Raw genomic sequence first — 57,671 nt, forward strand, 5'->3', positions numbered from 1 at the left:
AAGGCCGACGCCGTCGTGGGCGACGAACGGGCAGCGCGTGGAGCCCGCCGATCTCTCGCGCGTGGGCCGCCTCGCGGAGGCGACCGGCTGGAGCGTGGACCTCGGTGTCAACCTCGGCCACTTCGACCCGAAGGCCGCAGCGAACCAGGTGGCGTCGGCGGTGAAGCGGATCGGCTCCCACCTGCGGTCGGTTCAGATCGGCAATGAACCCAATGCTTTCGTTCTCAACGTCGCCGACGGCTCCCGGAAGCTGTACACCCCGCAGACCTACGTCGCCGACGTCGCGAAGTACAGGTCGGCGATCCGGGCGGCAGCACCGGGTGTGCGGATCGAGGGGCCCGATGCGGCTGCCGGTTCGATCGGTGTTCCACCCGCGGACGGGCCGACGTGGTCGACGATCGTGGAGCCGTGGCTGGGCGAGTACATCCGGGCCTTCGGCGCGCAGAGCCGGCATCTCAACCAGCATTACTATCCGTACGTCAATGTGACGCGCGTCGGTGCACCGGCAGGCGTGGCCGATGCGGCCGGTGCGCTGCCGACCGTCGATCGTCTGTTGACCGAGGAGACCGCTGGTAAGCAGCAGACCTTCATGCGTGATTTTGCGGCGATGGCGCACCGGGCGGGCCTTGAACCACGGCTCACGGAGGCGAATTCCGTTGCCAAGGAGGGGCGGGAGGGCGTCACGAACTCGTTCGGTGCCGCCCTCTGGACGGTCGACTTCCTGATGTCGGCTGCCCGCGCCGGGATCACCGGCGTCGACCTGCACAACCAGGTCGACGACTGCGAGAGCTACCCGCTGTTCTGTTTCCCGGATGCGGCCGCACGCGCATCCGACATGGCGCGAGTGAATCCGAACTATTATGCGGCGCTCATGGTTTCGGAGATGGTCGGCGGGACCGTCCTGCCCACCGAGATCTCGAGCAAGGCACATGTCGCGGCGCACGCGGTCCGCACGCCGAGCGGTGCGATCAAGGTGATCGTCGACAACATGGACCGCACGTTCCGCGGCACCGTGGTCGTCAAGATCGTCGGCGCGAACACCTCATCGGGTTCTGTTCAGAAGTTGACCGGCCCGTCGATCTACGCACTGAGCGGCACTCGGTTCTCCGGGTCGACTGTGACCCGGGCGGGGACTTTCACCGCCCAGTCGGGAGCGCCGCTGGCACGTGGCGCCACAGGATTCCGGCTCGCGATGAACCGGCCGGGCGCCGCACTGCTGACCCTGCGGTGAGACCGGTCCGGTTCGACTGCGGCGTTCAGTCGTCGCACACCGTCTGCGGGTGAGCGGACATCCATGGATTGTTTCGTCACTGTGACGTTTCATCGAGGGGGCTCCCGAGTCGACGGGGAGGGTGTATCGACGTCGCGGACCGTCGAAACGAGACGGAGCCGAAACCAGACGGATCAGCCGGACGCACGTGTCGCGGCAGACGACGCCGCCACATGATGCCGAAGGACGCCGACGGGCCGCGCAGCACATGCCGACGCGCCAGGCCATCGAATCCACGACAAACACAGGCTCCGAGCACACGAGTTCAGCACGCGATGCGGGATCGGGCATCGCACATACGCATCGAGACGTGCTGACTGCATCGTATTCCGCCCCTCTCGGCCGTACCGCCGATAAGATACATTATGTTAAGTATAGTGAGATCGACCCGCGCTGCCGGAATCACAAGCCCCGCTTCCGTTGACGTCAGCAACAGGTGTTCAAGACCGCACGAAGCGCCTCAACACTGGCCGGCTCGGCGCGGTAAAGATTGTTGACTCCACGGCGCTGCGAGCTGACCAGCCCGGCAGCCCTCAGCTGATTGAGATGATGCGTCGCCGTCCCGCCGGAGACACCCACCGCGTCGGCGAGGCTACTGGCCGCCACTTCGCGATCCCGGTCCCCCATGAGCAGCGACAGCATCTGAAGCCGGACTGGGTCGGCGAGCGCCTTGAGTCGGAGGGCGAGCCCCACGGCGTCATCGGCGGACATCGGCCCCGCCGCCAGGGGTTCGCAGCAGATCGGTGCAGTGACATCGACAACGGGCAGCGGCCTGGGCATGGAATCCAGCCTACCGAGGACTTTGACATATATCAAAGTGGTGCGTTATAACGGACCAGTCAAGAACTTTGATATCTATCAAACTCTTGGAGGTTTCCATGCCCCGCATGCAACTCGCCCTCAATGTCGACGATCTGGAGGCGTCGATCGCGTTCTACAGCAAGCTGTTCAACACCACCCCCGCGAAGGTCAAGCCCGGCTATGCGAACTTCGCCATCGCCGAACCCGCACTGAAGCTCGTCCTCCTGGAGAATCGAGGCACAGGTGGCACCATCAACCACCTCGGCATCGAGGTCGAATCCAGCGAGACCGTGCACGGCGAGATCGCCCGCCTCACCGATGCTGGGTTGTTCACCGAGGAGGAGATCGACACCACCTGCTGCTTCGCCACTCAGGACAAGGTGTGGGTCGGAGCCCCCGACGGCGAACGCTGGGAGGTCTACACCGTACTGGCCGACTCCGAGGACTTCGGAGAGGATCCTCCGGCATCCGAGGGTTCCGACCTCGACCCGACGCAGCCCACGCCGGACTCGTCGACGTGCTGCACATCGGCCACGCCAGACAGCTGACGCTGCGCCACCCCCGCCCTCCGAGGGTCCCGTCTCCGTGGATGACGCCTCCACGTTCCGTGCTATATAGATGATTGTAAATATTGACGTGTGCCAACCTCACCAAGGGAGACAGTCATGACGCCCGCAGTCCTATTCGTCTGCGTCAAGAACGGAGGCAAGTCGGCCATGGCCGAAGCCCTTCTGCGCCGGTTCGCAGGCGACGCGATTGAGGTCTATTCCGCTGGCACACGCCCCGGCACCGCCGTGAACGCCCTTTCGGCACAAGCACTCGCCGAAGTCGGCATCGATATCAGCGGGCACACCCCAACCGGCATCAAACCGGCGTTGCTCGCCGACGTCGACATGGTCATCACAGTGGGCCGTGAAGCCGTGGTCGACGCCTCCGGAATCGCCGTCACGAACTGGGATACCGACGAGCCTTCCGACCGTGGCATCGGCGGCATCGAACGAATGCGACTCGTCCGCGACGACATCACCGCGCGCGTGCGCTCGCTTGCCACCGAACTGCTGAACGAGTGAATCATCCGTCAGTGGTTGCCGATCAGCAGCACTCGCCCGCGACCGAGTTCGGTGAAACTGGCCTCCGAGGGTTTCGGCATCCGCCACGCGCAGGTCGCTGATCGGCTGAGATCGCAGACCATCCCCCGGTAGCGTCGCAGGTGACGACGGGCGTCGTTCGCCGGCTCTGAGGGCCTTACGACTCGTCCGTTCATTCGATCATTGGGGGTCTGGGATGGGAACCCGACGAGCCGTGATGAGCATCGCCTGGGGATGCATTGCACTATTGGGGATTGCGACCAGCATCATCGTTTCCATCATTCCGGTCGGAGCCTTCGATCTCAGCTGCTCGAAAACTCGAGAACTGGCAGACCCTTCGGCTCGACGGTCAGCGAGTTGCGACGACACGGTGTTTCAGGCACTCGGGATCGGCCCGGCAGTGCAGGTTGCCGTCATCCTCTCCGTCCCCGCGGCAGTCGCGGCAGTCGCATTACGAACCTGGGTGTCGGCGACGGTGACGATTATCTACACAGCACCTTTGGTAGTGGGCGTTCTCGATTGGCCGACGTGGAGGATTGCCCTGCTGCCGAGCGGCGCACTGATGATCACGTGCTCACTCGTCTTGACACTATTTCAGCGCTCCGCGTTGCGTCACCTTCGGAGAGCAGCGGTCGGGTCCTGAGACACTGGCCTGCCAGACTCGTCCTCACGCCCGCATCGCACCTCAGCGAATACCCGGAGCCGACGAGGTCGCGCCATTCAGAACTCCCCCTCGCGATCGGACAGGGACGCCACCGCGCGTTCGAGGTCCTTCATTATGAGATCGGTGTTGATGTGTTGGGCCGCTCGCGCTCCGTCTGCGGCGGCGTTGCTGACCTGTGCGCTGATGTCCGACGAGTTGCCGGCCGCCCACACGCCCGGCACCGAGGTGGCACCGAAGGGGTCGGTCTCGATGAATGCTCCGGCCGGGTGGATCGTCGGCTCGATCCCGAGCCCCGCGAAGACCTCGGTCCTCGCCACCATCCGTGTCGACACGACCAGCGCGTCGATCGCGACGAGACGGCCGTCGTCCAGACGCACGCCGGTCAGCTGATCGCCGGCCGTCTCGAGGGTCGCGATGCCACCCGAGACGATGCTGATCCCGAGGGCGTCGAGTTTGACCCGGTCCTGCGGCTCGACGTCGTCGCCGTGGTCGAAGAAGACGACATCGGAACTCCACTGGCGAAACATGATCGCCTTGTGAACAGCCATCGGATCTGCGCCCACCACACCGATGCGACGGTCGCGGACTTCCCAGCCGTGACAGTAGGGACAGTGCAGCACGCCGCGCCCCCACTGCTTGCGCACCCCGGGAATCGGCGGCAATTCGTCGACCAGACCGGTCGCGATCAGCAGCCGGCGCGTGTGCACGACGGCGCCGTCCCGAAGAGTGACCGAGAACCCGTCGGACTCGCGAGAGACGTCGACGACTTCCCCGTCGTGAACCTCCCCGCCGTACCCGATCACCTCGGCGCGACCACGCGACAGCAACTCGTCGGGTCGGATGCCGTCGAGCCCGAGCAGCCCGTGAACACCGTCGGCGGGAGCGTTCCGTGGTTCTCCCGCATCGACGACTGCCACTGATCGACGCGCTCGCACCAACGTCAGAGCGGCGCTGAAACCCGCTGCTCCTCCCCCGACAACGACGACGTCGTACCGCCCGGCCACCTGTCCTGCCATGTGCTCTCCTCTCGACGGGCCGTCCGGCGGCCGGCCCACAGTGTCGACAGTGACAACCATCTACCCAAATGGCAAGAATTCTTGCTAAATGGCAAAGTGTGGAGCATGGACCGCTCGCCCGAACACACCCTCGATGCCGTGGGACCCCGCCTGAAGCAGCTTCGACAGCGGCGCGGTGTCACCTTGGCCGACCTCGCCGACGAGACGGGGATCTCGCCCAGCACCCTGTCCCGACTCGAGGCAGGGCTTCGTCGCCCCACGCTGGAACAATTGCTCCCGTTGGCCCGCTCGCACGCGGTCACGCTCGACGAACTCGTGGATGCGCCGCTCACCGGTGACCCGCGCATCAATCTGCGCCCGATCCCGACCGACGACGGGCGGACCGTCCTGCCCCTCAGTCGCCGCCCCGGGGTTATCCAGGCCTACAAGTTCGTCCTTCCTGCCGGACGAGATGACGCCGTGCCCGACCTGCAGACGCACGAGGGATTCGACTGGGCCTTCGTCCTCAACGGAAAGCTTCGGCTCGTCCTCGGTGAGCACGATCTGATCCTGAGTCCCGGCGAGGCCGTCGAATTCGACACCCGCACCCCGCACTGGTTCGGAGCCACCAGTGCCGGCCCTGTCGAATTCCTCAGCCTCATCGGTAAGCAAGGCGAGCGCGCACATGTGCGCACCCCGCAGCACTGAGGGCTGCTCGTACACACGGCGCGTCTCGTCTGAGGGCCGCCGGCCTCACCGAGCCAGCCGAAACCCGGAGAACGCCCAGCGGGCGGCTGCGGGGAAGAAGTTGCGGTAGGTGATCCGCTCGTGCCCGCGGGGCGTGACCGCGGACGCGCCGCGCAGCACGTGTTGATCGCACATGAACTTGCCGTTGTACTCACCGACAGCACCGTTCGCCGGGGCGAAGCCGGGGTACGGCAGATAGGCGCTGGCGGTCCACTCCCACACGTTCCCGATCATCGCGCCGCCGCCGTTGAGATGGCCGGTCGACCGAGGATGGCATCGGTCGGGATCGAGGAGCTCGCCGCGTAGGGAGTCCACGTCGGCTGCGGCCCTCTCCCATTCGAACTCGGTGGGAAGCCGAGCCCCGGCCCAGCGTGCGAACGCGTCCGCCTCGAAGAACGAGACGTGCAGGACCGGTTCGTCGGCGACGACGGGCCGTCGGCCGGACAGCGTGAACGTGGTCCACCCCGCATCGTCGTCGAAACGCCAGTATCCGGGCGCCGACCAGCCGGTGTTCCGGATATGTGTCCACCCGTCGGACAGCCACAGGTCGGGCCTGCGGTAACCGCCGTCCGCCATGAACTCCCACCAGTCAGCGTTCGTCACCGGGCGGCGCGCGATCTCGAAGTCCTCGAGGAACACGCGGTGACGCGGGCCTTCGTTGTCGTAGGCGAAACCGTCGCCGTGAGCGCCGATCTCGGTGACCCCGCCGGCCACCGACCGCCACCGGAGCGGATCGCTTTCGGCGGGTGCGTCTGCCCCGCGCTCGACGTACACCGGGCCGGGCGACATCGGCACGGTGGAGAACAAGTGCTTGACGTCCATCAGAAGCAGTTCCTGATGCTGCTGTTCGTGATTGCACCCGAGTTCCAGAAGGGCGAGCGCGTCGTCGCCGAGGGCGCCGCGGCGCAGGAGGTCGACCATGGCGTCGTCGACATGCCGGCGATAGGCCGCGATCTCGTCGATCCCCGGCCGGGTGACCAGTCCCCGCTCCGGACGCGGGTGACGGTCGCCGACGGCCTCGTAATAGCTGTTGAACAGGTACCGGAAGCGCTCGTCGAAAACCGCGTATGTCGGCACGGACCGGAGGATGAACTCTTCGAAGAACCAGGTCGTGTGTGCTCGATGCCATTTGGTGGGACTGGCCTCGGGCATCGATTGGGGCGTCTGGTCTTCTGCCGACAGGCGCGATGCCAGTGTGTCGGTGACGGCGCGGACCTCTCGGAATCGCTGCTGCGGAGTCAGGTCTGAAGACTGTTCGACGGCGTTGTCGCGGGGGTTGTCGAGAGTTGTCATTGTCGGCCTCCGATCACGGGCGCTGTGGCGACACTGGTGACAGTTCCTGTCTACCCCACCTGCTGCGGCAGCAAGGCGGACTGCTGACCTGCTGACCGAATGAGCTTCGCAGTGGCGCGCCGAACCCTGCTCCAGTAGGCGCGAGGCGACGAATAGCTGTAAAGTACCGCTACCACATCTCCCCAGTCATCTTCGAGGACGATGAAATCGGGGAGACCATTAATAACTCGGTGATCAGATGACCGCCAGGGTGGTTCGGACGCAGTCGGGGCGGCAATGAGACGAACTTTGATTCTCCTCTCCGCAGCCTTCCTGCTGGCGACGGTCAGCGGGTGCGCTGGTATCGGAGGGCGACCTCACGATCCTTCCAGCCCTCCTCGCGGGTCGACATCAACTTCGACCCCTGCCCAACCAGGATTCAGGTACAACGAGGTCGAGAGTTCGTTCATTGGGCAGCCACTCGATAAAGTTGTGGACAGCCTTTTCAACGACATTTACCCTGGGTTCGAGACTCCTGGGGTTTCTCACGAAGACGGAAGTTCGTGGATCACGGGCCAAGATTCGACGCTTCCAACGAATTCTCCGATAAGTTCTTACACGGTGGTCGGTGTGTGTGCGTTCGGATCTCCGCACGCCGTGTTGGTAACGGTCATTCCGCATCAGGCGGTGACATCAGAGATTCTCTGGCAAGCGAGGGAAGCCAAGTTTCTTCCGCGGACCGCTCCGGAACCCTGCGACAAGCATCTCCCGACATCGCGATTTAGCAGATGAATACGCACCCCTAATTCAAGGCCTTATGGGCTAGGACCTTGCTTGATCGGTTCGGGCACGGTTCTCCTTCCCCAGTGTGATGTTAGTCAATTGCTTATCGGGGTTGAGCCAGTCGCTGCTCGCCTCCGGTACGCCGCCACAGCGACCCCGGGTCAGATGAACCCCTCGGGCGAGGGCGGCTGATCCGACCCGGACACGCCACACGTCTGAGACTTGTTTCTTCATTCGTCTCAAAACGCATGTGGGGCGCCTCGAAACCTGATCCAATGGCCCTGGACGGCAAACAGTCGACAACGATGTGAGGGGTCGGGATGACGCGCTACTACCCAGAACTGGCGGACCGGGTCGCGAGGCAAGCGGACGAGCTGCCCGAGATGTACGGTGACTTCGACTTCTCGATGATCCCGGAGCGGTTCACCACCGATCCGGACGTCAAGTCCGCACTCCCCACCCGGCTGGGCGACCGCGACACCTACCTCGCCGATCCTCGGCTGACCGAACTGGTCCGGACCTCGACCTTCCTCGCCGACGTACCCGCGGACCGGGTCGCCGCACTGTCGGCGAACTATCCCGTCTCCGAACTGATCGGTCTCGTTCGACGCGTGTGCCGCGAAGGCGCCGAGAACGTCCCCGAGGCTCCCTCCGAGATCGGTGAGCTCATCGAGCAGATGCAGGAGAAGCCCGACTGGATCGACTTCAGCCTCATCCCCGACGGCGCCGCGTACTCCCGTGTCTTCGCCGCCCTCGTATCGCCGTACATGACACGGGGAGCCTTCATCGCCACATTCACCAACAGCTACGCGGCACTCCCGATGACACTGACCGGAGCGCTCTCGGGGTCGCGCGCCGCCCACCGAGTCAACGAGACCACCGCATACTTCGCGGTCACCGCACTCCCCGACGGCCTCTCCCGATTCAGTCCCGGCTTCGAGGCCACGGTGATGGTTCGCCTCATGCACTCCATGGTCCGGTACAACGCCCTCCGGCGAACCGGCCACAAGACCAACGGCAGGCGACGGTCCTGGGATACGGCGGTCTACGGCCTGCCGGTCCCGCAGATCGACCAGTTCCCCGCCGGAATGATCGGCCCGTACCAGAAGGCGGCCAGCGCCGTGAAGGCCGGTCGAGACCTCACCTACGACGAGCGCACGATGATCGAATTCCACCGCTACCGCGGCTTCCTGCTGGGCCTGCCCGAAGAGCTCCTCCCGGGAACCGCCCAGGGGATCGTCGACCTCTTCAACGCGCGCGCCGCCATGCTGCGATACGGATACGACGACGACTGCCGTCGCCTCGTCGATTCCACCATGGACGCCTACCTGCGACCCTCCACCAGCATTCTCGACCGCGCCGCCGACTCCATCGAGAAGAGCTACAGCAAACTCGCGTTCACCGCCGCGTTCTGCGAGGGCAGCGTCACGGAGGCCGCCGAGATGGGAGTTCCGCTCTCGCTCGGCGACGTCGCGCGCGCCGCCGCGACAGCGCCGTTCCTCACGAGCCGATTCGCCGCCGTCCGGATCGCGAGCAAGATCCCACCGCTCCGGGGGCTGACCGACCGCTACGTCACGGACGTCGTCCGGCGGCGCCTCGACGACTACGGGATCCCCGAATACACGACAGATCACCGCGAGTACGCGCACTGAATGCGCGCAGACACGGCGGGACCCGTCACGCCGCCGCGTCGACCTCCGCGGCCAGTCGCGCCAAGGTGTCGGTGAGCTGGTCCTCGGTGACCAGGGGGAAACCGACCTTCTCGAGCAGTGCCTTGTCGGTCACCGCCGACCAGTCATATGTGTGACGCACCAGAGTGCTGGCCGGCCCCTGCGACTCGAACTCCCACACCCACTCCCACCCGGGCGGCTCGGTGCCGGCGGGGGCCGTCTTCCAGGCGAGCAGTTTGTCCTTGGCGTACCCGATCACGTGGTTGTCGGTCTGGTACTCCCCTCCCATGTGGGGCCCCGCCATGTTCATCGTGAAGACCTCCCCGACGGCCTGAATCCGGTCGGCGTGGTCGACGCTGCGCATGAAGCCCGAACCGTCGAGCGCCACATGCCGCTCCGGGTTGCTCACCACGTCGAAGACCCGGTCGACCGGGGCCTCGATCACTCGCTCCACCGTGATGCTCGTCGACATCGTCGCTCCTTCCACTGGGATGAGGGTTCATCTCGACCGTACGCACACGCGCCGGCGCCGGCAGGTGAGCGACCCTGATCACACCGGTCAGACTGCTACAGTTCGCCGGAGACGGCCCGCTCGGCGAGGCACCGCCGAGGCGATCACGCCGACCACTTCACCGAAAGACAGCGAATGAGCACGGGGACCGATCGAACGCGACCGAATGCCGGCGAATACGTTCTGTACTGCTATGGCAAACGCCTGCCCGATTCGATGCGCGCCTGGGTCCGCCACGACCTCGCCGGCCCCGGCGCGGTCCGCCGGACCGTCCTGCGCTGGAGCGCCCTGTGCGTCCTGGTGCTGCTGCCCCTCTTCCTCATCCCGACGACCGCCCTCGTCTACGCGAGCATGATGCTGCCGATCCTCATTCCGTTCGTCTACTTCGCCTTCGCGTTGAACACCGTCTGGCGCCGACACCGCCTGTCCCAACACGGGATCGACCCCCATGTCGCCGACGAACTGAAACGCAAGCGTGACGCACCGATCCATCGGGAGTACGCACAGCGGTACGGCCCCCGCCAACCCTGACCGCCGCCGGCTGCCGAATGCCGTCGGCTGCGAGTAGCGTGAACGACGCACACGCCCACCACGGGCGGACATCTCGCGAAGGGGGCGCGCTGTGGCGCACGTACTGATCATCGGCATCGACCCGAAACACCTCGATCTGTCGACGACGGGGCCGCAGGTCGCCGAGGGGATCACCGAGGAGGTCATCATCACCGGCCTCACCTCCGCGCGCGATGCGCTCCGCGACCGCGGCCACACCGCCGAGATCGCCTGGACCGACCTCGGTGAAACGGCCACATCGACCGTGGCCGACATGGCCGGTCGCACCGCGCCCGACCTCGTCGTCATCGGCGCCGGCATCCGGATGGTCAAAGCCAACACCGCGCTCTTCGAAGACCTGGTGAACACGGTGACACCGCTGTCTTCCGGTGTACAGTTCGCCTTCAACTCCGAACCCGGCAACACTCTGGAGGCGGCGCTCCGCCACCTCTGACCGCCACCGCTCGCCGCCGTCACCGTCCCGCGACGAACGCCAGGTACGGCGCCAACGCCATCAACACGACGATCAGCATCGTCGTCAGCGCGCCGGTCGGCAGCGATCGCGCCAGCCGCCACCCGAGGACCACACCGACGACCTCGGGGACACCGATCGCGACGGCCAACGCCCAGTCGATCGAACCGTGAACGCCATAGCCCACCGTGCCGACCACCGCGATCACTATCGACTGCACCTGAGCAGCGGCAAGCGCCTCGAGCATCGGCACACCCACCAGGATCAACAACGGAACGGCCAGCATGGGGCCGCCGAGCCCGACGATGCCCGAGAGGACCGCGATTCCGGCGCCGAGCACAGCGACCGCGACCGCGGGCGGATGCCGTCGCCGCAAGGACGCTCCATCCGCACGCCGGCTGCGCCACCACAGGGCGATCCCGGCCGCCGCCACGACGGCCGCCAGCACATAACCGAACGCCTCCTGCGATACGACCGTGGTCACGAGCACGCCGACGGGCGTCCCGACCGTCGCCGCCGCCGCGAGGACCGTCGCCGTGCGCCGGGTCGCTGACGACGACAACTGACCGGATCGCACGAACACCAGCGTCCCGACGACCCCCGTCGCGACATGCGTCACGATCGAGGTCCCGGCGACCTCCGCGGCCGTCAGTCCGGTCAGTGCGAACAGCGCCGCGGTCGGCAGCACGCCGCCGGGCCCGAGCGCGGTGATCCCGACCCCGCCCACGACGGCCGTCGCGATCAACGCACACAGAACCCCCACCGACACGCCGAGCATCCCTCGACGGTAACGGCACCTGTCGCCACGACCGCATCGGCTCTACGGTGGGAGCCATGCCGACACCGCGAGTGAGCATCGACAAGCAGACCCCCGCCGCCTACCGGGCGCTCATCGCCGTCTCCACCGAGATCGCCGACGCCGCGGCGGCCGCAGGACTGTCCCGGGCCGTCATGGAACTCGTCAACATGCGGTGTTCGCAGATCAACGGCTGCGCGTTCTGCCTGAGTGTGCACCGCGAGGCGGCCGCCACGGCCGGGGTGACCCCGCAGCAGCTCGCGGTCCTCCCCGCGTGGCGGGACGCACCGGCCGTCTACACCGACGAGATGCGGGCGGCGCTCGACCTCGCGGAGAGCGTGACGCTGCTGCCCGCCCGCGACGACGCCGACTGCGCATACGAACGTGCAGCCGACATCCTCGACGCCGATCAGATCTCCGCGGTGATCTGGGGCGCCACGGCGATCAACGCTTTCAACCGCGTCTCGATCCTCAGCCGTCACTCGGTGCGAGCGCGCGCCTGACGTCGTCGGCCACCACCTGAGACGCCGTTCAGGGAAGTGGCCTAATCTGACTATCGATGAAAACTCCGTCGCCACAGGGAGGCGGGCGCACGTACGCGATCACGGCGACGGTCGCTGGGGTCATCGCCGTCGTCGCCGCGGTGCTGGCACCCTTCCTCCCGGTCTCACAGAACACCGCCGCCGTCGCATGGCCGCAGACGCAGCAGCTGAGTGCCGCCAACGCCTCGGTGACCGCTCCCCTTGCGGCCCAGACGCCCGAGCAACTCGACATGACGATCAGCTGCGCCGCGCTGGCGCACATCGTCGACGCCGGTCCCCGCGTCGACACCGTCATCGTCTCGACCACCCCGAAGGCCGCCGGAAGTTCGGTGTTCACGTCCGGTCTGGCCGTCACGCACGGCGGCAACGGGGTGTCGGTCAGCTCGCGCGGGTCGACTCTCGTCACCGTGCCGGACGACCAGCTTCGCGGATGCTCCGAGCTGACGGTGTGGTCGACGGCGACCGAGGTCGGCGCCCGCTTCGACGGCCTCGACGTGCAGGCCACGGCCAACGCCGACAGCAGGCCCCAGGTCGCGGGCGTCTTCACCGATCTCGATCGCGCATCGGTTCAGCGCGCCGAACAGTCCGGCCTGTCGGTCGCCATCACCATCGATGACCGCTTCGACACGACGGCATCGGCCCTCAAGATCGTCGCGATCGTGATCGCCGTCCTCGCCGCCCTGGTCGCGCTCGTCGCTCTCGCACATCTGGACCGGATCGGCGGGCACCGCGGCCGGGTGACGCCGCGCCCCGGCTTCCGCACGCTGTTCGCTCCCCGTATCACGGATGTCGGCGTCACCGCCGCACTCGTGATCTGGCACTTCCTGGGGGCCGGTACCGCAGATGACGGTTACGTCCTCGGCATGGCCAAGAACGGCGAGACCGCCGGCTACCTCTCGAACTACTACCGATTCTTCGGGGTTCCCGAAGCCCCGTTCGACTGGTATTACAGCTTCCTCGGCCTGTGGTCGCACGTCAGCACCGCCGGGATCTGGATGAAGCTGCCCGCGCTGCTCGCCGGCCTCGCGAGCTGGTTCCTGCTGAGTCGGGTCCTCCTGCCCCGACTCGGGCGCTCCGTATCGCGCTCCACGTGGCCGATGCTCGCCGCCGCCGCGGTGTTCGTCGCGTTCTGGATCGCCTTCTGCAGCGGCCTGCGCCCCGAACCGATCATCGTCGTCGGGACCCTCGCCACCTGGTCGCTGGTGGAGGTCGCGATCGCCACGCGGCGTCTCGTTCCCGCAGCCGTCGCCACGTTCTCGGCGCTGCTCACTCTCGCCGCCGCACCGCACGGGATCATCGCGATCGCCGTGCTGATCGCGGGATCGCGCCCGATGCTCCGCATCTGCCGGCACCGTCGCGCCGAGTTCGGTCTGCTGCCTCTCGCGGCGCCCGTCGCCGCCGCGGGCGCTCTCATCCTCGTCATCGTGTTCCGCACGCAGAGTCTGGGCAACGTGGCAGAGGCGGTCCGCGTCCGGTACGCCACCGGCCCGACGCTCGAGTGGTACCAGGAACTCCTTCGGTACTACTACATGACTCTGGGCACCGAAGACGGCGCCCTCGCCCGGCGGATCCCCGTCCTGCTGCTCCTGCTGTCGCTCATCGCCGCCACCACGATCGCGCTGCGCCGCCGTCGTCTACCGGGGGTCTCGCCGGGACCGATGTGGCGCCTGATCGGCACGATCTTCCTGACCATCGCGCTGCTGTCGCTGACGCCGACCAAGTGGACGGTCCAATTCGGCGTGTTCGCGGGCGTCGGGGCGGCCGTCGCCGCCGTCGCGACCGCCGCCCTGATCCGGCAGTCCGCGACCTCACCGCGCACCGTGTGGGGATTCCTCACCGCGGTGGTCTTCGCCGCGGCGGTCGCATCGGCCGGCCACAACGCGTGGGGGTGGACGTACGACTTCGGCATCTCGTGGTTCGACAAGGCTCCCGTCTTCGCGGGCATCCCGCTGACGACGCTGCTGTTGGCCCTGGCGGCGCTCTGCATGCTCGTCACCGTCTGGGTGTCGATCCGGCCGGCCGACGCCGCGGTGACCGACGAGCGGCGCCGCCGTCGTCGTCGGCTCGTCGCCGGCACGCCGATCCTGCTCGTGGCCGCGCTCCTCGTCGTCGGAGAGTTCGCATTGTTCGCCAAGGCCGCCGTCGGCCGCACCGACACGTACACCGCCTTGAGCGCCAACGTGCGGGCCCTCACGGGCGACACGTGCGGGCTCGCCGACAAGGTGTTGGTGGAAGACGACCCCAACGCCGGCACCCTGACGCCCGTCGGCACCGACGACGTCTCGGCCGCCCTGGCCGGCGACTCCGTCGGCTTCACCCCCGACGGTGTGTCCGGTCGGCTGGAGCCCGACGCGGTCTCCCTCGGCGCGGGCACGATCAACACCGCACACGATCTGGCGCGGTCGTTCGTCGGGCGCGGCGGGGTCCCCGGCACCACCGGCGGAACGGGCCCCGAGACCGTCAACGGTTCCACGGTGGCCCTTCCCTTCGGTCTCGACCCCGACACGACCCCGGTCCTGGGCAGCTACGGCTACGACAACGGCACCGCCCGCCTGACGTCGACCCCGTACCGACTGCCCGACCGATCGGCGTCGCCGCTGATCGTGATCACCGCGGCCGGGTCCATCATGTCCGTCGACCAGGACGGCGCCGTCACCGAAGGCCGCGACCTCAAGGTCGAGTTCGGGACCGTCGACGGCGGCGAGTTCCGTCCGGTGGGGACGCCGTTCATCCCGATCGATCCGGGACCCGACAGCCCCAATCGACCCTGGCGCAACCTGCGCATCCCGATGTCTGCGGTTCCCGCCGGGGCCGACGCGCTGCGCATCGTCGCCGTGGACTCCAACGTGAGCCCCAGCGAATGGCTCGCCGTGACCCCGCCCCGCGCACCTCGCCTGCAGACACTGCAGGACGTGGTCGGATCCACGAGTCCGGTCCTGTTGGACCTCTCGGTCGGCAGCCAGTTCCCGTGTCAGCATTCGATCACGGTGACCGACGGCGTGTATCAGGTGCCGCAGTGGCGCATCACTCCCGACCTGACAACCACGGTGTCGAAGTCCGACACCTGGCAGGCCACCGACGGCGGTGGCGTCCTGACCGCGTCCGAATCGCTGACGAAGGCGTCGGCGCTCGCGACCTACCTGGAGAACGACTGGCACATGGACTGGGGAAATCTGCTCCGACTGACGCCCGTGGTGCCCGGCATCCCCACGGCGACCGTCCAGACGGGGACCGCCATGCGGTCGGGCTGGTACCGGCCCGGCTCCATCCGGGTGGTGAGCGACGATGAGTAGCGGCACCCCCGAGACCACCGACCCGGAAGCCACGGGTCCCGGCACGGGCGAGCGCCGGACCTCGACCGCTCGGACCCCCGGGGAGCACACGGTCGCGATCGCACGGACGGTCGCGGTGGTCGCGGGTCTGATCGGGATCCTGCTGGCCGTCGCGGCGCCCTTCCTGCCGGTGTCGTATACGAAGGCCGAGATCAACTGGCCGCAACCGTCCGCTGCCGGCGGGGCGCCCGTCGTGGAGAACGTCGCCGCACCGAACGTCTCGTTCAACCCCGTCGCCATGGACGTCCGGGTGCCGACGCGACTCGCCGCGCGGCTCCCCGCCGACGGCGGCGTCCTGCTGTCGACCGTTCCGGAGAACGGCGTCGAGGCCCGGAAGGTCGGGCTCTTCGTCACGGCGACCCACGACAACATCCTCGTCACTCAGCGCAACACGGTCCTGCTGTCGATGCCCCGCGAGCGGGCGCAGGCCGGTGACGGCGTCATCACGATCCACGCCGACACCTCCGGAACCCGCGGTGAGGTGACCGGCGCGCCGACCGACGGCGACCCGACCTTCCGTATCGACGACTCCGATGCGCGCCCGCAGATCATCGGCGTCTACACCGACCTGCCGGCGTCGACACCGACCGACGGGTTGGCGTTCCACTCCACGATCGACACGCGTTTCATCTCCAGTCCCACGCCCCTCAAGGGCACCCTCCTGATCGTCGGGATCGCCGCGACCATCGCCTCGATCATCGCGCTCGCCGTCCTCGACCGATGCGACGGCCGCGGGCGACTCCGGATCCTGCCCCGCCGGTGGTGGCGGCCCACCTTCCTCGACGGTGCGGTGACCGCGGTTCTCGCCGTCTGGTTGATGATCGGCGGCAACACCGCCGACGACGGATACCAGGTCACCGTCGGCCGGGTGGCTCCGGGTGCCGGCTACCTCGACAACTACTACCGCTATTTCGGCGTCCCCCAGGACCCGTTCGGCTGGCACTACCAGTATCTGGCGAAATGGATGGAGGTCAGCACCGCCATCCCGTGGTTGCGGGTGCTTCCGTTCCTGTTCGCCATCGCCTGCTGGTTCCTGATCAGCCGCGCCGCGCTGCCCCGACTCGGTCGGGCCGTGAGCTCGTCGACGGCGGCCCGGTGGGCCGCAGCACTCGGCTTCCTCGCCCTGTGGCTGCCGTTCAACAACGGGCTGCGCGTGGAACCGGCCATCGCGCTCGGCATCCTGCTCACCTGGGTGCTGGTGGAGCGTTCCATCGCGACGGGCCGTTTCGCTCCCCTCGCGCTGGGCGTGATCGCCGCCGCGTTCACCCTGACCATCCATCCCGCGGGTGCGGTGGCGGCCGTCGTGCTCATCGTGAGCCTCCGTCCCCTGTTGCACCGCCTGCTGAGGCGTCGCGGACGCGACGGCCTGCTCCCCCTGCTCATGCCGATCGGGGCCGCGGGACTGTCGGTGCTGTACGAGATCTTCGCCGACCAGCCGCTCGCATCGATCATGGAGGGCGTCAAGGTTCAGGGCATCGTCGGACCCACCAACAAGTGGTGGAACGAGGCGATGCGGTATTACATCCTGCAGAACCCGACCCCCGACGGTTCGATCGCCCGACGGGTGGGCGTCTTCGTCACGATTCTCGCCGTCTTCCTGGTGATCGCGGTCCTCGTCCGCAAACGACGCGTGGCGGGTGTCGCCACCGCATCGGTGTGGCGCCTGGTGGGCGTCGTGGGCGGCGCCGTCGGCGTACTGGCTCTCGTCCCCACCAAGGCCACGCATCAGCTCGGCATCTATGCCTGCCTGACCGGCCTGTTCGCGGCGGTCGCGACGGTGTTCGTGAGCCCGACGGTGATGATCCGTCGATGCAATCGGACCTTCTTCGCCGCGGCTGCGGTGTATGCGCTGGCCGTGGCATTCTCCGGCCGGAACCAGTGGTGGTACGTGGGCAGTTACGGCATCCCGTGGGCGGACGACACGCCGCACCTCGGCGGGATCCCGCTGTTCTGGCCGATCGCCGCCGTCGCCGTCGCCCTCACCGCCCTCGGACTGTGGCAGTACTACCGCGACGACCGCGGTCAGGATCCGGCGCTGCCGCCGGTCGCGCCGGCCTCCGACCGGTGGTCCCGGGCGCCGATGCACGCTCTGGTCATCATCTCGGCGGTCGCGCTGCTGTTCACGTTCGCCTCGTTCGCGAAGGCCATCCGCACCCAGGCGGGGTCGTGGTCGTGGGCGAGCTCGAACGTCGCGTCCCTCACCGGCGACACCTGCGCGCTCGCCGACGGCGTCCTCGTGGAGTCCGACCCCGACGCCGGGCTGTTGCCGCCCGCGGAGATCGACGGCCAGCGCGGCTGGGATCCCGGTCGGATGTTGCGCGGCGACGCCGCGGCTCCCGGATTCAGTCCCGACGGCGTACCGGCGCGGATCGAGGCCGAGGAGGACTCCGAGGACACCACGACCACCGGGACCCTCGACACGACGACGTCCGACGCGGACTCCGACGATGCGGGCACCGGCGACGCGGCGTCCGACATCGCCGGCGGCACGACCGCGGAGACGGGGGTCAACGGGTCGAGCGTGCATCTGCCGTTCGGTCTCGACCCCGATCGGGTCCCGGTTCTGGGCACCTATGGTTCGCCCGACGGTCTCGGCTCCCTCACCTCCGGCTGGTACGCGCTGCCCGAACGCGCCGAGGACCGACCGCTGGTGACGGTCGCCGTCGCCGGCCAGGCGGAGTACACCGATGAGCTCGACGTCCGGCATTCCGGTCTCCCGGTGCGCCTCGAAGCGGGACGGGTCCGCCCGGACGGGGCGGTCGACACCGTGGCCTCCCTGGTTCCGCTCGACACCGGGGTCGCACCGCAGTGGCGGAACCTGCGCTTCCCGGTCGATCGGATCCCCGATGGCGCGTCGGTCGTTCGGCTGGTCGTCGACGACGACTCGGCGAAAGCCGATCAGTGGATCGCCGTCACCTCCCCGCGGATGGGTGCGCTCACCACGTTGAACTCGCTGGTCGGCAGCGACGACCCGGTACTGCTCGACTGGGAGGTGGCGTTCGCCTTCCCGTGCCAGCGTCCGGCCGCCGCCGTCAACGGGGTCTTGGAGACGCCGAAGTGGCGCATCACGCCCGATGCGGTGGGTGAACGGGTCAACTCTCGTCGCTGGATGGCCGGCGACTACGGGGGCCCGCTGGGTATCACGGAGAACGAGCTTCAGGCGACCGAGGTCCCCTCGTATCTGCGTCAGGGATGGGCCAAGGACTGGGGCACCCTCCAGCGCTATGCACCGTTGAAACCACAGCGGACGGCCGACCTCACGATCAGCCGCGACGTCCGTCCCGGAACGTGGACTCCCGGGCCGATGCGGGCGATCAAGAACTGAGTCCCCCGAACGACCGACATCGGCCTGTCACACAGCGACACGCCGATGTCGGTTGATTAGACGACAGTTCGGTGTCATCCTCCGGCGTAGACATCTGTCAACGCGGGGAGGAAGCATTCATGGGTCACCCGATTCGGCATCGTCGCGCACGGGGCCGCATTCGCACGTCGATCGTCGCGGTCGCCACCGCGCTCGCGGTCTGTATGGCGCCGGCACTCACGCCGCTCCCCGAGGCGCAGGCCGCACCGCCGTCACCGGGGCGCTTCCTGACGAACAACCCCGTGGGGCGTTACATCGTGGTCCTCGGCGCGCGGATGACGCCGACCGGAAATCCGCCGCACATTCTGCGGCAACGCCTCGACCGCGCCGCGCGCCTGGCCCACCACTCCCCGCTCAGCCGGGTGATCGTCACGGGCGGCAACAGTTGGTGGCTTCCGGTCCCCGAGTCGACGTTCATGCACGTCGAGTTGATGAAGCGGGGTGTCAACCCGCTGCGCGTCATCGATGAGCCGACTGCGACGTCGACGGTCGAGAACGCTCGACGCTCCGTCGCGATCCTGCGGTCGCTGCATGCCTCGGGTGCCGTGATCGTGACCAACGGATTTCACATGAAGCGAGCACTGAAGAACTTCCGCGACGAGAGCCGCCGAACCGGATCACGTCTGACGTTCGTGGCGGGGTACGCCGGCTGACACCGCGATGACCCGGTCGGCACGATTCACCGGCGGCCGGCCGGTCAGGCGCGCAGCACGCGCCGGACGCTCGACTCGGGTGTCAGGTCGAGTCGCCGCAACAGTTGCGAGTTGAGCGCGACGACCACTGTCGACGCTGACATGAGAATCGCCCCGACGCTCATCGGCATCACGAAGCCGACGGGCGCCAACACGCCGGCCGCGAGCGGCACGGAGATCAGGTTGTAGCCCGCGGCCCACCAGAGGTTCTGGGTCATCTTGCGGTATCCCGCCACGGACAGTTCGATCACCGAGACCACCGATCGCGGGTCGGATCCGGCCAGGACCACGCCGGCCGAGGCGATCGCGACATCGGTGCCGGCACCGATCGCGATGCCGACGTCGGCGCGGGCCAGCGCCGGCGCGTCGTTGACGCCGTCGCCGACCATGGCGACGACCCGCCCCTCGGACTGGAGTTCGGCGACGACCGCGGCCTTGTCCTCGGGCCGCACCTGCGCGTAGACCCGGTCGATCCCCAGTTCTGCGGCGACGGTGTCGGCGACCGCTCGGGCGTCTCCGGTGATCATCACGACACTGACCCCCAGTCGGTGCAGCGCGTCGACCGCGTCCTTCGACTCGGGACGGATGTCATCGGCCAGTCGCAGGGCTCCGGCGACGTGACCGTCGATCACGACGTGCAGGATGATCGCCCCCTCGTCACGCCACTCATCGCTGATCGCCAGTTCCGTCGCAGTCCGCGCCTCGAGGAGTCGGGGTCCGCCGACCTCCACTCGGCGTCCGTCGACCGACGCCGACACGCCCGTCGCGGGTTCGGAGGTGAAGTCCGTCGCCCGGGGGACGGTCAGTTCCTCGGCGCGTGCCGCGGCGACGATCGCCACCGCCAGGGGATGTTCACTGTCGGACTCGGCGGCCGCTGCGGCGGCGAGGACCTCGGCGCGCGAGTGGCCCCGGGCGGGTTCGACGGCGGTCACCGACGGTGACCCCTTCGTGAGGGTGCCGGTCTTGTCGAACAAGACGGCGTCCACCGAACGCATCCGCTCGAGTGACAGCCTGTCCTTCACCAGGACGCCGCCGCGTGCCGCCCGTTCGGTCGCGATCGACACCACGAGCGGGATCGCGAGGCCGAGTGCATGCGGGCAGGCGATCACCAGCACCGTGATCACCCGGACCACCGCGGTGTCCGGCATGCCCAGCAGCACCCAGACGGCGGCAGTGAGCGCGGCGGCTCCGAGCGCGAACCAGAACAGCCAGCCCGCGGCCCGGTCGGCGAGCCGCTGTGCGCGGGATGTGGACGATTGGGCGTCGGCGACGAGGCGGCGGATGCCTGCGAGGGCCGTCGCGTCGCCGACCGCACGCACACGGATTCGGAGTCCGGAGTCGGTCGCGACGGTGCCTGCGACCACGGGGTCGCCGGCGGAGCGCCGCACGGTCCGCGACTCACCGGTGACCATCGACTCGTCGACGCTGGCGCCGCCGTCGTCGATCGTGCCGTCCGCCGGGATCGATCCACCGGGCCGGACGAGGACCAGATCTCCGACACGCAGGTCCGCCGGCGCCACCGTCCGGACCCGCTCTTCGCCGTCGGGACCGCGATCGACGATCTCGGCTTGGTCGGGCAACAGGGCCGCCAGGGAGTCGAGGGCCGATGTCGTCTGCGCCAGCGACGCCATCTCGATCCAGTGGCCGAGCAGCATGATCACGATGAGGAGTGCGAGCTCCCACCAGAAGCTCAACTCGTCGTCGAGGACGCCGACGCTCGATCCCCACGACGAGACGAACGCCACGGTGATCGCCAGTCCGATCAGGAGCATCATTCCGGGAGCCCGTCCGCGGATCTCGTCGACAGCCCCGCTCAGGAAGGGGCGACCGCCCCACACGTACATCACGGTGCCGAGGATCGGCGCCACCCAGCGGGCCCATCCCGGCACCTCGTAGCCGACCAGCGACGCGAACATCGAGTCGGCGGCGACCACCGGGATCGCGATCAGCGTCATGATCCAGAACAGTCGACGGAAGGCCGCCACATGCCCCGCATGTCCCCCGTGACCGTCGTGTGCCCCGTGGTCGTGGTGTGCCTCGTGGCTCGCGTGCCCCTCGTGCGCGCTGTGCGCGCCGTGTGCGTCGTGTGCGTCGTGGCCCTGATGCTGATGCGCCCCGTGAGCGTGCGCGTCAACGGGTGCGTCGGTGTGGTCCGGCGTGTTCATGACGTCGACCATATACCCATAGGGGGTATCGGTCAACGGGGTGGTGCGGCCTCGCCGACCCCGATCGGCCGCCGCCACGTAGGCCGGACGAATGGCGGGACCGTCACGATGTGGGAGAATCGACTCATCACAGGGAGGCTCACCACAGCGAGGCTCATCACAGCGAGAAGACGGGGGCGCACATGATCTTGGGGACCGTTCTCCTGATCATCGGCGGCGTGGGGTTGGTTCTCACCCTGCTGTCGCTGTTCGGAGCCGAGATCGGCGACGTCGACATCGACCTCGGCGACTCGAGTGTCGGCCTGCTGTCGATCGTCACGCCGTTCGCCACCGGTTTCGGCCTGCTCGGCGGCGGCCTCATCGTCTTCGCCGACACCGGCATCCTGCCGGCGCTGCTCGTCGGACTCGTCACCGGAATCGTGCTGTCACTCGCCGCCGTCGCCGTCCTGGGCTTCCTCGTCGGCTCCGAAGAGGAGCTCCCCTCCATCGACGTGCTCGGCAGCCGCGTCCGCGTCGTCGAACCCGTCTCACCCGGCCGCTACGGCGTCGGCGAGATCCAGACTCCCCTCGGAGCACAGCAGGTGACCATCACCTGCGAGCAGTCGCTCGCCCACGACGCGGAGGCCGTGATCGTGGAGAAGGTCGACGACCGCGACGGATACATCGTGGCGCCTCTCGACCTCGCGAACTGAGGCGATCACCGGCTCCCGACACGGAACTCCCCAACACAGTGAACCCCGACACAACCCATCCCGGTTCCACGCGAACCGCTTAGGAAAGGAATCCCGCACATGGGAACCATCGTCGGCGCAGTAGTGGCAGTTGTGGCCCTGCTCGTCCTCATCGTCATCCTCCTGCTGTCGCGCTACCGCGTGCCGGGAGCCGAAGAGGCGTTCATCGTCACCGGCACCGGCAAGGGCCACCAGGGCAAGGTGTACCGCGGTACCGGCACCTTCGTCCTCCCGGTCGTCCAACGCGCCACTCGAGTCCAGCTCTCGTCGGTCAAGGCGGACCTCGACACGTCGACGCCCGCCAACGACGGCATCGAGCTGAGCGTCCGCGGTGTGGCGGTCGTGAAGGTGGGCGACACACCGGAGTCCATCCTCAAGGCGGGTCCCCGATTCGGCGACGACCTCAACCGGGTCAAGGCGCTCGTCACCGAACAGCTCTCCGGTGAGCTCCGTTCCATCGTCGGCACGATGACCGCCAAGAGCATCCTGGTGGACCGCCAGGCGCTCGTCGACCAGGTGGCGCAGTCGATCAAGGAGATCCTCGGCAATCAGGGGCTGGTCCTCGACAGCTTCTCGATCAACGACGTCCAAGACTCCGACGGGCAGTATTTCTCCGACCTCGCCGCCCGCGAGCGGTCCGATCAGGCGGCCATCGCCGCGAAGTCGCGCGCCGAAGCCCACCGCGTGGCCGAGGAGAGCCGCATCGCCAACGAGCAGGCGGTCATCGAGCAGCAGCGTGAACTCGACATCGAACGGGAGGGGGCCCGTCAGGCCACCGACCGCGCGGCGGCCGAGGCCGACGCCGTCCGCCCGCTCGTGGAAGCCGAGCGCCGCCGCATTCAGGTGGAGAAGGACAACGACGTCGCCGAACAGCAGGCACGTCTGCGCGACACGCAGCTCGACGCCGAGGTCCGCCGTCCCGCGGAGGCCGAGCTGTTCGCCGCACAGCAGCGCGCCGAGGCCCGCAAGGCCGAGATCGTCGCCGAGGCCGAGGCCAAGGCCGAGGGCATCCGCATCACCGGTGACGCCGAAGCGCAGGCCCTCGAGAAGCGCGCCGAAGCACTCGGGAAGCTCGACAAGGTCGGTCAGCTCGAACTCGTGCTGAGCAAGCTCCCCGACATCGTGCGTGCCGGCGCCGAGCCGCTGACGGATGCCAACATCACTCTCGTCGGCGACTCGGTGGGCCCGGTGTCGAAGGGCGCGGGGACCAACGTGGTGAGCACCCTCGAGCTGATCCGCGGCACCACCGGCCTCGACGTTGCGAACATGCTCGCCCGCCTCGGCGACCGCGAGGAGACGACGCCGGCGGACGAGCCGTCCGACTCCTGACCACTTCCGCCGTCCGAGCCGACCTGCCGTCGGTGTCCCGGAATCGGGGCACCGACGGTTCGGTCAGTCGCGTGTGCGTCCCAGCGAGTTCAGGATCGACGGCGTCGGCCGCGTGAAGGGCAGCTCGCGTTTCTCCAGATAATGCAGCACCAGCGGACAGACCGGGACCACCTCGAGGTCGGCCCGCCGCGTGTCGTCCAACGCCGCCGCGACCAGCGTCGACGACAATCCCCTCCCCGAGAACCTGTCGTCGAGTTCGGTGTGCGGGAACACCCGCAGTCCGTCCATGTCGACGAACTCGGTGAAACCCGCCGCCTCACCGTTCACGGTGATGTCGAACCGCCCGAGCTCATCGTTCCTGGTGACCTCGACCCGCTCGTCGGCCGTCGTATTCGTCATCGCTGACCTCTCCTCATCATTTCCCCCAGGGTCATTTCCCCAGGGTCAGCTCTCGCGCCGCCTTCTCGGCCTGAGCCTCGTGCCGGGGAGCGGGGGCGCCGGAATCCACTCATCGGCCGTCCACCCGCTCACCGTTCCGTAACGCTCCGAGCGCTCCTGCCATTCCTCACGGTAGGCGACGATCTCATCGTGATCGCGGCCCACGAAGTTCCACCACATCACCAGATCCTCGGCGAACGGTTCGCCGCCGAGCAGGACGGCGCGGGCCGTCGAGTCCGTCGGATTGTCAAGCCGCACGCTGGTGCGTCCGGGACCGACATAGCCCATCGAGGCCCGTTCCAGCGACACGCCTTCGAGGTCGAGCGCCGAGGTGTCGAGGAGGACGCCGTGCTCGAAGGTCGCATCGACGTCGAGGACGACGTGAGCCCCCGGATCGATGAGGATCTCGGCTCCCAGCAGCGGCGTCGCGGTCTCGATCGCCGCTCGGGAGCCGCCGAGGCCCCCGGCGAAGACCTTCATCGATCCGGCCGCCGCGCCGTCGGAATCCGTGACCTCGACCGATTCGGGCGCATAGTGCTGGAAGCCGTGGCGTCCGTGGCGAACCGTATCGGGCAACGCGACCCACAACTGCAGACCGTGCAGGATGTCGGTGCTCTCGGTGGAGACCTCCGAATGACTGATTCCGTACCCCGCAGACATCAGGTTCATCTCACCGGGCAGCACCATCTCGTGGACGCCCGCACTGTCGCGGTGCTCGATCTGACCCTCGAACAGCCAGCTCACGGTCTGCAGTCCGGTGTGGGGATGCGGGAGCACCCGCATCCCGCCCGACGACGCCACCGGCTCGGGCCCGTAGTGGTCGGCGAAGCACCATGCGCCGACCATCGATCGGTCGCGAGTCGGCAGGGTGCGGTTGACGCGCATCGCCCGAATCCCGCCGAGCGGAACCGATCGGGACTCGATCACCTCGACTCCTCGCCGCGGCTCGGGTCCGCAGGCCAGCTCGGTGGGGTCACTCTCGAGATTGCTCATCTCGGCTCCTCTCCGCTCCGCGCCCCGCGGAGGCTCATGGGTTCAATCGGAATCGCAGTGCGGCCACCAGATCGTCGAGGGCCGACTCGATCGCGTCGATCCGGCGCGCCGGATCGGGTGCGGCCAGGACCGCGTGACGATCGGCGGTGCCCAGTGGCAGATCGGATGCCGCGCGAAACGACTCGGCGACGGGGTCGCCGTCTGCGTAGCAGACGTCATCGAGCAGATGGGCGGCTATCCAGCGCAGCTGTGGGTCTCGGCGTCCGCCCTGCCCGCAGAGCAGACGGAGCTGTGCCCGTCGCTCCATGATCCCGTCCCAGACGACGTCGCCCACCGCCTCATCCGGGTCGTCGCGGACCACGGCCCTCGGGTACGGATCGTCCGGCAGCCACGCCTCGACGCGGATCCTGGCCAGACCCCGGCAGGTCAGCGACATCCGGCCCGCCCCCGACGGCGTCCACTGGTCGATCTCCACCGCGGTCCCCACATCGGCACGCACGTCTCCCCCACCGACCTCCGAGCCCCGTTCGATGAGAACGACGCCGAAGCGGCCGTCCGTGGCGAGCACGTCGGGGATCATCTCGGTGTACCGGCGTTCGAACACCCGCAGCGGCAGCAGTTCACCCGGGAGCACGACCGCCCCGAGGGGGAACATCGGCAGCCCGGACGACGGGAGCGGGGACATCGGGGACGGGTACGTCGACCGGCCGGTCATGATCGCCCCGCGAGCAGTTTCTCGAACCACAACTGCGCATAGGGGTTCTCGTTGTAGGCGGCGACCCGGACATAGCCCTCCGACTCGTACAGGGCGATCGCCTCCGTCAGCCGCGCATGCGTGTCGAGCCGGATCACCCACCGACCGTTCGCGACCGCCTCATCCTCCAGACGTGCGACGATCCGACTCCCCAGGCCCGCCCCGCGGGCCTCTCCGGAGACCCAGACCCGCTTGATCTCCGCGACCCGCTCATCGAGGAAGGTCACGGCACCGCAGCCGACCGCCGACCCCGCTGACTCCGATGAATCCGATGACTCCGCCAGGACGACGACGCCGCGACCCGGCGCCAATGCCTCATCGTCGACCGCACCGCCGTGTGCCGGATCGAAGCCGTCCGGCAGTCGCGCGGCGAGCTCGCGATAGTACCTGCGGGTGCAGTCGAGCACCCGCGGATCGTCGGCCCGAGCCGTTCGCAGGACGATCACGGTCCGTCCTGCTGGATCAGCAGCGTCCCGGTCCCGAACGCCGGTTCGCGCACCGTACAGACCCGGGTCCCGGGCTTGCGGCCCGCGCGGACCTCGCTCACATCGATTCCGGCGGCCACCAGACGGTCCCGTTCCCCGTCGATCGACGGGGCGCGCCAGGCCAGTCCCATCAGTCCCCAGTCGTCGGTTCCGCCACCGGCGACCACTTCGAGCACCACCGTCGGCGTGCGGAAGAAGAGTTGGGCGACCCCGTCTCCGAGTTCACGGATCAATCGGAGGCTGATCCCGAGCCGACCGCCGAACAGGGCGAGCGCCTGCTCGACGCTGCCGCCGGTGAGGACCAGATGATCGAGCATCGTCGTTCCGTCGGCCGCGATGTCATCGGCGACCCCGAAGGGACGGTGGTCGACGAGCCCCGCCCGCCGGTCGTCGGTGATCTGCGTCCGCAGCCCGCGCCTCCCGGCGAAGTCGACTGCCGCATCCAGATCCGACACCCGCAGGTCGACCGCGACGTCGCCGTCGGTATCGGCGATCGTCACCGCGGCGTTGCTTCCCGTCCAGAGAGCATCGGATCCCGACCCCAGCAGCAGCTCGTACGCTCGACGAGACGCCTCGGCGTCCGGCACCGGAAGGGACACACGGACATCGTCCACCTGCAACGGATCTCGCAGTGTTCTCACCGCTTCATCGTGTCACAATCCGGGCGGCCGGCGCCCGCGCCGAAAGGTCGACGCACGTCCCGGCGCCCCCCGCACGTACCATCTGACAGATGATCGACACCAGCATCCCGGACTACCGCTCCCACGCCTACAAGGCCTTCACCGTCTCCGTCGACGAGCACGTCGCCGAGGTGACGCTGATCGGCCCGGGCAAGGGGAACGCGATGGGCCCCGACTTCTGGAGCGAGTCCGCGGGACTCTTCGGCGCACTGGACGCCGACCCCGAGGTTCGCGCCATCGTGGTGACGGGGTCCGGTGAGCACTTCTCGTACGGACTGGACCTGCAGGCCATGTCCGGTGCGTTCGGCAAGGTTCTCGCCCCCGACGCGAAGGCCGGGCCCCGCACCGAGTTCCACTCGACGATCACGAGCATGCAGGGCGCCATCAACGCCGTCGCCGACTGTCGCACGCCGGTCATCGCGGCCGTCTCCGGATGGTGCATCGGCGGGGCGGTCGACATGATCAGTGCCGCCGACATTCGTCTGGCCAGTGCCGACGCGAAGTTCAGTGTCCGCGAGGTCCGCGTGGCGATCGTCGCCGACATGGGGTCGCTGGCACGGCTGCCTGCGATCATCGGGGACGGACACACGCGTGAACTCGCACTCACCGGCAAGGACATCGACGCCGCCCGAGCAGAGAAGATCGGTCTGGTCAGCGATGTCTACGACGACCGCGACGCAGTCCTCGCCGCGGCACGCGGTCTGGCCGGCGAGATCGCCGGCCTGGCACCGCTCGTCGTCCAGGGAACCAAGCAGGTGCTCAATCAGGGTCGCGACGCCCAGGTCGCCGACAGTCTCCGCTACGTGGCCGCATGGAATGCGGCGTTTCTCCCCAGTGAAGACCTCACCGAGGCGATCACCGCGGTCTTCGAGAAGCGACCGCCCCGGTTCCGCGGCGAATAGACGTCGACGACGCGCTCTCACCCGTCGGCACCGTCCGCGCCGGCCGGCGACAGTCGGAACACCGGGATGACCCGTTCCGTCCGCCGCGCGTACACCGCGAAGTTCGGCCAGACCGCGAGCAGCCGGTCCCAGGCCTCGCGACGATCCCGATCGACGAGCTCCCGACGACGCATCTGTCGCGACCGGCCGTTCACCTCCACGGCGATCACCTCGGCGTCCCGGAGGTTGAACACCCAGGCCGGCGCTCTCTGGCCGCCGAAGAACGAGCCCGCGACGATCCAGTCCGGGCCGTCGCGGGCGGCCAGGACCGTCGTCCGCCGGAGCACGCCGCTGCGGCGCCCGGGAATCACCATCGTGACCCCCGGCAGACCCGCCAACCGAAGCAGACCGACGCGACCGCGCGTCACGAATCGCAGGGCCCCGTCGATCGCCAGGATCACCGGCAGGAACGTCGGCAGCGAGTCGATCGCCCCGATCCGCACCGCGATCGGGGTCAACAGCCCCACGGGCCTCAGCCCAGATTCTCGGTGAGGGTCGCGGCGAGAAGGCGGGCGATCTCCGCCGGATCCTCGAGGTCGCCTCCCTCGGCGAGCACGGCGGTGGCGTGGACGAGCCGAGCCGCCGGAATCAGCGTCGTGTGATCGTCCCCCGACTCGAACGCCGTCCGCAGTGCGGTCACGAGCGCGTTGTCGGGGTTCAGCTCGAGAATCCGCTTCGAGGTCGGGACCTCCTGACCCGACGCACGGTAGAGCTTCTCCAGTTGCGGCGTCATCGAGAAAGCATCGCCCACCAGGCACGCCGCCGAGTCCGTCAGCCGCGAGCTCAGCCGTACCTGCGTGACGTCGTCGGCGAGGGTCTCCCCCAGCCACGACAGCAGTGGCGCGAACTGTTCATCGCGCTGCGATGTGGCGTCGGTGTCGGACTCGTCGGCGTCGCCGTCGAGATCCACCACCCCCTTGGCGACGGAGACGAACTGCTTGCCGTCGAACTCGGGAACCGCACCGACCCAGACCTCGTCGACCGGGTCCGACAGCAACAGGACTTCGATGCCCTTGGCGCGGAACGCCTCCAGGTGAGGAGACTTCTCGATCTGAGTGCGCGACTCACCGGTCATGTAGTAGATGACGTCCTGCTCGGACGACATCCGCGAGATGTAGTCGTCCAGGGTCGTCGGCTCGTCGTCGCTGCGGGTCGATGCGAACACCGAGGCCTTGAGGATCGCCTGCGCATTGTCCTGATCGCTCATGAGGCCTTCCTTGAAGACCCTGCCGAAGTTCGACCAGAACGTCGTGTAGTCCTCGGGCCGCTGATCCTGAATCTGCTGGATCGACGAGATGACCTTCTTGACCAGACGACGTCGGATCGCCCGGATCTGCCGATCCTGCTGCAGGATCTCCCGGGACACGTTGAGCGACAGGTCGGCGGCGTCGACGACACCGCGGACGAACCGCAGGTACTCCGGCATCAGCTCGTCGGCATCGTCCATGATGAAGACGCGCTTCACGTACAGGTGGATGCCACTGGTCCGCTCGCGCATGAACAGGTCGAACGGCGCCTGCGTGGGGATGAACAGCAGGGCCTGGTATTCGAAGGTGCCCTCCGCGCGAACCGTGATGGTCTCCAGCGGATCGTCCCAGGCGTGCGAGACGTGTCGATAGAAGTCCGCGTACTCCTGCTCGCTCACCTCGTCGCGCGGACGCGCCCACAGCGCCTTCTGCGAGTTGAGGGTCTCGTCGACCTCCTCGACCGTCGGTTCGGTCCGCTCGCCGTCCTCCGCGCCTTCCTCGGAGCCCGCATCGTCGAGCGGAACGGGTCGCGTCACCGTCATCCGGATCGGCCACGAGATGAAGTCGGAGTACTTCGTCACGAGGCGACGCAGGACGGTCTGATCCGCGTAATCGTGCACCGCGTCGTCGTCATCGACTGGTTTGAGAGCGAGTGTGATCGCGGTCCCCTGCGGTGCGTCCGGTGCGTCGTCGAGGGTGTAGGTGCCGTCGCCCGTCGACTCCCACCGGGTGCCGACGGACTCCCCGGCCTTCCTGGTCACCATCGTCACCCGGTCGGCGACCATGAACACCGAGTAGAAGCCGATGCCGAACTGTCCGATGAGTGCGTCGGCGTTCTCCTCGGACGAGTCGGCCAGTGCCCGGCGCAGCTCGTCCGTTCCCGACTTGGCGACCGTGCCGATCAGGTCTACCACCTCGTCGCGAGACATGCCGATCCCGTTGTCGGAGACCGTCAGCGTGCGCGCCTGCGCATCCGGGGTGAGCCGGATGTGCAGATCGGAGATGTCGACGTCCAGGTCCTTGTCCCGCAACCCCTCGATTCGCAGCTTGTCCGCCGCGTCCGACGCATTCGAGATCAGCTCGCGAAGAAAGCTGTCCTTGTTCGAGTAGATCGAATGGACCATCAGATCCAGCAATTGGCGAGCCTGCGCCTGAAACTCGTACACCTGCGACGTCACCGCATTCACTCCTCATCGTCACCGCGATCGATCGCCGACGGAATCCACTTGCGTCGGCCGACGGAATTTTCGCCGCCGAGTGTACCGTCCCGCGCACGCGTAAGCTGGTCCCGTGTCTGGCGTCCCCCGTGCCCTCTTCGTGCACGCCCATCCCGACGACGAATCGTTGTGGACCGGCGGCACCCTCGCACGTCACACACGCCGCGGTGGCGACGCCGACCTCGTGACGTGCACATGGGATCGGGGTACCCGGCGGCACGCCGAACTCGTCGTCGCGGCCCGAGAACTCGGATTGCCGCGCGAACCGATCATGCTCGGTTACGCGGACAGCTTCGTGCCGGAGTCCGCACCGGGTGCGACGGCCTTCGTCCGCGCCCCGTTCGACGAGCAGGTGACCGCACTCGTCGACCACATCCGTCGACTGCGGCCGCATGTCATCGTCACCTACGACGCCTACGGCATGTACGGGCACCCCGACCACATCCACGCCAATCGACTCTCGTGTGCCGCCGCCGACGCGGCGGCACTGCCTCCCTACTGCCCCGAACTCGGCGAGCCGTGGCAGGTGTCGACCATGTACTTCATCACCATCCCCGAGACCACGGTGAACGCACTGCGGCCCCACCTCACGGCGGATGCCCACCTGCCGATCGTCGGCACCCCGACCGCCGCACTCGATCTGGTCGTCGACGTCGACGACTGCACGGGCCGCAAGGTTCGGGCGATCCTCGCACACCGGACCGAGATGGCTCGAAGCGCATCGATGAAGCAGTTCGCCGGGCTGCCGCGTGACCCGCAGCGACTGTTCTTGCGGACCGAGGCGTACCTCCGGCGCGACCTCGTGCCCGGCGGGGTCGACCTGCTCTAATACTCCACCAGATCGGTGCGCAGCCCCGATGCGCGTGCCACCCGTCTCCCGACGGCTGCACGCAACGCGTCCCGCGAGCCGATGATCGTGACCTCGTGCTCCGCACGGGTGATCGCCGTGTACAGCAGCTCTCGGGTCAGCAGCTCCGCGTCCTGCGGCGGCAGGATCACCGTCACCGAACCGAACTGACTGCCCTGGCTTCGGTGAATCGTCATCGAGTAGACCGCGGTCACGTCGGCGAGCTGGCTCGGATGCAGGCGCTTCACCTCATCACCGCGTTCGAAGACCGCCATCGGCTCGCCGCCGTCGGCGGCGATCACGACACCGGAGTCACCGTTGTAGACGCCCTGCGCACGATCGTTGGCGGTGACCAGCAGCGGCTCTCCGGGCGACCACCGGCCCGCGGGCAGACCGCCGAGGTCTTCGGCGATCCACGTGGTCACCGTCCGCGACCACCCGGAGACCCCGTACGGCCCGTCCCGGTGCGCGCAGAGGACGCGGTGCCCGCGCAGCGCCGTCACCGCGCCGCGGGCGTCACCCGCCGTCGCCGCGTGACGCAGGTCCGCCGCCCACGCGACGACCGTGGACCGCACGTCGGCGACCGCCGCCAGGTCGTCCTCATCGATCAACCGGACCGGATGATCGGAGTCGCGGCCGTGCCCCACGAGGGACAGAACGCGATCCGCGTCCCCGTCGTTGACCGCTTCTGCGACCTCCGAGATCCGGTCACCGTACCGATGGCCGCGCCGCAGGGTGATGACGCCGCGCGCCAGCGCGATTCGCTCGGCGTCGTCGAAGTCGGACTCCCCGAGGCGCGCCGGCACCGAGAACGACGCCGCAAGAGGTGCCGTCGCAGTCGGCGGAACCACGCGGTCGACCAGGTCGGCCAGCACCGCGCCCGCCTCCACCGACACGAGCTGATGGGGGTCGCCGACGAGGATGAGACGGGTGTCGGTCCGCAACGACTCCAGCAGCCGGCACATCATGGTCACCGGCAGCATCGACGTCTCGTCGACCACGACGACATCGAACGGCAGCCGATTCGCCGGCCCGCGCACGAACGTGCCGTCCGGCCGCGAGCCCAGCAGTCGGTGAACGGTCACCGACGTCGGTTCGCTGTCGAGGATTCCGTGCGTTCGGCGGTATTCACCGATCGCAGTCTGCAACTGGGCCGCGGCCCGACCGGTCGGCGCACACAGGCCGATCCTCAGGTCGCCGCTGTAGAGCGTCTCCATCACCGCCAGGATCCGCGCGATCGTGTAGGTCTTTCCGGTCCCCGGTCCCCCGGCGAGCACGGTCGTCCACGACGTCGCCGCCAGCGCGGCTGCCGCACGCTGCCGGTCGTATCCCGCCGCCACGTCGGAGTCCCGCGCGCCGAACGCGGTGTCGAGGGCGTCGGCGAGCAAGCCCTCGTCGACGATCGGACGGTCCGCGGCCCGCGCATCGAGGATCGCGCGGATGCTCTGCTCCTGTCGGAAGTACTTCCGCAGATACAGCAGGGGGCCGTCGGCGGAGTCGGCGAGCGCCAACGGCCGCAGCGGCCCTGTCGAGGCGCCCCGCACCAGGTGCGACTCGCGCAGGGCGCCGACCAGGGCGTCGGCGGCGGGCCACCGTGGTCCGTCCGCCTCACCGGTCGCGCTCTCATCGAGGTCGGCGAGTCGCACGCACGTCGACCCGCTGCGCACCGCCCGAACCGCCAACGCCGTCGCGACGAGCACCTCGTCGGCGACCGGTTCACCCGACAGCGCCGCGACGCGACGGGCCACGTGGACGTCGGCGGCAGTCAGCGCACCGGCGTCGGCGAAGGGCGTCAACGCGTCGTCGGCGCCGGTCACCGGCAGCCGCATCGGCCCGGTCACGACTCCTCCTCCGGCGCGCGGCCCGCCAGCAACGCGGACATCTCGATCACCAGCGCGGGCGGCACGCGCCACTCGAAGACGCCGCAGCCCGGAGGTGTCGACGGCCCCGCCATGCCCCGCACGAAGTGGTACTGCACGGGTCCGAGCCGCTCGGCCGCCCCATAGTCGGGGATCCGCCAGCGTAGATAGCGGTGAAGAGCGACCGAGTAGAGCAATGCCTGCAGCGGGTAGTGGGCCGACATCATCTCCTCCGCCATCGAATCGCGGTCGAAGTCCTCGACGGTCAGATCACCGGGACGGATCCGGTTCGTCTTGTAGTCGACCACGGCGAACCGCCCTCCGGGAATCCTCAACACCGAGTCGATGCTGCCGGTCAAGAAGCCGGCGAAACGTTCCTGCGACACCGAACGGACGCGGTCGGCGTACGGTGCCAACGGGTCATCGGCGGGGAGGTGTCGGCGGAGCAAGTCGCCGACCTCGTCGAGCCCGAAGCCTCCTCGCCGCGCCGAGAGCGGCATCTCGAAGTCGAGCTCCGCGAGTCGGTCGGCGGGACCGATGCTCCACAGATCACCGAACCCGAGGGGCGTCGTCAGCACCCCGATCAGCGACCGGGCCAGTACGTCGACGTCGATGTCCGCACCGCGCATCGCCGCGCCCTCCGAACACTTCCGCACGACGTGCGCCGCCATGTCGGGCGCCGACGTGTCGACGTGTTCGAGGACCTCGTGGACCAGTGTCCCGAACGCGGCCCCGAACGGCAGGCCGTTCATCAGCGACGGCGTCCCGGTGTCGGAGCGCGCCTCCGGCGTCGCCGGCTCGCGTCCCGCGTCGTCGGGTTCGTCGGGGCGCAGGACGTCGTCGCTGACCAGCCCCTCGGCGAGCGCGCCGTGCGCGAGGACGCCCGCCGGCCCCCCGGTGTGGGCGACGGCGTGCGCCGCCGCCACGATGGCCGAATACGACGTCCGTCGCCAGACGGTGTCGATCCGCCGGTCGAACACCGAGACCGCCAGGGGCGGAGCGGCTTCCGCCGACGGCGCGGGCCGCCACATCGTGCGGCCGTGCCGCCCCGCCGGTTCCACCGACACCGTCGAGACACCGTCGGCCGCCGACCGCAGTACGTTGACGCAGTCGACCTCGTCACTCGGGACCGGAACCACGTCCGGGATCGCCGACCGGTCGTCGGACTGCATCGCCGACCGCCGCTCGGACAGGGTGAACAACAACCGGTGCAACGCCCCGCGCGGGGTCGTCGTGCTCGGCGCCCACCACATGACCACCTGACTGCGGGCGCGGGTCGCCGCCACGTACAGCAGCCGAAGGTCCTCGCCCGCGCTCTCCGCTCGGGCCCGAGCTTCGCGTCGGTCGCGGCCCCGAGCGTGCCGACCCCCGACGTCGAGATTGCGCACGTCGTCGTCATCGTGGAACAGGAAGGTCGCCGGCTCCCTCGGCCCCGCCCCGTCCCAGCCGAACGGGATGTACACGATCGGGAACTCCAGTCCCTTGCTCGCGTGAACGGTCATGATCTGCACCGCGGCCGTGTCGCGGTCGAGTCGGCGCACGTCTTCGCCGCGTCCGCCCCAGCGGGAGTCGTCGTCGATGCGATCGCCGAGCCACTCGACCAGGGAGGCGAGACTCGATCGACCCGCGGCGGCCTCCCGGTTGCACAGTTCCGCCAACTGCAGGACGTCGGTGAGCATCCGCTCCCCGTGCTCCAGCGCGAGCAGCCTCTCCGCGGTCTCGAACCGCGTGTACAGTCGCTCGGCCATCGCCGCGAACCCGCCTTCGACGAAGACGGTCGCCAGGTCGGCGAACGCACCGGCGAGGACGCCGACTCCGGCGTCCCCCTCCTCGTGCAGTCTGCGAGCCGTCGCACCGATGATCGGGGTGAGGGCCGCCAAGCGCAGACCGGGCAGCCGCGAGGGCGTCTCGATCGCCGAGAGGACGTACCACCAGTCCCGTGCGGCACGCGTGGAGAAGATCGAGGTCCCCGAGGTGACGACCGAGGCGATTCCCCTCGCGGCCAGTTCCCGCTGCAGCGGTGCGATCGTCTTGTTGGCGCGGAGCAGGACGGCGACGTCCCCCGGCTCGACGCTCCTGGCGGACCCGTCGTCGTCCACGACGGTGACCGATCCGCCCAGCGTGACCGCGATGTCGTCGGCGACGTCCTCGATCACCCGGTCCCGCACCGGACCCACCAGCGGGCTCGTGCCGTCCTTGGTGTGGACGGTGAAGTCCGACGCCGTGAAACCCCGGATCCGCACCGCTGCGGCACCGCGGATGCGCGACCCGGCGTTCGCGGCCACGACCGGCAGGTGGCGAATGTCGGGATGTCCGAGCGCGGCTCCGTGGAACAGCGACTGCAGCCCGGAGACGACGGCCTCGTCGGAACGTCTGTTGACCGTCAGTCGACGGCGGTCGCCCGCTGTGCGCGCAGCGCCGAGGTAACTGAGGACCTCGGCCCCGCGGAAGGCGTATATCGACTGTTTGGGATCTCCCACGAGGATCATCGGAACGTGCCCGTGGAAGCACAGCCGTAGGATGTCCCACTGCTGCGGGTCGGTGTCCTGGAATTCGTCGACGAGGACGGCGGAGAACTGTGCCCGGATCCTCGCACGCGCCAATTCCCCGACGTGTTCGTCGACGACGATGCGGTGCAGGGTGTCCTGCAGATCGGAGTAGGTGCGCACCCGGGCCAGCTGCTTGCGGATCGTCGCCGCCTTCCGCGCATGCTCGGCGACCGCGACCCGCAGTTCGGCGTCGCGGTCGCCGCTGTCGTCCGGCGTCGGCGCGAGCCGGGCCGACGTGTCGCGGACCGCCGCGATCGCGATTCGCTCCACGTCCTCGTACGGGGGCGCCGAGTCCGGATCCCCGGCGAACCTCGCGAGGTAGGCGTCGCGGGCGAGTTCGGCGACCATGTCGTCGACGTTCTCGAGGATCGGGAACTGCTGCTGACGGTCGCCGAGGAAGCCGAGCGCGGCGAGCATTCGATTGCAGAACGTGTGGGTCGTCGCCATCGTCGCGGCGTCGAAGTCCGACAGCGCGTCGGTGAGGCGGTCTCGCACGGCGGCCGGATCACCGTCTCGTGCCAGAGCGGCGATCAGCGGGTCGGCAGATCCGGCGGCACGCTCGGGGTCCTCGAGGGCCGTCGCGCACTCGACGAGGCGTGCATGCGTCCGGTCCCTGAGCTCCGCCGACGCCGCATTCGAGAACGTCGCCATCAACAGCGCCGACACGGGGACGCCCGCGGCGACGTAGCGAACGGCCATCGCGACGATCGCGTACGTCTTCCCGGTCCCCGCGCTGGCTTCGAGCACCGTCGTCGACTCCGGAAGGGGCCCGAGCAGATCGAACTCGTCGGTCATCGATCCCGCTCCATCTGCAGCATCGGTCCGAAGACCGCCGCGGCGAGGCCCACGTAGACCGATCCCGAGCCGTCACCGGGCACGTCGATGCCGGCATCGCGGGCGACCTGCGCGGTCGGGACCGCCTGGCGGAGCGTGTCGAACGACACCGCGGCGTCGGCGTCACCGTGGAAGACCAGACCCGCATACCGGTTGCGGTCGCCGTAGGAGTACCCGTATCGCGATTCGGCACGACGCAGGGCGCGGTCGGGCCGGCCGCCGCGTCCGAAGTCCTGCGCGGCCGCGGCTCCGGCGTCCAGGGTCAAGCCCATGGGCGCCGCCAGGCCGAGATCGCGGATCGCGACGAGCGTGGCCAGATGATCTCTCGCATCATCTGGCACGGTGAGCCTGCTGATCTGTGCGGCCGCGTCGCGTCCTCCGGCGCCGCCGATGACGATCGCCTCGCGCACCTCGGCGTCGGAGCCGGCAGCGACGGCCAGCAATCGGATCCAGGCGCCGATCCGGTGCTTGACCCCGAGCCGCGAATACGACACCGGAACCAGGCGGCCGTCGAACACCTCGCCCACGGTTCCGTGAATCCGCCGGCCGCCCGCGAGCGGGACTCGGACGTCGATCGCATCGGGTGCCGATCCCCGATGACCGGATCCCGCGAGTGCGATGGCTTCGGCCTTCTCACTGAGCGTCGCGAGCAGCCGGGTACCGAAACCGAAGGGCGGCAGAGTACCCCGGCGGAGTTCTGCTCCCCGCGCCGCCGCCGGGTCGTCGCCGGTGAGCAGCGCCCGCAGGAACCGATCGCCCACACCCCACCGTTCCAATCCGTCGAGGTCGACCGCGAGTTCATCACGATGCTCGTCGGGCGGGTCGGGAATCCCCACTCCGAGCCGTTGCCGGGCGAACGCCTCGATCGGTGCGGTCACGAACGCGATCAGCTCGTCGAGCTCCACGTCGGCGGCGGTGTCCACCGGCGGCAGGGCCTCATCGGCGATCACCGGAAGCCGGTCGCCGCGGCGGCCGGACCTGTTCAGCGAACTCAGCGCTCTGGCCGCCGGGAGCAGCGTGCTGTCGAAGCTGACGGGGCGGTCGCCGACGAAGTTCCTTTCGTCGAACGCGTGGAGACTGTGGCGATGCACGATCGGCGAGGTGGCGCCGGGCGGCAGCTCGAGCAGTTCGCGGGTCGCCTCGACGAGGTCGGCGACGACGGCGGCCGGCGGCAGTTCCGCTCCCGTGAGCGGATCGGCGCCGGTGTAGAACACCAGCAGGTGATCGGTTGCGGCACAGATCGCATCCAGGAACAGCTGCCGATCCTCGTCGCGGGGACTGCGTTCACCCACCAGCGGGATCGCGGACAGGATGTCGTCACCGTCGACGGCGGGCGAACGCGGGTAGGCGTCGGCATCCATCCCGATCACGACGACTGCCCGGTGCGGCACCGATCGCATCGGCGCCATCGACGTGACGGTCAGGTCGCCGGTGCAATAGTTCGCCCGCGTGGGTCGTCTGCTCATCAATGCGTCGACGAGGTCGCGGACGTCGGCCGGGTCCAACGGCGGGGCCGACTGGTCGCCGGGTGTCGTCAACGCCTCGGTGACCATCGCCACGCACTGCGCCCGCTGCCACTCGGTGTCGGAGTCGACCGCGGTCAGTGCGTCCACGGCGCCCAGCAGGATGTCGCGCCACTGCGCGGCCGACGCCGTCCGGGTCGTCTCGTGGAGGATCGTCGTGAGTCGTTGGACGAACTCCGCGAGGCGTCCGGCGAGGTCGGTGTCGGTGGAGTCGATCCCCGACAGCGGCAGCGCGGTCGCGAGCCATTCGTGCGTCGACTCCTCGGCGACGACGCCGAGCAGGATGCGGTCGAGGCCCGCCGCGACGGTCCCCTGGGGAAAGCCGGCGAGCCCGAACCGAGACCGTTGGGTCTGGTCGACGCCCCAGCGGATGCCGGCACGGCGCACCCAACCGGCGATCGTGTCGATGTCGTCGTCGGTGAACTCGAAGCGCCGCCGGACCGGTTCGGCTGCGGCCAGGTCGATCAGATCGCCCGCCCGGACGCGTCCGGCGCCGAGTTCCAGCACCCGGCCGACGACGTCGAGGACCGCGTTCTGTTCTCGCGCTCCTCGATCGGCGAGCCGGACTCGGACGGAGTACGCCGGATGGTCGAGTCCCGGCTGCGCGAAGGCGCCCCGGATGAGGGGGGCGAACCTGTCGACGTCGGGGCACAGCACGAGGACATCGCGCGGTTCGAGGTCCGGATGGTCGGCGAAGAGTCGCAGCAGCCGGTCACGAAGGACTTCCACCTGGCGTTGCGGCCCGTGGCAGGCGTGGACCTCCAGCGTCCCGTCGGGCTGTGCGCGCGCACCGGTCGGCGCGGTGTCGCGCGCGTCGGCGCGAAGACCGGCCTGCACGCGGCCGAGGAGACCCGATCCGGGATCGGGGCCCGGGTGGCAGATCACCTCGTCGGCCGACGGGGACAGCACCTCCTGGCGTTCCTGGATCTCGTGCGAGAGGGCGCCGAGCAGTCGATTCGTCGGGCGGATCGGGGGGCGCGCGGATCGCCGAGCGGGGTGCGGGAGCCGGGAACGCGAAGCGACCTGGCCCCACAGTGCGGGTGACGGGTGCGGCAGGTAGATCTCGACGTCGCGGTGCTCGGCGAGTGCGCCCATGACGGTGCGGAACGTCTCGTGCGCGCCGGTCGTGCCGAAGACGCCGAGGCGGGCGGGCAGATCGACCGCGTCGGGGTCGTCCCGCAGCCTGGCGGTGAGCGACGGCAGGCCCTCGGCGAGGTGGGGGTGGCCGATCTCGTCGCGGACCCGCCGCCACAGCCACGGCTGCCACAGGAAGTGGTCTGCCAGCGCGGCGCCCGACCCGTCGGTGTCGTGGCCCGCGGCCCAGTCCGCGATCATCGACGGCCGGTAGCGGCCGTAGCGGCGGAACAGCGTCGCGATGGTCGAGGCCGCGGACAGGCGCCGCGCCCGCCGCCGATCGGCCGTGTGCCCCCGCTCGCCGCGTCCGAGGTGCTCGGCGACGACGGCAAGTTCGGGCCGGTCGATCTCGGCGTCGAGGACACGCAGCACCGGCCACCGCAGGCGGTCGTCGAACCACAGCGCGCCCGCCTGCGGATCGTCGGCCACCGTGTCCACGATGCGATCGAGGACCCATTGCGGTGAGTCGAACGCGATGTTGGCGGCGATCCCGTCGCCGTCGGCGGTGCCCAGCCGTCTGGCCATCCGTTGACGCAGCCACCGTTGGACGCCGGGTTCTGAGACCGTGACGACCTCGGGCGTAAACGGGTCGCTCAGCGGGACCGAGAGGCGGTCCGCGAGCACGTCGGCGAGCACGTCCGCCCGCTCGCCGCGGTGGATCCTCAGCATTCCGCCTCCCCAATCCTCACCGTTGGTCCCGTGACTGGTCCCGTGACCGTCTCACCCGGAGCCTTCATCGCCCAGTCAACGTCGTCGTCCGGTCACCGTCGTCGTCCGGTCACCGTCGTCGTCCGGTCACCGTCGTCGTCCGGTCACCGCCGTCGCCGGAACGGCACCTCGTCGCCCGCGTAGTCCTCCAGGATCGCGCGTGAGCCCTCCGGGATCGCCGCGGGCCGGCCGCTGCTCGGGTCGATCACGGTGCACGTGGTCTCCGCGAGAGCCGCGATCTGACCGTCGTGGGTGGCGATACGGTATCCGTAGTCGAACGACTTCGTGCCGATCCGCGGCACCCACATCTCGATCCTGACCGGTTCGACGCCGTAGTAGAGGGGCGCGACGAACTCGATCTCCTGGCGCGCCACCAGGATCGGCAGCGTCGGCGAGTCCTCGGCCCCCGAGTCGGAGAACCAGACGTGCCAGGCGCGGACCCGTGCCTCCTCGAGCAGGCGCGCGAACTGGACGTTGTTGACGTGAGCGAGCGAATCCATGTCGCCCCAGCGCAACTGGATGTCGATGGTGAACGGCGAGGCTGTCATGGGTGCACCCTATAGCCAGCCTCCGACAGGTCGGACCCCGGCGTCCGGACCGGTCCGCCCCGGCGTCGCCGCTGCCCCTCGCCGCCGGCCGGGTTCCCCGACACGCGGCGAAACTCGTCGATCGGCGCGCCCCGGATCGATAGAGTCTCGGGGGTGAACATCGGTACGCGACGGCTCCGGCTCCGCCCGGTCGAGCAGAGCGATGCGCACCTCCTGCACCGCCTGGACGCAGACCCCGAGGTGATGCGTTTCGTCAGCGGCGGCGAGCCGACGCCGTCGGCGACCATTCGAGACTGGGTCATCCCCCGGTCGCAGGCGCAGTTCCGGAGCTCCGGCACCGGGATGTGGCTCCTGTTCGATCGCCGCGAGGACCGTTTCATCGGATGGGTCCAACTGCGTGTCCCGCGCCACTCGGCCGCCCTCGAACTCGAACTCAGCTATCGACTGCACCGCTGGTCGTGGGGTCGAGGGGTGGCCACGGAGGCAGCGTCCGCGCTGGTGGCCGTCGCCTTCACCGCCACCGACACCGACCGGATCTTCGCCGGAACGCACCCCGCGAACCGCGGCTCGCAACGCGTGATGGTGAAACTCGGGATGCGCCCCGCCGCGAGCGCGATCCCACCGGTGCCCCGCGGCGGCGCCCGGCAGGTCGACGGATCCCGGCAGGTCGACGGCACCGACCCCCTCGACGATGTGGAGTACGAGCTGATGCGGGCCGACTGGGAGCGTTCGCGGCTCCCGGCGCGGACCGCGGATATGCCGGCGTGAGCGGTGCGGTCTACCGTGGAGGTGATCGTCCCGCGGGGAGTTCGGCGCGCACCGCAGTCGGGATCCGCCTGACTTCGCACCGGGGCAAGGACAGCAACGACCGATCAGGAGTTAGTCAATGACCAGCAGCTCTGCGACCAGCAGCCGTGCCACGACCGCGCACCGCCGCCGTCAGGTGGTCATCATCGGTTCGGGTTTCGGCGGCCTGTTCGCAGCTCAGCGGCTGAAGAAGGCCGACGTCGATGTGACGCTCATCGCCAAGACGACGCATCACCTGTTCCAGCCCATGCTCTACCAGGTGGCGACGGGAATCATCGCCGAGGGCGAGATCGCTCCCGCCACACGGGTCATCCTGCGCAAACAGAAGAACGCGCGGGTACTGCTCGGTGAGGTCTTCGACATCGACATGGAGAATCAGACGGTCCGGTCACAGCTCCTGGAGCGGGTCACCGAGACGCCGTACGACGATCTCATCATCGCGGCCGGGGCCGATCAGTCGTACTTCGGAAACGATCACTTCGCCGAGTACGCCCCCGGCATGAAGACCATCGACAACGCGCTGGAACTCCGCGGGCGCATTCTCGGGGCCTTCGAGCAGGCCGAGTTGTCGAGCGATCCGGCCGAGCAGGAGAAGCTGCTGACCTTCGTCGTCGTCGGTGCGGGCGCCACGGGTGTGGAGCTGGCCGGCCAGATCGCCGAGATGAGCGACAAGACGTTGCGCGGCGCCTTCCGGAACATCGACCCGACCACGGCCAAGGTGATCCTGCTGGATGCGTCGCCCGCCGTCCTTCCCCCGTACGGCGAGAAGCTCGGCACCAAGGCCAAGAAGCGCCTCGAGGGGTTGGGCGTCGACGTCCAGCTCGGTGCGATGGTGACCGACCTCGACTTCGACGGCGTGACCGTCAAGGACAAGGACGGCACGCTGCGCCGCATCGAGAGCCAGTGCAAGGTCTGGTCTGCGGGCGTGCAGGCCAGTTCGCTCGGAAAGGTGCTCGCCGACCAGTCGGACGTCGAACTGGATCGCGCGGGCCGCGTGAAGGTCCTCCCCGATCTGTCGGTCCCCGGTCACCCCAACGTCTTCGTGGTGGGCGACATGATGGCGGTCGACGGTGTTCCCGGCGTCGCACAGGGCGCGATCCAGGGCGGCCGCTACGCGGCTGACGCGATTCTGGCGGAGATGAAGCGCGGACAGCAGCCCGACCAGCGCAAGCCGTTCAGCTACTTCGACAAGGGGTCGATGGCCACCGTGTCGCGCTTCAGCGCGGTGATGCAGGTGCCGATCCCGGGGACCAAGCGGAAGTTCGAGACGGAGGGATACCTCGCCTGGCTCGGCTGGCTCGCCCTGCACCTGGTCTACATGGTCGGCTTCCGGAACCGGTTGAACACCTTCATCAACTGGTTCTTCGCATTCAGCACGCGCGGGCGCACGCAGTTGGCCATCACCGAGCAGCAGGTGTACGCGCGCAGCGCTCTCACCGAGCTCTCGTATCTCGAACGGCTGCGTCTCGCCGAGGCGGACAAGTCGGACCGCGATGATCGGGACGCCGTGCCCGAGGAGTCCAGCGCGGGAGAGCCCAGCGCGGGCTGATCGGTGGACCGGCGCCTCGACCGCCGAGGTCGATCAGGGCGCCGTCGGCATGGGGATGTTCTGAAGTCGCACGCGCGACTGGGCGACGAGGGCCCCGCTCTCGTCGCGCATGTCGACCTGCCACAGCTGCTGGCGCCGACCGCGGTGGATCGGCGTGGTCGACACGGCCAGCACGCCGCTGCTCACCGACCGGAGGAAGTCGGTGCTGTTGTTGGCCCCGACCGCCGCGCCGTCGATGCCCGATTCCTGCAGCCAGCAGTAGGCGCTGATGCTCGCGGCGCTCTCGGCGATCGCGCAGTAGACGCCGCCGTGGATGATGCCGAAGGGCTGATGGTGCTTGGAATCGATGTCGAGTGTGCCCCGCACCCCTTCACCGTCGGCGTGGTCGACGGTGAAACCGAGCAGAGCGTCCAGTCCACGCGCGACAGTGGGGTCCATATCCGTTGCCATGACTGCAGCCTGCCACGAACCGGACGCGAAAACGACAGTGACCCCCGCGTTCTCCGTGCGAACTACGAGGGTCACCGTCGCGGATCGGGGGTCTCTGCAGCCCTCAGGACTCTCGCTCGATCCTCGGACATGAAGGTAGGCTACCCTTACCGGCATGTCAACCCGCAGTGCCCGATCGGGATTCGCACGACCCCTCGGGAACCCTCAACGACGCTGTGTCGTTGACATGACGACCCCGCCCCGCGGGCACGTCGGCGACACGTGTCCGGTACCCGACACAAGACGATCAGGAGCCGACGTAGGATGAGGAAGATGAACGGATTGGGTGACCTGGAGCGCGCCGTGATGGACACGCTGTGGGCTTCGGCGACGCCGCGGACGGTGCGCCAAGTCCATGCCGAGCTGTCCGAGACCCGTTCCCTGGCATACACGACCGTGATGACCGTCCTGCAGCGACTGACGAAGAAGGGCCTCGTCACGCAGATCCGCGACGACCGCGCACACCAGTACACCGCCACCTCCCCTCGCGAGGACCTGGTCGCCGAGCTCATGGTCGACGCACTCAGCTCCGCCGACGCCCCCGGTTCGCGACATGCCGCACTCGTCTCGTTCGTCGGCCGCGTCGGTGACGACGAGGCCGCCGCGCTGCGGGCCGCGCTCGACGAACTCGAGTCTTCGCGCGACGAGCGCACCTGACGAGCAGGCCGCGCCCGTGTTCCATCCACGACGATCCGAGGAGGGCCGATGACAGCACTCCTGTTCGGCATCCTCACGATCGCCCTCGTCGGCCCGATCCCCGCGGCGCTCGCCCGGGCCAACTGGCCTCTCTACGCACCACGCGCGGCGATGACCCTCTGGCAGTCGATCGCCCTGGCCGCAGTCCTGTCGGCCTTCAGCACGGGCCTCGCCATCGCCGCCAACCTCTTGGCGCCCGGCCCCGACGGCACCCCGACGAACAACCCCATCGAGGAGTTCCACCGCCTCGGCTGGTTCCTCTGGTCGGCCTACGTGCTCGTCTTCGTACTGACCCTGCTCGTCGGCGCACGCCTGATGTACACGGTCCTGCGGGTGGCCATTCGCACCCGCGCGCGCCGCAACGCCCACCGCCAGATGATCGATCTGGTCGACAGTGTGGAGCATCGCCGCCACGGCGATCGCAGCACTCGAGACCTGCGCATCCTGGACGTCCCGACTCCCCTGGCCTACTGCCTGCCCGGTCTCCGAAGCCGCGTGGTCCTCAGCGAAGGCGTCCTCACCCGCCTCGACGACCGCCAGCTGACGGCCGTCATCGAGCACGAACGCGCTCACCTGCGTGCCCGTCACGACCTCGTCCTCGAAGCATTCATCGCGCTGCACGAGGCGTTTCCGCGATTCGTCCGGTCGCAGTCCGCACTCGGAGCAGTCGAACTGCTCGCCGAGGCGCTCGCCGACGACCAGGCCGCGCGCGCCACGTGTCCGACCACCGTGGGGCGAGCACTGGTCGCCTGCGCCGATGCCACCGCTCCGCGCGGCGCGATGGCCGTCGGCGGCCCGACCACGCTGGTCCGCGTCCGTCGCCTCGGGCACCGGACCCCGCAGCGCGGCATCGCGGCGACCGCCTACCTGCTGGCCGCCGCGATCCTCGTGGTACCGACCCTCGCGGTCGCCATCCCCTGGCTCACCGAGTTGAGCCGGCTCCTCACCCATGCCTGACACGCCCGAACCGAAAGGCCCGCCGTGCGATTCCTCGACGGTCACGCACCCGCGCATGATCTGACGTACGACGATGTCTTCGTCGTCCCGAACCGCTCGTCGATCGCCTCGCGGTTCGACGTGGACATGTCGACCTCGGACGGCAGCGGCACCACCATCCCGCTCATCGTGGCGAACATGACGGCTGTGGCCGGGAAGCGCATGGCCGAGACCGTCGCCCGGCGCGGAGGGCTGACCGTCCTGCCACAGGACGTTCCCCTGGAGGCCGCGGCCACCACGATCGCCGCCGTCAAGTCCTGCCACCTGACCGCCGAGACCCCGGTGACCCTGGGCCCCGACGACGTGATGGCGCACGCACAGGCGCTGATCCCCAAGCGGTCGCACGGCGTCGCGGTGATCGTCGACGACGGCCGACCGATCGGAGTCGTCCCCCGCGCTCGGAGCGGTCACGACGTGGATCTGTTCACCGACCTGCGGTCGGCCGCGCAGCCGGTGCCGGTCACCCTGCCGGTCGACACCGATCCGCGCGCCGTCTTCGACGCGCTGGTGGAGGCCAACGCCGAGCTCGCCGTTCTGGTCGACGACGGCGGGCGACTGGTCGGTGTGCTGACCCGGACCGGGGCGCTCCGCGCCGGCATCTACCGCCCGAACACCGACGCGTCGGGGCGGCTGCGCATCGCGGCGGCCGTCGGGATCAACGGCGATGTCGTCGGTCGTGCACGGGCGCTTGTCGACGCCGGCGCCGACCTGCTGGTGGTCGACACCGCACACGGGCATCAGGAGAAGATGATCACATCGCTGGGCGCCGTCGCCGACGCCGACCTCGGAGTTCCGATCGCCGCGGGCAATGTGGTCTCCGGCCGGGGCGCGATCGATCTGGTCAACGCCGGGGCGACGATCGTCAAGGTCGGTGTGGGCCCCGGCGCGATGTGCACCACCCGGATGATGACCGGCGTCGGCCGCCCCCAGTTCTCGGCCGTCGCCGACTGCGCCGCAGCCGCTCGCGAGCACGGCGCCGCGGTGTGGGCAGACGGTGGGATCAGGCATCCGCGCGACGTCGCTCTCGCGGTCGCCGCCGGTGCCTCGAACGCGATGGTCGGATCCTGGTTCGCCGGCACCTACGAGTCGCCCGGCGATCTGCACACCGACGCCACCGGCGAGTACAAGGTCAGCTTCGGGATGGCGTCCAAACGGGCGGTCGCCGCGCGATCGGCCGACGACAGCGCCTACGACCGCGCCCGCAAGAGTCTGTTCGAGGAGGGCATCTCCTCATCGCGCATCCCGGTGGATCCGGAGCGTCCCGGTGTGGAGGATCTGATCGATCACATCTGTTCGGGTGTCCGCAGCACGGCGACGTACACCGGTGCCGCCAGCCTGCCCGAGTTGCACGACACCGTGGTGCTCGGCGTCCAGTCCGCGGCCGGATTCGCCGAGGGCCGTCCACTTCCCGGCGGTTGGTGACCGCGGCCGTGGACGTTCTCATCATCATCGCGAGTCTGATCGGATTCGTCGCACTCACGCTGGGCACCGCGTTGTTCGTCGCCGGCGAGTTCTCCCTGACAGCACTTGAGCGGTCGACGATCTCCGACGACCTGGCGCGCCGAGGCGATCGCCGTGCCCGCGCGGTGGATCGGGCGCACCGGTCGTTGTCGTTCCAGTTGTCGGGCGCCCAACTCGGCATCACCATCACGACGCTGATCACCGGCTACATCGCGGAGCCGGTCCTGGCCACGATCTTCAGTCCACTGCTCGAGGCCATGCGGGTCCCCGAGGCCGTCGTCCCGGGCACCACGCTCGCCATCGCGCTCATCCTCGCGACCTCCCTGTCGATGGTGCTCGGCGAGTTGATTCCGAAGAACCTCGCCATCGCCAAACCGTTGGCCGTCGCGCGAGCCACCGCATCGCCGCTCTCGGGTTTCTCCGCCTTCTTCCGCTTCGCGATCAACGGGCTCAACGGCGCCGCGAACGCCCTGGTGCGACGTCTGGGCATCGAACCGACCGAAGAACTCGGGTCCGCGCGGTCTGCGGCGGAGCTGGCGGCCCTGGTGCGGAACTCCGCGTTGCGCGGAGCGTTGGACGCAGACACCGCGCAGATCGTCGACCGTTCGCTGCGCTTCGGCGACCTCACCGCCGAGGACCTGATGACGCCGCGGGTCCGCATCGAGTCCCTGGAACCGGGCGACTCCGTCCGCGATCTGGTCGCCGCCGCAACCGGCACCGGGCACTCGCGCTTCCTCATCGCCGAGGGCGGCGATCTGGACAACCTCGTCGGGGTGGTTCACATCAAACAGGCCTTCACACTCCCGCCGCAGAGTCTCGCGACCACATCGCTTCGGTCCCTGGCCCGTCCGATCACGCGCGTTCCCGACAGCCTCGACGGCGACGCCCTCGTCGATCGGATCTCGTCGAACGGTCTCGAGGTGTGCGTCGTGATCGACGAGTACGGCGGCACCGCCGGCCTGGTCACCTCCGAGGACATCGTCGAGGAGATCCTCGGCGACGTCACCGACGAGCACGACGCCGAAGAGTCCGACGTCACCCGGATCGGAAACGGATTCCGCTGTTCCGGGCTGCTCCGCCTCGACGAGGTGCACGACGCCATCGGCTACCGTGCCCCGGAGGGCTCGTATGAGACGCTCGGCGGACTCGTCATGTTCTGCCTCGGTCGCATACCGCAGACCGGCGACATCCTCGACCTTCCGGCGCGCGAGCACGGAGCCGAGCACGACGGGGACCCGGAACCCCGCTGGCGCGCCACCGTCGTCCAGATGGATCAGCGTCGAGTCGACAAGGTCTGGCTGACGACGATCGACGGCGACCCGTTGCCGACGCCGAGAGGGGGTCCCCGTGGGTGACGTCTGGGGTGTGCTGCTCGCGGTCGTCCTGCTGTTGGCGAACGCGTTCTTCGTGGCCGCGGAGTTCTCGCTGATCGCAGCGCGGCGGGATCGACTCGTCGCCCTCGAGGAGAGCGGCAAGAAGCGTGCGCGTCGGGTCATCGACGCCTCCGAGCATCTGTCGTTGATGCTGGCCGGGTCGCAACTCGGCATCACGATCTGTTCGATCCTGCTCGGCCGCGTGGCCGAACCCGCGATCGCGCACATCATCAGCGCCCCGTTGGAGTGGGTACGGGTGCCCGACCAGCTGCTGCATCCGATCGCCTTCGCCGTCGGCCTGATGATCGTGGTCGTCCTCCACATCCTGCTCGGCGAGATGGTCCCGAAGAACATCGCCCTGGCCGGACCGGAGACGGTCGCGATGCTCGTCGTGCCCGCCCACCTGTTCTTCCTCCGGCTGGCGCGTCCGGTGATCTGGTTCTACAACGCGATCGCCAATGCCTCGATCCGGCTGATGCGCGTGGAACCGAAGGACGAGCTGGAGACCACCGTCAACGCCACCGAGTTGGCTCAGATGATCGGTGAGTCGAGGGAACTCGGCTTCCTCGACGCCGAGGAGCACGATCGCCTCACCCGCGCACTGACGAAGGTGGAGCAGACCGTCGACGAGGTCATGATCCCGCTGGCCGACGTCCGCACGGTCCGGGTGGAGCTGGCGACGGGAGCCGGCGGCCTCGGACCACGGCTGGGTTCGGTCGAGAGCGCTGTGCGCGAGACCGGGTTCTCCCGGTTCCCGGTTCGCGGCCTCGACGGTTCGTATATCGGCTACCTGCACATCAAGGACGTCCTCGACGACATCATCGACGAGGCCGTGGGCCCGGACACCATCATCGGCGTCGACCAGATCCGCCCGCTGCCGAAGGTCGCGGCGAGCATTCCGCTCGACGAGGCGAGCGTGATCCTTCGCCGTACGAGCGCTCATCTGGGTGCGGTCGTCGACGACTCGGGGACGATCATCGGTGTCGTCGCGTTGGCCGACCTCGCCGAGGCCTTCATCGGCGACGTCCGCGACTCGACGCATCGGGTGTGACGCGTGCGGCACCACCTCGACCGGAGCCGGTGGGAGATCCTCGCCGACGAGCATCGCCGTCGCATCGACGCGCTGATCGGTCCGTATCGCGAACTGCGCGCCGCCGGCGAACGGCATCCGGTGATCGACTTCCTGTTCACGTATTACTCGGCGCGTCCGGCTCGGGTCACGCGATGGCACCCGGGGTTCGGGACCGCCTTGTGCGACGCACACGAATACGACGGGCTCCGGGGTTACCGCGTCACCGACGACGGCACGGCCACCGTGAGCGACGAGCACCTCGTGCGACGGCGGCCGCTGATCGCCGCGACGCTGGCGGTCGCGCGTGCCACGGCCGATCGTGCACCCCGCTTCGGCTGCTTCGGCCTCCACGAGTGGGCGATGGTGTACCGGACCGACCGGCCGCGGCACCCGCTGCCGCTGCGGCTGGGCGTCGACGGCACCAATGCCGTGGTCGAGTCTCATACCGTCCGATGCACTCATTACGACGCGTTCCGCTTCTTCACCGACGCGGCCCGGCCGCTCAACACCGTGGTCGCCGACGACGGCGGACCGCTGACCCGCGCTGCGGCGATCACGCGAGAGCAGCCGGGCTGCCTGCACGCGACGATGGATCTGTACCGCTACGCGCTGGCTCTGACGCCGCTGATCCCCGGGTCGCTGCTCGCCGACAGCTTCGCGTTGGCGTTCGACGCGCGATCCCTCGACATGCGGGCCGGCCCCTATGACCTGACGGAGTACGGCTACTCCCCCGTCCCGATCGAGACGCCGGAGGGGCGCGCGCGGTATGTCCGCGAACAAGCCGCCCTCACGCGACGGGGTGTGCGGATCCGTGCGGCGCTCGTCACAACCTGCGAAGACCTGCTCGAGCGGGCCGACGCCCTGAAAATACTCGCCGGTAACCCCTAGTACCATGGATGATTGTCGGTGGAACAGCGCTCCGGAATACTTCGTGCGCACCGACCGTTCCCCGCAGTACGCACTCGCCAAGGAAAGGTTGCCATGACCGAACGTGTCACAGTCGACGGATTGCAGGTCGACAAGGTCCTCTACGACTTCGTCAACAACGAGGCCCTCCCAGGCACCGGTGTGGACGCCGACACGTTCTGGACGGGCGCGGCGGCCGTGATCGGCGATCTCGCTCCGCGGAACCGCGAGCTGCTGCAGGTGCGTGAGGACCTGCAGCGCTCCATCGACACCTGGCACCGTGAGAACCAGGACTTCGACTTCGCCGAGTACAAGAAGTTCCTGACCGAGATCGGCTATCTGGTCCCGGTCCCCGACGACTTCGAGATCACCACCACCGGCGTCGACGACGAGATCGCCCAGGTTCCGGGCCCGCAGCTCGTCGTGCCGATCCTCAACGCACGATTCGCGCTCAACGCGTCGAACGCGCGCTGGGGATCGCTGTACGACGCTCTGTACGGCACCGACGCGATTCCGGAGACCGACGGCGCCGAGAAGGGCACCTCGTACAACAAGGTTCGCGGCGACAAGGTCATCGCCTACGCCAAGGCCTTCCTCGACAAGGCCGTCCCGCTGGAGTCGGGAAGCCACGCCGATGCGACCGCGTACACCGTGTCGGACGGTCGCGCGGTGGTCACCGTCGACGGAGCCGAGACCACCTTCGCCGACCCCGACGTCTTCGCGGGATACACCGGTGAGGCGTCCGCCCCCACCGGCATCCTCCTGCGCCATCACGGCCTGCACCTCGAGATCCAGATCGATCCGTCGTCGCCGATCGGCTCCACCGATCGCGCGGGCGTCAAGGACGTCGCCGTCGAGTCGGCCGTCACGACCATCATGGACTTCGAGGACTCGGTCGCGGCGGTCGACGCCGAGGACAAGGTCCTCGGCTACCACAACTGGCTGGGTCTCAACCGCGGTGACCTCACCGAAGAGGTCAGCAAGGGCGGCAAGACGTTCACCCGTGCGCTCAACCCGAACCGGGTCTACACCTCCCCGGACGGACGCGGCACGGTGGAGCTGCACGGCCGGTCGCTCCTGTTCGTCCGCAACGTCGGACACCTGATGACCAACCCGGCCGTCCTCGACGCGGAGGGCAACGAGGTGCCCGAGGGCATCCTCGACGCCCTCGTGACGTCGGCGATCGGCATCCACGGCATGGCGCCCGCCGCCGGGAGCGCAGCGGCCGGCGGCAATGACACCGGTCTGTACAATTCGCGGACCGGCTCGATCTACATCGTGAAGCCCAAGATGCACGGCCCCGACGAGGTCGCCTTCACGTCCGAGCTGTTCGGACGCGTCGAAGACGTCCTCAGCCTGCCGAAGAACACCCTCAAGGTCGGCATCATGGACGAGGAGCGCCGCACCTCGGTGAACCTGAAGGCGTGCATCAAGGCCGCGTCCGAGCGCGTCGTGTTCATCAACACCGGGTTCCTCGACCGCACCGGCGACGAGATCCACACCTCCATGGAGGCCGGACCGTTCGTTCGCAAGGCCGAGATCAAGGGGCAGCCCTGGTTCAACGCCTACGAGGACTCCAACGTCGATACGGGTCTGCACGCCGGACTGCAGCACAAGGCCCAGATCGGCAAGGGCATGTGGGCGATGCCGGACCTCATGGCGGACATGCTCGAGCAGAAGATCGGGCACCCCACGGCCGGCGCCAACACCGCGTGGGTGCCGTCCCCGACGGCGGCGACGCTGCACGCCCTGCACTACCACGAGGTCGACGTCTTCGAGCGGCAGAACGACATCGCCAAGCGCGATCCGGCGTCGGTCGACGACATCCTCACCATCCCGCTCGCCGCGGACGTCGACTGGACCGACGAGCAGAAGCGCGAGGAACTGGACAACAACTGCCAGTCGATCCTCGGTTACGTCGTGCGGTGGATCGACCACGGTGTCGGCTGCTCGAAGGTTCCCGACATCCACGACGTCGCCCTGATGGAGGACCGCGCGACGTTGCGCATCTCGAGCCAGTTGCTCGCCAACTGGCTGCGTCACGGGATCGTCACCGAGGACGACGTCGTCGCCTCCCTCGAGCGGATGGCACCGGTCGTCGATCGCCAGAACGCCGGTGACCCCGACTACCGACCGATGGCTCCGGAGTTCGCGGGCAACATCGCGTTCCAGGCGGCCAAGGACCTGATCCTCGAGGGCGCCACGCAGCCGAGCGGTTACACCGAACCGTTGCTGCATGCCGCGCGCCGCGAGTACAAGGCCGCACGCGCCTGATATACACGGTGTAGACGCGCCGAGCCCGGACCGGATCTCGGTCCGGGCTCGGTTCTGCAGTGGGCAACCGGCACAGCCGGAGGAGGAAGCTTCGTGGCAAAGCACACCAGCGGCGGACGCAGTCGGACGCTCATCAGCCGTCCGCTGATCGCCTGCGCCCTGATCGTCATTCTGATCGCCGGTGCGGTGACCGCCTGGATGCAGCTCGGCGAGCGCATCGATGACGAGACGCCCGTGACGGCGCAGGAGTGCCTCGAGGGGCGGGCGACGGTCTCGGTCATCGCCGACCCGGCGTTGGCGCCGGCGCTGCAGCAGGTCGCCAAGAGTTTCAACGCGACCTCACCGATCGTCCGCGACCACTGCATCACGATCGACGTGCGGCCCGCCGACGCCCGGGTCGTCCAGCAGGGTCTGATGGCCAAGACCTGGGATCCCGAGGCGCTCGGCGCGTATCCCGCCGCGTGGGTCCCGGAGTCCTCCCTCTGGTCGGCGGCGCTGAGCGTCGACAAGTCGCAGATCCTGCAGGGCAATCCCGAGTCGCTGGTGACATCGCCGGTACGCCTCGCGATGGAGCGTGAGATCGCCGCGGCCGGCGCCGATCAGATCGCGTGGTCGGATCTGCCCGCCCAGACGCGCGCCAATTCGCTGAGCGAGTACGGCAAACGCTCGTGGGGTTCGCTGCGGATCGCGATGCCGGGCGGCCCCCAGGCCGATGCGACCGTTCTGGCCGGTGAAGCGGTCGCCGCTGCGACCGTCGACGCCACGGGCGCACTCACCGGCCGGCAGGCCCGCAGCGATGCGGTGCAGACCGCGATGCGCGAGCTGATGTCGGCTCCGCCGCAGATCGGCGACGGGTCGATCGAGGCCGCGGTGACCGCGATCGCCGAATCCGCCGATCCCGCCGACGCGCCCGTTCGCGCGGTGCCCGCGACGGAGCAGCGACTGTATTCGCTGACCGCACGCGACAAGAAGCCCCGCATCTCCGTGGTCGCCCCGAAGGGCCCCACCCCGGTGGCCGACTATCCGGTCGTGAAGCTCGCCGGCGAACTGGTCCCCCCGTATGCCGGTGACGCGATCGGCCAGTTCTTCACCTTCGTGCGCAAGCCTCCGCAGATGAAGGTACTGACCGGGGCCGGTTTCCGCGGGTCCGGTCCGCTTCCGGACTCGACGCCCACCATCGAGTTCGGCGACGTCGCAGATCAGATGCCGCCTGCCGATCCGGACGCGACCCTCGCCATCGCTCGGATCGTGTACCCGGCCGCGGTCGAGTGATCCGCGCGCGATCGGGTGTCTCGGCGGTGGGCCCGACTGCGCGTCAGCGGTGACTCACCACTCGACGGCTCCGATCAGGAAATCGGCGAACTTCTCGACCACGGGGGTGGTCACCGTCGTCGGCCAGACCACCGCCGCTTCTCGATACAGCCGCGCAGACGTCACCGGAACCTCCACCACTCCGGCCACGGGTTCCGGCGTCGGCGGCAGCAACGCCACCCCCAGACCGCGCTCGACCAGCTCCCGGATCGTCGCGAACTCGGTGATCTCGATTCCCACCGCGGGCACGAATCCGGCAGCGCGGCACCACCGCTCGGTCGACCGCCGCAAATCGTAACTGTCGGGGTTGGCGATGAACGTCTCATCGGCCAGGTCTGCCAGCGCCACGCCCGCGGATCCCGCCAACCGGTGCCGTTCGGGCAGGGCCACGACGATGCTCTGCGACGAGACGATCCGGTGCCGGAACCCGGCGGCCGGTGGAATGGTCACCGCCAGATCCAGGGCGCCGGCCGCCAGGTCGTCGGCCAGCTCGTCTCCGGGAGCCTGTTTCAGTTCGAGTCTCACTCGCGGATGGCGGTGGTGGAACGCCGCGACCAGTTCCGGGATCAGCCCCGACCCCATGGTGAGCGGGAAGCCGAACCGCACGCGCCCGGTCTCGGAGTCGCCCTCGTCGGCTGCCGTGCGTACGGCTCGATCGAGATCGGCGAGCGGTTGTGCCACGTCCTGCGCGAGTCGTCGTCCCACGCTCGTGAGGCGTACCTCGCGACCGCTCTGGATCACCAGTGCCGCGTTCAGCGTTCGCTCCAAGCCGGCCAGGCGTCTACTGATCGACGACTGCGAGACCCCCAGCTCGTGAGCCGCCCGCGTCATCGACTGACCGGATGCGGCAAAGGCTCGCAGTGCACTCAGAGCAGGGGTCAGCGAAGCGGCCAATTCATCCACTTATGCATGGTATCGCATCATCCGAGCATTGGACGGATGGGTGGCGGGCGACGAGCATCGAGAGTGTCCCGATAACGGCTCGACGCCGATGCGCCCGACCAGCGAGGAGTCCCTTCCATGCCCAGATCGCACACGCAGAGAATGCACACACGGGGAATGCACACACGGGGAATGCACACACGGCGGATCCGCCCTCGGCAGACCGTCGAAGCGGAAGCGGTCTCCGACCTCGGCCACGCGGACGTCGTGATGATCGGCGGCGGAATCATGTCGGCGACCCTCGCTTCACTGCTCTCGACCCTCGAACCCGACTGGCGCATCGTCGTCTTGGAGGCCGCCGACTCCGTCGCCACCGAGAGCTCGGCCGCATGGAACAACGCCGGCACCGGCCATTCGGGATACTGCGAACTCAACTACACCCCCGATGCCACCGATCCGGAACGGGCCTGCGAGGTCGCCGAGCAGTATCTGCTCACCCGCCAGTGGTGGTCGCACCTGGCTCGCATCGGTCGGATCGATCCGCCGTCGTTCATCGACCGCACCCCGCACCTCAGCGTCGTCTTCGGCGACGACGCCTGCGAGTGGCTGCGGACACGGTTCACGGCCATGCGATCCAGCCCGTTCTTCCGTGACGTGGAGTACACCGAAGATCCCGCGACGCTGACGCGTTGGGCACCCCTGCTCATGGCCGGCCGAACAGGTGATCAGCGCATCGCAGCCACCCGTCACCGCGACGGGACGGACGTCGACTTCGGCGAACTCACTCGACAGCTGCTCCGCGGTTCGCATGCCGAGACGCGGACCGGAGTGCGGGTCGTCGGCATCCGTCGTCGCCGACGGGATGTCGCGATCACGGCGAAGCGAGGCTCCCGGCGAGTCCGCATCACGGCCGGGCACGTCTTCATCGGCGCCGGCGGACACACCCTGCGACTGCTGCAGCGCGCACGGATCCCCGAGATCCGGCGGTACGGGGTGCTCCCCGTCGGCGCGGCCTTCCTCCGGTGCAGTTCACCGAGCGTGGTCGCCGCCCACGACGTGAAGATCTACGGGCGAGCCGACGTCGGGGCGCCACCCATGTCGGTACCGCACCTCGACCGGCGCCGGATCGACGGGGCCGACCATCTGATGTTCGGCCCCTATGCGCTCGCCACCACACGCTTGCTGCTGGGCGGACGGCGCAGCGACTTCTTCACCACCCTGCGACCGTCCAACCTGTGGACGGTGGCCTCTGCTGTGGCGACCAACCTTCCCGTGGTCCGCTATCTGATCGGACAACTCGTCTCCTCTCCGCGCAGGCGGTTCGCCCTCCTGTCGCGATACGTCCCCTCCGCGATATCCGACGACTGGCAGATGCGGGCGGCTGGGCTCCGCGCTCAGCTCGTCGCACCGGAACGTCGGACCGCCGGAGCACTCCGCTCCGTCGGGGTCATCCGCCAGGGCACCGAGACGGTCGTCAGCGACGACCGGCTCGTGTCCGGGCTCCTCGGCGCGTCCCCCGGAGCGTCGACCGCCGTGCCGATCATGATCGATCTCCTGCAGCGGGCCTTCCCCGAGCGCTGGGGCGCCGGCTGGGACACGGACCTCGCGGTGCTGATCCCCGGGCCCGGCCGAGCGTCGTGGACCGTCGACGCCGTGTCCACCGTTGTGACGTCGACCGCCGAAACGCTCGGCCTCCAGCACGGGGAACCGGACACTGATCGAGATTCAGAACAATAACGACAATAGCGAAGAATGGCGTTTTACCAGTCGTCGATCAACCAGTGTGTCGACAATTCATCCACATCGCGGGAAAAGCAGGTCATGCCCATTATCAGATGGCATATCGGAGAGAATTCGACCGTCAATCCGTCGATAGCAGACGAATCCTGACGTACGGTAGGCCCCGATGTCGCCCCGAGACATCAGGACATGCACCGAGGAGGAAACACGCATGGTTACCACGGTCGCGATCGATTACGGCGCCGGCCTCTCCGACGCCTGGTCGTCGATCGCCAATTTCGTCCCCAAGCTGGTCGCTTTCCTCGTGATCCTGCTTATTGGATGGATCGTCGCGAAGGTTCTCGCGAAGCTTGTCACGACCATTCTCAATAAGCTCGGATTCGAGCGACTGGCACAGCGCAGCGGCCTATCCGAAATGCTTGCGCGCAGCCAATACGACGCCAGTTCCCTGCTGGCGAAGATCGTCTACTACGCGATCCTCCTGGTGACACTGCAACTCGCGATCGGCGTGTTCGGCCCCAATCCGGTCAGCGATCTGTTGACCAGGTTCGTCGCTTGGCTGCCGAAGCTCTTCATCGCGATCCTGATCATCGTGATCGCCGCCGCGATCGCACAGGCCGTCCGCGACATCGTCCGGGGCGCGCTCGGCAGCGCATCGTACGGCCCCCTGTTGGGCACTGCGGTCGCCGCCTTCATCTGGGGCGCAGGCATCATCGCGGCGCTCAACCAGATCGGTGTGGCCACCGCAGTCACCACACCGGTTCTCATCGCGGTCCTCGCGACACTCGGCGGCGTGATCGTCGTCGGCGTCGGCGGCGGCCTCATCCGCCCCATGCAGCAGCGGTGGGAGACCGCGCTCACGCGGGTCGCCGAGGAGATTCCCGCCCGGCGTGCCGAGCACGAGCAGCAGGCCGCCCAGCGTCGGGAGCAGGATCGCTCACAGGCACGCGCCTACGCGGACCCCGGGTACCGGGCAGCCGAATACTCGGCACCCGAATACCAGGCACCCGAATACCAGGCACCCGGTCAGCAGATGGGAACCGACTACACCCAGCAGATTCCCGTACCACCGACCCAACCCCAGAGCTCGCAGCCGCACCCGCATGCGCAGCCTCTGCACGGCGACCAGCCGTACGGGGAACAGCGACCGTACGGGGAGCAGGGACCATACGGGGAGCAGGGACAGCATCGGGATCAGGGTGCGTTCGGCACCGGACCGGGATACCCCGATCAGCCGTACCGGTACGCGCCTCCGCAGGATCCCCAGCGGCAGCAGTACCCGCCGCAGCAGGAACCGCCGCGCTGAACCGATCACACGGCTGACGCGATCCGGCCCGCCACCGACCTTCCGGTCGCCGGCGGGCCGGATCGTCGTGCTGGGACTCGTCGTGCTGCGATCTTCGTGCTGGGATCGGGGCTGCGGTCGACTACTCGCTGAAGGCCTCGATCGGCGGGCAACTGCACACCAGGTTGCGATCGCCGAACGCACCGTCGATACGACGGACCGGCGGCCACACCTTGGCGCGCGCTCCCGACGACGGCAGTCCGTTCGGGAACACCGCGGTCGTCCGGTCGTATCCGTGGT

General features: G+C 68.7%; 48 protein-coding genes (2 of these 48 running past the window's edge). 28 read left to right on the forward strand and 20 right to left on the reverse strand.

Translation table 11 applies throughout. From position 1 onward, the window contains the following. Positions 1-1,231: the 3' portion of a hypothetical protein gene (locus G528_RS0104715; protein ID WP_156890349.1), read on the forward strand. Its footprint begins 320 nt before the window's first position; only the last 1,231 of its 1,551 coding nucleotides appear in the window; its start codon lies beyond the left edge, outside the window; its stop codon occupies positions 1,229-1,231. A gap of 465 nt (positions 1,232-1,696) precedes the next feature. On the opposite strand, the gene G528_RS0104720 is transcribed toward G528_RS0104715, so the two are convergent. After that, positions 1,697-2,050: an Rv2640c family ArsR-like transcriptional regulator gene (locus tag G528_RS0104720; RefSeq protein ID WP_026917973.1), complete on the reverse strand. Its 354-nt coding sequence runs from the start codon at positions 2,048-2,050 to the stop codon at positions 1,697-1,699. Positions 2,051-2,148: 98 nt separating this feature from the next. Between G528_RS0104720 and G528_RS16390 the strand changes: the two genes are divergently transcribed. From G528_RS16390 to G528_RS18395, 3 genes are all read left to right on the forward strand, one after another. Continuing rightward, entirely contained in the window at positions 2,149-2,619 is a 471-nt protein-coding gene (locus tag G528_RS16390; RefSeq protein WP_035718870.1) for an ArsI/CadI family heavy metal resistance metalloenzyme, read from the forward strand. Positions 2,620-2,736: 117 nt separating this feature from the next. After that, complete coding sequence (locus G528_RS0104730) at positions 2,737-3,141, forward strand: arsenate-mycothiol transferase ArsC (protein ID WP_026917974.1); 405 nt, start codon at positions 2,737-2,739, stop codon at positions 3,139-3,141. Between the two features lie 235 nt (positions 3,142-3,376). After that, positions 3,377-3,802: a hypothetical protein gene (locus G528_RS18395; RefSeq protein ID WP_156890350.1), complete on the forward strand. Its 426-nt coding sequence runs from the start codon at positions 3,377-3,379 to the stop codon at positions 3,800-3,802. 77 nt (positions 3,803-3,879) lie between these two features. Here the strand turns inward: G528_RS18395 and G528_RS0104740 are convergent, their stop codons facing one another. Further along, positions 3,880-4,839, reverse strand: coding sequence for an NAD(P)/FAD-dependent oxidoreductase (locus G528_RS0104740; protein WP_026917975.1), 960 nt, complete (start codon positions 4,837-4,839; stop codon positions 3,880-3,882). Positions 4,840-4,944: 105 nt separating this feature from the next. Here G528_RS0104740 and G528_RS0104745 point away from each other — a divergent pair, with 105 nt between their 5' ends. Further along, positions 4,945-5,526 (forward strand): helix-turn-helix domain-containing protein, encoded by a 582-nt coding sequence (locus G528_RS0104745; RefSeq protein WP_026917976.1) that lies wholly within the window; start codon positions 4,945-4,947, stop codon positions 5,524-5,526. A 45-nt stretch (positions 5,527-5,571) separates the two neighbouring features. On the opposite strand, the gene egtB is transcribed toward G528_RS0104745, so the two are convergent. Continuing rightward, entirely contained in the window at positions 5,572-6,858 is a 1,287-nt protein-coding gene (egtB, locus tag G528_RS0104750) for an ergothioneine biosynthesis protein EgtB (RefSeq protein WP_035718872.1), read from the reverse strand. A gap of 1,082 nt (positions 6,859-7,940) precedes the next feature. Here egtB and G528_RS0104755 point away from each other — a divergent pair. After that, a complete protein-coding gene (locus tag G528_RS0104755; RefSeq protein WP_026917978.1) occupies positions 7,941-9,272 on the forward strand; it encodes an oxygenase MpaB family protein in 1,332 nt (443 codons plus the stop codon). 25 nt (positions 9,273-9,297) lie between these two features. Here G528_RS0104755 and G528_RS0104760 read toward each other — a convergent pair whose 3' ends face one another. Beyond that, positions 9,298-9,762, reverse strand: coding sequence for an SRPBCC family protein (locus G528_RS0104760; RefSeq protein ID WP_035718873.1), 465 nt, complete (start codon positions 9,760-9,762; stop codon positions 9,298-9,300). Between the two features lie 174 nt (positions 9,763-9,936). Here G528_RS0104760 and G528_RS0104765 point away from each other — a divergent pair, with 174 nt between their 5' ends. Together G528_RS0104765 and G528_RS16395 are read left to right on the forward strand one after the other, a co-directional pair. Further along, entirely contained in the window at positions 9,937-10,332 is a 396-nt protein-coding gene (locus G528_RS0104765) for a DUF5313 domain-containing protein (RefSeq protein WP_026917980.1), read from the forward strand. A 91-nt stretch (positions 10,333-10,423) separates the two neighbouring features. Next, the gene (locus tag G528_RS16395) at positions 10,424-10,804 is read left to right on the forward strand and encodes a hypothetical protein (protein WP_035718876.1); all 381 of its coding nucleotides are present in this window, start codon (positions 10,424-10,426) and stop codon (positions 10,802-10,804) included. Between the two features lie 19 nt (positions 10,805-10,823). Here G528_RS16395 and G528_RS0104775 read toward each other — a convergent pair whose 3' ends face one another. Continuing rightward, a complete protein-coding gene (locus G528_RS0104775) occupies positions 10,824-11,600 on the reverse strand; it encodes a sulfite exporter TauE/SafE family protein (RefSeq protein ID WP_026917981.1) in 777 nt (258 codons plus the stop codon). A 56-nt stretch (positions 11,601-11,656) separates the two neighbouring features. On the opposite strand from G528_RS0104775, the gene G528_RS0104780 reads away from it, so the two are divergent. The 4 genes from G528_RS0104780 (at position 11,657) to G528_RS0104795 (ending at position 19,509) form a co-directional block, all read left to right on the forward strand. After that, positions 11,657-12,121: a carboxymuconolactone decarboxylase family protein gene (locus G528_RS0104780; protein ID WP_026917982.1), complete on the forward strand. Its 465-nt coding sequence runs from the start codon at positions 11,657-11,659 to the stop codon at positions 12,119-12,121. Between the two features lie 56 nt (positions 12,122-12,177). Beyond that, a complete protein-coding gene (locus tag G528_RS0104785) occupies positions 12,178-15,453 on the forward strand; it encodes an arabinosyltransferase domain-containing protein (RefSeq protein WP_026917983.1) in 3,276 nt (1,091 codons plus the stop codon). Then, complete coding sequence (locus G528_RS0104790) at positions 15,446-18,817, forward strand: arabinosyltransferase domain-containing protein (protein WP_084638023.1); 3,372 nt, start codon at positions 15,446-15,448, stop codon at positions 18,815-18,817. The genes G528_RS0104785 and G528_RS0104790 overlap by 8 nt, the downstream gene beginning before the upstream one ends. Positions 18,818-18,936: 119 nt before the next feature. Then, positions 18,937-19,509, forward strand: coding sequence for a YdcF family protein (locus tag G528_RS0104795; protein WP_051198282.1), 573 nt, complete (start codon positions 18,937-18,939; stop codon positions 19,507-19,509). A 44-nt stretch (positions 19,510-19,553) separates the two neighbouring features. Here the strand turns inward: G528_RS0104795 and G528_RS0104800 are convergent, their stop codons facing one another. Further along, positions 19,554-21,713: a heavy metal translocating P-type ATPase gene (locus tag G528_RS0104800; protein WP_156890351.1), complete on the reverse strand. Its 2,160-nt coding sequence runs from the start codon at positions 21,711-21,713 to the stop codon at positions 19,554-19,556. A 182-nt stretch (positions 21,714-21,895) separates the two neighbouring features. Here G528_RS0104800 and G528_RS0104805 point away from each other — a divergent pair, with 182 nt between their 5' ends. After that, positions 21,896-22,405 (forward strand): hypothetical protein, encoded by a 510-nt coding sequence (locus tag G528_RS0104805; RefSeq protein ID WP_245569662.1) that lies wholly within the window; start codon positions 21,896-21,898, stop codon positions 22,403-22,405. 99 nt (positions 22,406-22,504) lie between these two features. After that, a complete protein-coding gene (locus G528_RS0104810) occupies positions 22,505-23,773 on the forward strand; it encodes a flotillin family protein (protein ID WP_026917988.1) in 1,269 nt (422 codons plus the stop codon). 63 nt (positions 23,774-23,836) lie between these two features. On the opposite strand, the gene G528_RS0104815 is transcribed toward G528_RS0104810, so the two are convergent. From G528_RS0104815 to G528_RS0104835, 5 genes are read right to left on the reverse strand one after another with little or no spacing between them, the layout of a single operon-like run. Next, complete coding sequence (locus G528_RS0104815; RefSeq protein WP_026917989.1) at positions 23,837-24,172, reverse strand: GNAT family N-acetyltransferase; 336 nt, start codon at positions 24,170-24,172, stop codon at positions 23,837-23,839. 45 nt (positions 24,173-24,217) lie between these two features. Continuing rightward, on the reverse strand, positions 24,218-25,204 hold the full coding sequence (locus G528_RS0104820; RefSeq protein ID WP_026917990.1) for a pirin family protein: 987 nt from the start codon (positions 25,202-25,204) through the stop codon (positions 24,218-24,220). A 34-nt stretch (positions 25,205-25,238) separates the two neighbouring features. Continuing rightward, positions 25,239-25,889, reverse strand: a complete 651-nt coding sequence (locus tag G528_RS0104825; protein ID WP_035719012.1) for an LON peptidase substrate-binding domain-containing protein — start codon at positions 25,887-25,889, stop codon at positions 25,239-25,241. Between the two features lie 26 nt (positions 25,890-25,915). Then, positions 25,916-26,404, reverse strand: coding sequence for a GNAT family N-acetyltransferase (locus G528_RS16400; RefSeq protein ID WP_051198283.1), 489 nt, complete (start codon positions 26,402-26,404; stop codon positions 25,916-25,918). Beyond that, the gene (locus G528_RS0104835; protein ID WP_245569663.1) at positions 26,401-27,042 is read right to left on the reverse strand and encodes a VOC family protein; all 642 of its coding nucleotides are present in this window, start codon (positions 27,040-27,042) and stop codon (positions 26,401-26,403) included. Before G528_RS0104835 ends, G528_RS16400 begins: the two co-directional genes overlap by 4 nt. Positions 27,043-27,173: 131 nt before the next feature. On the opposite strand from G528_RS0104835, the gene G528_RS0104840 reads away from it, so the two are divergent. Beyond that, complete coding sequence (locus tag G528_RS0104840) at positions 27,174-28,025, forward strand: crotonase/enoyl-CoA hydratase family protein (protein ID WP_051198286.1); 852 nt, start codon at positions 27,174-27,176, stop codon at positions 28,023-28,025. Between the two features lie 17 nt (positions 28,026-28,042). Here G528_RS0104840 and G528_RS0104845 read toward each other — a convergent pair whose 3' ends face one another. Next, positions 28,043-28,531, reverse strand: a complete 489-nt coding sequence (locus G528_RS0104845) for a nitroreductase/quinone reductase family protein (RefSeq protein ID WP_026917994.1) — start codon at positions 28,529-28,531, stop codon at positions 28,043-28,045. A 5-nt stretch (positions 28,532-28,536) separates the two neighbouring features. After that, positions 28,537-30,435 (reverse strand): molecular chaperone HtpG, encoded by a 1,899-nt coding sequence (gene htpG / locus G528_RS0104850; protein WP_051198324.1) that lies wholly within the window; start codon positions 30,433-30,435, stop codon positions 28,537-28,539. A 166-nt stretch (positions 30,436-30,601) separates the two neighbouring features. On the opposite strand from htpG, the gene G528_RS0104855 reads away from it, so the two are divergent. Beyond that, a complete protein-coding gene (locus G528_RS0104855) occupies positions 30,602-31,357 on the forward strand; it encodes a PIG-L family deacetylase (protein WP_026917996.1) in 756 nt (251 codons plus the stop codon). On the opposite strand, the gene recD is transcribed toward G528_RS0104855, so the two are convergent. The 4 genes from recD to G528_RS0104875 form a co-directional block, all read right to left on the reverse strand. Then, a complete protein-coding gene (recD, locus tag G528_RS0104860) occupies positions 31,354-33,204 on the reverse strand; it encodes an exodeoxyribonuclease V subunit alpha (protein WP_026917997.1) in 1,851 nt (616 codons plus the stop codon). The two genes, G528_RS0104855 and recD, sit on opposite strands and share 4 nt — an antisense overlap. Positions 33,205-33,212: 8 nt before the next feature. Continuing rightward, on the reverse strand, positions 33,213-36,578 hold the full coding sequence (locus G528_RS0104865; protein WP_026917998.1) for a UvrD-helicase domain-containing protein: 3,366 nt from the start codon (positions 36,576-36,578) through the stop codon (positions 33,213-33,215). Continuing rightward, a complete protein-coding gene (gene recC, locus G528_RS0104870; RefSeq protein WP_026917999.1) occupies positions 36,575-39,943 on the reverse strand; it encodes an exodeoxyribonuclease V subunit gamma in 3,369 nt (1,122 codons plus the stop codon). The genes G528_RS0104865 and recC overlap by 4 nt, the downstream gene beginning before the upstream one ends. 143 nt (positions 39,944-40,086) lie before the next feature. Continuing rightward, positions 40,087-40,530 (reverse strand): acyl-CoA thioesterase, encoded by a 444-nt coding sequence (locus G528_RS0104875; protein ID WP_026918000.1) that lies wholly within the window; start codon positions 40,528-40,530, stop codon positions 40,087-40,089. Positions 40,531-40,683: 153 nt separating this feature from the next. Between G528_RS0104875 and G528_RS0104880 the strand changes: the two genes are divergently transcribed. Beyond that, on the forward strand, positions 40,684-41,298 hold the full coding sequence (locus G528_RS0104880; RefSeq protein ID WP_026918001.1) for a GNAT family N-acetyltransferase: 615 nt from the start codon (positions 40,684-40,686) through the stop codon (positions 41,296-41,298). Between the two features lie 118 nt (positions 41,299-41,416). Next, entirely contained in the window at positions 41,417-42,886 is a 1,470-nt protein-coding gene (locus G528_RS16405) for an NAD(P)/FAD-dependent oxidoreductase (RefSeq protein ID WP_035718882.1), read from the forward strand. Between the two features lie 33 nt (positions 42,887-42,919). On the opposite strand, the gene G528_RS0104890 is transcribed toward G528_RS16405, so the two are convergent. Continuing rightward, the gene (locus tag G528_RS0104890) at positions 42,920-43,336 is read right to left on the reverse strand and encodes a PaaI family thioesterase (protein ID WP_026918002.1); all 417 of its coding nucleotides are present in this window, start codon (positions 43,334-43,336) and stop codon (positions 42,920-42,922) included. A 303-nt stretch (positions 43,337-43,639) separates the two neighbouring features. Here G528_RS0104890 and G528_RS0104895 point away from each other — a divergent pair, with 303 nt between their 5' ends. The 8 genes from G528_RS0104895 to G528_RS0104930 all read left to right on the forward strand — a co-directional run bounded on the left by G528_RS0104895 (position 43,640) and on the right by G528_RS0104930 (position 53,425). Beyond that, positions 43,640-44,032, forward strand: a complete 393-nt coding sequence (locus tag G528_RS0104895; protein WP_026918003.1) for a BlaI/MecI/CopY family transcriptional regulator — start codon at positions 43,640-43,642, stop codon at positions 44,030-44,032. 48 nt (positions 44,033-44,080) lie between these two features. Beyond that, positions 44,081-45,028, forward strand: a complete 948-nt coding sequence (locus tag G528_RS0104900; RefSeq protein WP_026918004.1) for a M56 family metallopeptidase — start codon at positions 44,081-44,083, stop codon at positions 45,026-45,028. Between the two features lie 24 nt (positions 45,029-45,052). Continuing rightward, positions 45,053-46,489, forward strand: coding sequence for a GMP reductase (gene guaB1, locus G528_RS0104905; RefSeq protein WP_026918005.1), 1,437 nt, complete (start codon positions 45,053-45,055; stop codon positions 46,487-46,489). 8 nt (positions 46,490-46,497) lie between these two features. Further along, positions 46,498-47,883, forward strand: a complete 1,386-nt coding sequence (locus tag G528_RS0104910; RefSeq protein ID WP_026918006.1) for a hemolysin family protein — start codon at positions 46,498-46,500, stop codon at positions 47,881-47,883. Continuing rightward, positions 47,876-48,952, forward strand: coding sequence for a hemolysin family protein (locus G528_RS0104915; RefSeq protein WP_026918007.1), 1,077 nt, complete (start codon positions 47,876-47,878; stop codon positions 48,950-48,952). Before G528_RS0104910 ends, G528_RS0104915 begins: the two co-directional genes overlap by 8 nt. Before the next feature lie 3 nt (positions 48,953-48,955). Continuing rightward, positions 48,956-49,861: a hypothetical protein gene (locus G528_RS16410; protein WP_051198288.1), complete on the forward strand. Its 906-nt coding sequence runs from the start codon at positions 48,956-48,958 to the stop codon at positions 49,859-49,861. Between the two features lie 93 nt (positions 49,862-49,954). Continuing rightward, positions 49,955-52,153, forward strand: a complete 2,199-nt coding sequence (locus tag G528_RS0104925) for a malate synthase G (RefSeq protein WP_026918008.1) — start codon at positions 49,955-49,957, stop codon at positions 52,151-52,153. Positions 52,154-52,246: 93 nt separating this feature from the next. Next, the gene (locus tag G528_RS0104930) at positions 52,247-53,425 is read left to right on the forward strand and encodes a hypothetical protein (protein ID WP_026918009.1); all 1,179 of its coding nucleotides are present in this window, start codon (positions 52,247-52,249) and stop codon (positions 53,423-53,425) included. A gap of 54 nt (positions 53,426-53,479) precedes the next feature. On the opposite strand, the gene G528_RS0104935 is transcribed toward G528_RS0104930, so the two are convergent. Continuing rightward, positions 53,480-54,367 (reverse strand): LysR substrate-binding domain-containing protein, encoded by an 888-nt coding sequence (locus tag G528_RS0104935; RefSeq protein WP_026918010.1) that lies wholly within the window; start codon positions 54,365-54,367, stop codon positions 53,480-53,482. A gap of 171 nt (positions 54,368-54,538) precedes the next feature. Here G528_RS0104935 and G528_RS0104940 point away from each other — a divergent pair, with 171 nt between their 5' ends. After that, positions 54,539-56,083, forward strand: coding sequence for a malate:quinone oxidoreductase (locus G528_RS0104940; RefSeq protein ID WP_084638025.1), 1,545 nt, complete (start codon positions 54,539-54,541; stop codon positions 56,081-56,083). A 214-nt stretch (positions 56,084-56,297) separates the two neighbouring features. Next, positions 56,298-57,392, forward strand: coding sequence for a mechanosensitive ion channel family protein (locus G528_RS16415; RefSeq protein WP_084638026.1), 1,095 nt, complete (start codon positions 56,298-56,300; stop codon positions 57,390-57,392). Positions 57,393-57,513: 121 nt separating this feature from the next. Here the strand turns inward: G528_RS16415 and gcvP are convergent, their stop codons facing one another. Next, a protein-coding gene (gene gcvP, locus G528_RS0104950; RefSeq protein ID WP_026918012.1) for an aminomethyl-transferring glycine dehydrogenase crosses the window boundary here: on the reverse strand, positions 57,514-57,671 show its 3' portion. The gene runs 2,761 nt beyond the window's last position; only the last 158 of its 2,919 coding nucleotides appear in the window; its start codon lies off the right edge, out of view — the gene reads right to left on this strand; it ends in the stop codon at positions 57,514-57,516.

The sequence above is a fragment of the Gordonia shandongensis DSM 45094 genome, assembly GCF_000423025.1.
Taxonomy (GTDB): Bacteria; Actinomycetota; Actinomycetes; order Mycobacteriales; family Mycobacteriaceae; genus Gordonia; species Gordonia shandongensis.

Coding starts and splice junctions, on each gene's coding strand:
- G528_RS0104720 (WP_026917973.1), bottom strand. CDS start 2,050: ATGCCCAGGCCGCTGCCCGTTGTCGATGTCACTGCACCGATCTGCTGC.
- G528_RS16390 (WP_035718870.1), top strand. CDS start 2,149: ATGCCCCGCATGCAACTCGCCCTCAATGTCGACGATCTGGAGGCGTCG.
- G528_RS0104730 (WP_026917974.1), top strand. CDS start 2,737: ATGACGCCCGCAGTCCTATTCGTCTGCGTCAAGAACGGAGGCAAGTCG.
- G528_RS18395 (WP_156890350.1), top strand. CDS start 3,377: ATGAGCATCGCCTGGGGATGCATTGCACTATTGGGGATTGCGACCAGC.
- G528_RS0104740 (WP_026917975.1), bottom strand. CDS start 4,839: ATGGCAGGACAGGTGGCCGGGCGGTACGACGTCGTCGTTGTCGGGGGA.
- G528_RS0104745 (WP_026917976.1), top strand. CDS start 4,945: ATGGACCGCTCGCCCGAACACACCCTCGATGCCGTGGGACCCCGCCTG.
- egtB (WP_035718872.1), bottom strand. CDS start 6,858: ATGACAACTCTCGACAACCCCCGCGACAACGCCGTCGAACAGTCTTCA.
- G528_RS0104755 (WP_026917978.1), top strand. CDS start 7,941: ATGACGCGCTACTACCCAGAACTGGCGGACCGGGTCGCGAGGCAAGCG.
- G528_RS0104760 (WP_035718873.1), bottom strand. CDS start 9,762: ATGTCGACGAGCATCACGGTGGAGCGAGTGATCGAGGCCCCGGTCGAC.
- G528_RS0104765 (WP_026917980.1), top strand. CDS start 9,937: ATGAGCACGGGGACCGATCGAACGCGACCGAATGCCGGCGAATACGTT.
- G528_RS0104775 (WP_026917981.1), bottom strand. CDS start 11,600: ATGCTCGGCGTGTCGGTGGGGGTTCTGTGTGCGTTGATCGCGACGGCC.
- G528_RS0104780 (WP_026917982.1), top strand. CDS start 11,657: ATGCCGACACCGCGAGTGAGCATCGACAAGCAGACCCCCGCCGCCTAC.
- G528_RS0104785 (WP_026917983.1), top strand. CDS start 12,178: ATGAAAACTCCGTCGCCACAGGGAGGCGGGCGCACGTACGCGATCACG.
- G528_RS0104790 (WP_084638023.1), top strand. CDS start 15,446: ATGAGTAGCGGCACCCCCGAGACCACCGACCCGGAAGCCACGGGTCCC.
- G528_RS0104795 (WP_051198282.1), top strand. CDS start 18,937: ATGGGTCACCCGATTCGGCATCGTCGCGCACGGGGCCGCATTCGCACG.
- G528_RS0104800 (WP_156890351.1), bottom strand. CDS start 21,713: ATGAACACGCCGGACCACACCGACGCACCCGTTGACGCGCACGCTCAC.
- G528_RS0104805 (WP_245569662.1), top strand. CDS start 21,896: ATGATCTTGGGGACCGTTCTCCTGATCATCGGCGGCGTGGGGTTGGTT.
- G528_RS0104810 (WP_026917988.1), top strand. CDS start 22,505: ATGGGAACCATCGTCGGCGCAGTAGTGGCAGTTGTGGCCCTGCTCGTC.
- G528_RS0104815 (WP_026917989.1), bottom strand. CDS start 24,172: ATGACGAATACGACGGCCGACGAGCGGGTCGAGGTCACCAGGAACGAT.
- G528_RS0104820 (WP_026917990.1), bottom strand. CDS start 25,204: ATGAGCAATCTCGAGAGTGACCCCACCGAGCTGGCCTGCGGACCCGAG.
- G528_RS0104825 (WP_035719012.1), bottom strand. CDS start 25,889: ATGTCCCCGCTCCCGTCGTCCGGGCTGCCGATGTTCCCCCTCGGGGCG.
- G528_RS0104840 (WP_051198286.1), top strand. CDS start 27,174: ATGATCGACACCAGCATCCCGGACTACCGCTCCCACGCCTACAAGGCC.
- htpG (WP_051198324.1), bottom strand. CDS start 30,435: ATGGTCCATTCGATCTACTCGAACAAGGACAGCTTTCTTCGCGAGCTG.
- recD (WP_026917997.1), bottom strand. CDS start 33,204: ATGCGGCTGCCGGTGACCGGCGCCGACGACGCGTTGACGCCCTTCGCC.
- G528_RS0104865 (WP_026917998.1), bottom strand. CDS start 36,578: ATGACCGACGAGTTCGATCTGCTCGGGCCCCTTCCGGAGTCGACGACG.
- recC (WP_026917999.1), bottom strand. CDS start 39,943: ATGCTGAGGATCCACCGCGGCGAGCGGGCGGACGTGCTCGCCGACGTG.
- G528_RS0104875 (WP_026918000.1), bottom strand. CDS start 40,530: ATGACAGCCTCGCCGTTCACCATCGACATCCAGTTGCGCTGGGGCGAC.
- G528_RS16405 (WP_035718882.1), top strand. CDS start 41,417: ATGACCAGCAGCTCTGCGACCAGCAGCCGTGCCACGACCGCGCACCGC.
- G528_RS0104890 (WP_026918002.1), bottom strand. CDS start 43,336: ATGGCAACGGATATGGACCCCACTGTCGCGCGTGGACTGGACGCTCTG.
- G528_RS0104895 (WP_026918003.1), top strand. CDS start 43,640: ATGAGGAAGATGAACGGATTGGGTGACCTGGAGCGCGCCGTGATGGAC.
- G528_RS0104900 (WP_026918004.1), top strand. CDS start 44,081: ATGACAGCACTCCTGTTCGGCATCCTCACGATCGCCCTCGTCGGCCCG.
- G528_RS0104925 (WP_026918008.1), top strand. CDS start 49,955: ATGACCGAACGTGTCACAGTCGACGGATTGCAGGTCGACAAGGTCCTC.
- G528_RS0104940 (WP_084638025.1), top strand. CDS start 54,539: ATGCACACACGGCGGATCCGCCCTCGGCAGACCGTCGAAGCGGAAGCG.
- G528_RS16415 (WP_084638026.1), top strand. CDS start 56,298: ATGGTTACCACGGTCGCGATCGATTACGGCGCCGGCCTCTCCGACGCC.